The organism is Streptomyces hygroscopicus, assembly GCF_026168105.1.
Lineage (GTDB): Bacteria > Actinomycetota > Actinomycetes > Streptomycetales > Streptomycetaceae > Streptomyces > Streptomyces hygroscopicus_D.
In genome coordinates, this window is sequence record NZ_LBMW01000012.1 from 57,212 (window position 1) to 113,840 (window position 56,629).

The window sequence follows — 56,629 nt, forward strand, 5'->3', positions numbered from 1 at the left end:
ATGGGGTGCGTCAGCCGTCCCTGCTGGCCGAGCCAGTAGCCGCTGCGGGTCGCGAGATCGGCCACGGAGTGGGCGGCGAAGAACTCCGGGGTGACCCGGCGCAGGGTCGCCTCCTCGGCCACAGCCTTCGCACCGTTCTCACAGAACTCGGCCGTGTGCCGGTGCTCCGGTTCGGGCCAGGCGCACCCCGGGCAGTCGAAGCCGTCCTTCTGGTTGACGCGCAGCAGCGTCAGCGCCGTGCGCCTGACCCCCATCTGCTGCTGTGCGATGCGCAGGGTGTGGCCGATCGCGGGCAGCCCCGCCGCGGCGTGCTTCGGCTCGGCGACCTGCGGCGCGTCCTGGACCGGGTCGCCCGTGGGCGGCTTGCTGGCCATCTCGGCCCTCCCCTTCGCGTACGTGTGAGGTAGGTCTCCGATCCTCGCACGGGCCGCCGACAACGCAGCCGGCCGGGCCCGGACGGCTCTCGCTGTCAGTGGGGCGTGGCAGGATCGTGGACGTGGCAGAGACAGCATCGAAGAAGACCGAGAAGACCCCCGGCGGCGGCCGTCCCCGGCTGATGCTCATGGACGGGCACTCGCTGGCCTACCGCGCGTTCTTCGCGCTGCCCGCGGAGAACTTCACGACCGCGACGGGCCAGCCGACGAACGCGATCTACGGCTTCGCGTCGATGCTGGCGAACACGCTGCGCGACGAGGCGCCCACGCACTTCGCGGTGGCGTTCGACGTTTCCCGCAAGACCTGGCGCTCCGAGGAGTTCACGGAGTACAAGGCGAACCGCTCGAAGACTCCGGACGAGTTCAAGGGCCAGGTCGAGCTGATCGGCGAACTGCTGGACGCGATGAACGCCCAGCGCTTCGCGGTCGAGGGGTACGAGGCGGACGACGTCATCGCCACGCTCGCCACCCTGGCCGAGGCCGAGGGTTTCGAGGTGCTGATCGTCACCGGTGACCGTGACTCCTTCCAGCTCGTCAGCGAGCACACGACGGTCCTCTACCCGACGAAGGGCGTCTCGGAGCTGACCCGGTTCACCCCGGAGAAGGTCGTCGAGAAGTACGGGCTGACGCCGGCGCAGTACCCGGACTTCGCAGCGCTTCGAGGCGACCCGTCGGACAACCTGCCGGGCATTCCGGGCGTCGGTGAGAAGACGGCCGCGAAGTGGATCAACCAGTTCGGTTCGTTCGCGGAGCTGGTCGAGCGCGTCGTGGAGGTCAAGGGCAAGGTCGGGCAGAACCTGCGCGACCACCTGGAGTCGGTGAAGCTGAACCGCCGGCTCACGGAGCTCGACCGGCGCGTGGAGCTGCCCAAGGGGGTCGCCGACCTGGAGCGCGCTCCGTACGACCGCAAGGCCGTGGCGATGGTCCTGGACACCCTCGAGATCAGGAACCCCTCGCTGCGCGAGCGGCTCTTCGCCGTCGACCCCGGATCCGAGGAGGCCGAGGCGACACCGGTCGCGGCGGCCGGCGTCGAACTGGACGGTGCGGTGCTGGGGGCGGGCCAGCTGAAGCCGTGGCTCGCGGAGCACGGCGCACAGCTCCTGGGCATGGCCACGGTGGACTCATGGGGGCTGGGCACGGGCGCGGTGGCCGAGGTGGCGCTCGCCGCTGCCGACGGGGCGGCGGCGTGGTTCGACCCGACGCAGCTGGACGAAGCGGACGAGCAGGCGCTCGCACGATGGCTCGCCGACCCGGACAAGCCCAAGGTGCTGCACAACGCCAAGGGCGCCATGCGGGTCCTGCCCGAGCACGGCTGGTCCCTCGAGGGCGTGACCATGGACACGGCGCTCGCGGCCTACCTGGTCAAGCCGGGCCGTCGCTCCTTCGCGCTGGACGCGCTGTCGCTGGAGTACCTGGGCCGCGAGCTGGCACCCGCGGCCACGGCCGACGGACAGCTCGCGTTCGGTGCGGACGACGGCGCCGAGGCCGAGGCGCTGATGATCCAGGCCCGCGCGATCCTCGACCTCGGCCAGGCGTTCGAGGAGAAGTTGCACGAGGTCGGTGCGGCGGACCTGCTGCGGGACATGGAGCTGCCCACCTCCGCGCTGCTCGCCCGCATGGAGCGGCACGGCATCGGCGCCGACCGGGCGCACCTGGAGGCCATGGAGCAGATGTTCGCCGGCGCCGTCCAGCAGGCGGTGAAGGAGGCGTACGCGGCGGCGGGGCACGAGTTCAACCTGGGCTCGCCCAAGCAGCTCCAGGAGGTCCTCTTCGGCGAGCTGGGCCTGCCGAAGACGAAGAAGACGAAGACGGGCTACACGACCGACGCGGACGCGCTGGCGTGGCTCGCGACCCAGACGGACAACGAACTGCCGGTGATCATGCTGCGTCACCGTGAGCAGGCGAAGCTGCGGGTGACGGTCGAGGGCCTGATCAAGACGATCGCAGCGGACGGCCGGATCCACACCACGTTCAACCAGACGGTGGCGGCGACCGGCCGCCTGTCGTCGACGGACCCGAACCTGCAGAACATCCCGGTGCGGACGGACGAGGGCAGGGCGATCCGCCGGGGCTTCGTGGTGGGTGAGGGCTTCGAGTCGCTCATGACCGCGGACTACAGCCAGATCGAGCTGCGCGTGATGGCGCACCTGTCGGAGGACGAGGGCCTGATCGAGGCGTTCACATCCGGTGAGGACCTGCACACCACGGTCGCCTCCCAGGTGTTCGGTGTCGGCCGCTCGGCGGTGGAAGCGGAGATGCGGCGCAAGATCAAGGCGATGTCGTACGGATTGGCGTACGGCCTGTCGGCATTCGGCCTGTCCCAGCAGCTGAACATCGAGGCGGCGGAGGCCCGTGCCCTGATGGACACGTACTTCGAGCGCTTCGGCGGGGTACGGGACTATCTGCGCCGCGTGGTGGACGAGGCGCGGGCCACGGGCTACACGGAGACGCTGTTCGGCCGGCGCCGCTATCTCCCCGATCTGAACAGTGACAACCGCCAGCGCCGGGAGATGGCGGAGCGGATGGCGCTGAACGCCCCGATCCAGGGCACGGCCGCGGACATCGTCAAGATCGCCATGCTGAACGTGGACCGAGCCCTGCGCGAGGCCGGCCTGAAGTCCCGCATCCTCCTCCAGGTCCACGACGAAATCGTCCTGGAGATCGCCCCGGGCGAGGGGGAACGGACGGAGGAACTGGTGCGCCGCGAGATGGCGGGCGCGGTGCAGCTGAGAGCCCCGCTGGATGTGTCGGTGGGATCCGGAGTGGACTGGGAGTCGGCAGCCCACTGACCCGGACCGACCGGACCGCCGGCAGGCGCCTGCCTGCCGGAGGCCGCCTCGGAGTGGCGTCGGACCGATCCGGGTGGCCCGGCAGCCACGGGCCAGGACCCGGCGGGCAGGTGGCCGACTCCTCTTCGCCGCGACGGGGGGCGGGTCCGCAGTACCGGGTCTTCAGGCCCGGGGCAGGGCTTCCCGGAGCTGGAGGGGCACAGCCTCCGCGGCCCGCTCCATCCGCGGGCCGCCCGCAGGGCAAGCCCATCCCCTGGCGCACCCCGGACCGGCCGGGCCTTCGAGGTGACCGTCACTCGGGCGGCCCCCGCGAAAACGCCCCGCCGCCGGGGTCGGCGTGAAGATGCCGCCATGGGTATACGTCCGCTCACGCGTCGCACGGCAACCCGCGCAGCCCTCGTGCTCGCCGCTCTGCTGCCCCCGGTCCCGGCCCATGCGCTCGGTGCGAGCACCGCCCGTCTGCCCGCCTGCTCCCTCCCCGCCCACACCTCCGCGCTCACCGCCCGGCTGACCCGGGACATCCGCAGTGTCCGCACCGCGCTGGTCTCCCGCCTCCGGGCCCTTCGCCTCGCCCTGCCCGGCGACCGGGAGCCGTCCTGTGGCCTCGTCGGTCACCGGCAGGACCACCCCGCGGGCGCCCCCACCGCCCCACGGCTGCGCACCGCCCTCACCCTGGCCCGGGAGATGCTCCGCGCCGCGGCCTCCCGCCGCCCCCGTTTCCCGGCGCGCACCGGAGAGGCGGTCAGCGGGGCGCGGGCCGGCTCGGTTCCCCACGAGCGCCCGCCGGGTCGTCGACGGCCGGACGCCAGGCCCTGACACCGGCCACGTACAGCGCCAGCCCGACCACGAGACCGGCACCCGCGCCGAAGCACAGCGGCGGGATCAGGTCCCACGGCCTGGCGGTCGCCCCCCAGTAGGCCCACCAGCGCGACGCCCGCTGCACCGCCCCAGCCGCCGCGCAGCCGCCGATCACCGCGCCCGCCAGCCACCGGTCGGCCCAGGAAAGCACCGGCAGCCGCGCCACCGCGGCCGCATCGGCCGGCAGCCGCCGCAGCACGACCGCCAAGAACACGGCGATCGCCACCACCGCCACCGCCGAACTCCCGTACTGCAGATAGGTGTACAGCGGCGCCCCCGGCAGCTGCCGTCCCAGCACCGGGAACGACCGCGTCCCCCACCGGCCCAGATGCGTGAACGCGTCCCACACCACATGCGTCAGCGCACCCAGCGCCGCGGAGACGTACCACCGCAGAAACATCTGAGGCGACACCTCCCGCCGTGGTGTGCCACAGCGCACCAGGGCCGCCACCCGCCCCTGTGCGCTCGACGGCAGCAGGGCCACCAGCGGCTCCCGGAGCAGCAGCCATGCCCCTACCAGCGCCCACGCGATGAGTACATCGACCGTGAACACCCCGGCGCGGGAGTGCGTGACGCCACCGAAGTCCATCGCCCTGGACACGGCGCTCGCCGCGAAATAGGTGACATCGGGCGCGAACGAGCCCGCGACGAGGACCGCGGGCACCAACTGCCAGCGCCCCGACCCGTCCCCGCGCACGGCGGGCAGCACGGCCGCGGCATGGCTGAGGGTGAACGGCACATCGGCTCCCGCGGCAATCGCTGGCCGGGCACAACCACCCGGCGATCACAGACATCCAGTATGAGGGACGCATGAAAAAGGTGAGGCGAATCGGCCGTCTCCTGCGTCCGGCCGAAGCACACATGACCAAGTGGTGAAAACCGGGCGCCAACGGGTGCCCGGGTGGGGGAAGTTGTCGTAGGGTCACTGGGTCGCCGCGTCCGGCGCATGGTCGAACACAAATGGCACCACAACAGCACACACAAGGTCGTCGACGGGAGGGGTTCACTCAATGGCGGCGCAAATCGGCAGGAGGTTGCGCAAGGGTGCGGCAACCACCGCTGTGGCCGCGGCCGCGGTCGCTGCTCTGACCGCGTCCCAGGCTCCGGGAGCCACCATCGACGACCAGAACAGACGGGCCACCGGTGCCCAGGCCACCCCCGACGCCACCGGCAACGGCGACGGCACCGCCACCGGCAACGGCGGGTACTACACCGACCTCCCCCCGCTCAACAGCCCCACTGGGACACCCAGTCCGAGCGCCGGACCGGCCACCGGCGCCATCGGCACCGGGGAGGCCGGACTCCCCGCCACGGTCCTCGACGCCTACAAGAAGGCCGCGGCCGAACTCGGGCGGTCCAAGCCGGGCTGCAACCTGCCCTGGCAGCTCCTCGCCGCCATCGGCCAGGTCGAGTCCGGCCAGGCCGACGGCGGCCGGGTCGACGCGAACGGCACGACGTACTCGAAGATCCTGGGCCCGGTCCTCGACGGCAACGGCTTCGCGGCGATCAAGGACACCGACCACGGTGCCTACGACGGCGACACCACCTATGACCGCGCGGTCGGCCCCATGCAGTTCATCCCGTCCACCTGGGCCTGGGCGGGCCGCGACGGCAACGGCGACGGCGTCAAGGACCCCAACAACATCTACGACGCCGCCCTCGCCGCCGCCCACTACCTGTGCCGCTCCGACCGCGACCTGTCGGTCCAGGCCGACATGAACGAGGCCGTCCTCGGCTACAACAACTCGCAGGACTATCTGAACACCGTCCTTTCCTGGTACGAGTACTACCGCAAGGGCACCCACTCGATCCCGGACGGCACGGGCACGGCGCCCTCGCACCGCAGCGACGACAACTCCGGCGCGAACCCTGTCCCCACGCCCCCGGTGCCGCAGAAGACCAAGAAGCCCGGCACCCACAAGCCGGACAGCGGCCCCACCCCCGGTACCACCCCGGGCCCGACCCCGCCGCCGGGCAAGCCCGCCCCATCGCCCACTCCGCCCACCCCCACCGACACGGTGGACCATCTGGCGGACGGCGGAACCGGAAGGCTGTCCGCAATGGCGGGCCACACCTTCGCCCAGAAGATCGTGGTGAAGGCCGTGACCAAGGACGGCAAGTCCGTGCCGAAGGTCCGTGTACGGTTCATGATCACCGGCGACACGGACGCCACCTTCACCGGGGGCGAAACGGTGGCGACCGTCGTCTCCGACAACATGGGCAAGGCCACGGCACCCGCGCTGGCCGCGGGCGAGAAGACCGGCGACTTCAAGGTCCGCGCCCTCGTCGTGGGCCGCACGGTCACCGGCCTCGACTACCCGGTCACCGTCACCGAACGCCGGGCCGACACGCTCGCCCGCACCAGCGACACCGAGCTGACCTGCACCCCCGGTGGTGAGTTCGCCGACCAGGTCGAGGTGAAGGCGACGTACAAGGGCGCCGTCGCCGACGGCGTCGCGGCCACCGCGACCCTCGTCAAGTCGGCCGACGACCCGACCGAGAACGACAAGGGCCCCTACTTCAAGGACGCCGACAGCAAGACCGTACGCACGCTCACGGGCCTCAAGACCGACGCAAAGGGCCTGCTGAAGCTCCCGAAGCTGTACGCCGACAGCACGACCGGCACGTTCCTGCTGCGCATTACCACCGCAGGCGGCGCCACCCTGACGGTGGAACTGAAGGTCGCGGCGGCCGCCCCTCCGGCGAGCCCCAGCCCCAGTCCCACTCCCAGCCCCAGCGCATAGCGCCGCATCTCCACCGTGCACGACGGCGGCGCCCCTCCCACGCGGAGGGGCGCCGCCGTCGTACGCGCGAGCTGTTCTCATCTCACGCGCCCGTTGCTACCGTGCCGGATCTGACGACATATCAGTTCCCGTGTTCGGGGAGGCCCGTATGCGTGCCCTCGTCGCCGCCGCGATCGGTCTCACCGCGGCGTTCGCCCTGGTGTTCACCATGACGGCCATGGGTTCGCCATCCGGCAGCACGTCCCCGAAACCGCTGCTGACGACGGTGCCGGCACATCCGTGACCGTACGAGCCGTCCGTCCGGGAGGGAGGCCGGGATGCGCCGCAAGGCCAGCCTGATCCTGCTCGCCTTCGCCGTGTTCTTCGCGGCGCTGTCCCCGCTCCTGCGCTGGTACGCCTTCCCGCACCTGGCCAAGGTCCCCGCGAACCAGTACCAGAACATGGTCCTGGAGGCAAAGAACGCCACCCTCCTCGACTACACCACCATGAAGTCCCGCACGGTCCCCGAGGTCACCATCGTGCAGACCCTCAGGGGCAACGTGGAGGCCGCGAAGAAGATCGAGAAGTCGGCCGGCCGGGACGTCGTGGTCTGGGACGGCCTGTCCTATGTACAGGGGCCCGACGGCAAGATGGTCTCCCGCATCCCCGAGCGCTACATCTTCGACGCGCACAGCCAGGAGCCCGTCCACGCCACCGGCGAGACGGTCGACGGCGACCCTGTCCGGCGCGACGGCATCGAGTTCAAGTGGCCGTTCCTGACGGAGAAGAGGGACTACGAGTACTTCGACGCGCAGGCACGCGTCACGGCCCCCATCCATTACAAGGGCACGCAGGACTTCCGGGGCCTGAAGGTCTACTACTTCGAACAGACCATCCCCTGGACCCGGGTTCCCTTCCCCAGGACCATGCCCGTGCAGGGCATCACTCCCGAATCGGTCGCCAAGACCGGCACGACCCGCTGGTACACCACGGTCCGCAGGTTCTGGGTCGAGCCCCTCACCGGCGCGCCCGTCTACGGCGAGGAGATCCACAAGGAGGAGCTGCGAGGCGGCACGCTCCTCGGGGGCCGCGACAAGGTCACCGCATTCGCGGGAGACGTGAAGATGCGCGAGGACTACATCCGGTCCACGGTGGCCCTCGTCAAGCACAACCGCCTGCTGATCCTGCTGCTGACCTCCTACCTGCCGTGGGGCTTCCTCTTCCTGGGCGTCTGCCTGCTGTCGCTGTCCCTGTACCTGGAGGCGCGGGGCCGCCGCCCGGACGACCCGGCGCCCACCGAGGAGACGGCCCCGGAGCCGGTCACCGCCTGAGCCGCGCGTTCGTGTGCCGGGTCGGCTCGGCAGCCGCCGGGTCCTCGGGCCAGGGGTGCTTGGGATAGCGGCCCCGCAACTCCGCCCGTACGGCCCGGTAGCCGTCCCGCCAGAAGGAGGCGAGATCGGCGGTGACGGCGGCGGGCCGCCCCGCCGGGGAGAGCAGATGCACGACGACGGGCACACCGGAGATCCGGGGCGACTCCTGGAGGCCGAACATCTCCTGCAGCTTGACGGCGAGGACCGGGCGCTCCGGGTCGGCGTAGTCGATACGGACCTTCGACCCGCTCGGTACGGTGATCCGCTCGGGAGCCAGCTCGTCGAGCCGGGTGGCCTCCCCGCCGGACCACGGCAGCAGCCGGGCAAGGGCCTGCCCGGCGTCGATCCGCGCCAGATCGGCACGCCGTCGGGCCCGGCTCAGTTCCGGCTCCAGCCATGCGTCCACGCGCGCGTGGAGCACGTCGTCGCAGACGTCCGGCCAGGGCTCACCCAGGTGCAGCCGCAGGAAGGCCAGCCGCTGCCGCAGGACCCGGGCCTCCGGGGCCCACCGCAGCAGGCCGAACCCCTCGTCCCGCAGCCCTTCCACAAGCGCCTGCCGCACCAGGCCGGGGGCCGGGTCCCGCAGCGGCCGCACCGCCAGCTCGACGGCCCCGAGCCGCTCGACACGCCGGGCGACGACGTCCCCTTCGGCCCAGTGGACCTCGTCACCCTCCCCGCGCAGGGCACAGGCCGCACGCCGCGCCACGTCCTCGTCCGCCACGGCGGCGAGCCGGACGCGCGCGTGCCCCGCTCCGACGGGCCGGTCGGCGACGGCCACCGCGAGCCACCGAGCACCGCGCAGTCGTGATCCGTCCCCAGGCTCGGCGCGGGTGCCGTTCACCATGAGATACGAACCGCCGTCGGCCCGCGCGAGCCGCTCGGGGAACGCCAGGGCGGCCACCAGGCCCGCCACGTGATCGTCCGGCGCCCCCGACTGCCCCGCCGCGATGCCGGACAGGTCGCCCGCCGCGGACCGCAGCCGACGCGCCTCCTCGCGCCAGCGGGTGGCGTAGGCGTCGCCCCCGTGGCGGGCCGTCCGCCATGCCGCCGCCAGATCGTCCCCGTACTCCCGCGGCGGCTCCTCGCTCAACAGGGCGACCACCTCGGCGGCCCGGTCCACTCCGACCCGAGGAGCCGCGTCGAGCAGGGCCCGGGCCAGCCGCGGATGCAGACCGAGCCGGGACATCCGTACTCCCCGTTCCGTCGCCCGTCCTGCCGGGTCCACCGCGCCGATCGCCGTGAGCACCGACCGCGCGGCGGCCATCGCCCCGCTCGGCGGTGCGTCCAGGAGTGCCAGCCCGGAGGCGTCCGGGTCGCCCCAGCACGCCGCCTGCAACGCGAACGCCGTCAGGTCGGCGAGCCTGATCTCCGGGGCCGGGAAGCGGGACAGCCGGGCGTCCTCCGCCTCCGGCCAGCAGCGGTACACCCGGCCCGGCGCCTCGCGCCCCGCCCGGCCCGCGCGCTGCCGTCCCGCCGCCTGCGCGGCCCGTACCGTCGTCAGCGCGCTCAGCCCCCGCGCATGGTCCACCCGCGGCTCCCGCGCCAGCCCGGAATCGACGACCACCCGCACCCCGGGCACGGTCAGCGACGACTCGGCGACGGCCGTCGCCAGCACCACCCGCCGCCCGGTGCCGGGGGACAGCACGGCGTCCTGCGCGGCCGCCGACGCCCGCCCGTGGACCTGGAGCACCTCGACGCCGCCCAGGTCCCCCAACTGTCCCGCCACACGGGCGATCTCCCCGACCCCGGGCAGGAAGCACAGCACGTCCCCCTCGCACTCGGCGAGCGCCCGCCGCACCACCGAGGTCACGTGCGTCAACAGCGCCGGGTCCACGCGAAGCCCGTGCGGCGGCCGCACGGGACGCGCGGGCGGTGCCCACACCACCTCCACGGGGTACGACACGCCCTGCGCGGCCACGACCGGCGCGCCGCCCAGCAGCCGGGCCCAGCCCTCCGCGTCCGTCGTCGCGGACGCCGCCACCAGCCGCAGCTCGGGCCGCAGGGTCTGCCGTACGTCGAGCAGGAAGGCGGCGACCGTGTCGGCGTCCAGGTGCCGCTCATGGCACTCGTCGAGCACGACCATGTCGACGTCCGCCAGTTCCTGGTCCCGCTGCAGCCGTTGGAGGAGCACACCGGTCGTGACGACCTCCACGCGCGCGTGCCGCCCCATCACCCGCTCCCCGCGCACGGTGTACCCGACGCTGCCGCCGGGCCTCTGTCCGAGCAGCCACGCCATCCGCCGCGCCGCGGCCCGCGCGGCGATCCGCCGCGGCTCGGCGACGACCACCCGGCGCGCCGGCCCGTCGCCCACGAGCCCGGCGAGGACCAGCGGCACGAGCGTCGTCTTGCCGGTGCCCGGCGGCGCGCACAGCACCGCGGCACCGTGCTCCTCCAGCGCGTCCCGGAGAGCCGGGACGGCGGAGCGGACGGGAAGGCGGTCGAGGGCGCCGTGGCGGATCACCGCACCAGTGTTCCAGGCGGTTCCGTCAGGGGAGAAAGGCGTGGTGACACCGCTCCTTCAGGGGAGAAAGGCGTGGTGACACCGCCGGCAGAACAGCTTCCTGTGCCAGTCGGCCCGCCGTTTCGCCGTCTGGGCCACCTTGTCGCGCAGCGACACCAGCCAGAAGCCACCGCCGGCCAGTCCGATGTACCCGAGCCACGCGTCGGAGACGAGCAGGGCGCAGCCCACGGTCAGCAGCCCGAGCGGCGCCGCCCAGCGCTCGTCGTGCAGTGCGGGAGGAGCGAAGTGCGGTGCCTCGGCCCGCCCCGCGGGCGACAGCGCCCTCCAGTGCGCGCCGAGCTTCGTGATCCTGTCGCCGCGGCGGCAGACCGTGCAGACGCGCATGCGCGCACCCCCCGACGCCGGGCACTGCGGAACCGCAGCCTTCAGGGTGATATGTCGACTCATCGTTTCTGCCCGGCCCGCACTCCCGGCATACGCGGGCAACCGCGACCGACGCGAATCGACCGGAACGGCCCCCTGGGACCCGAGCAACGAAGGTCCCTCACGAGCGGGCCCGGGACGGATCCTTTGGACGCGAGCGGGCCCGGGACGGATCCTTCGGACGCGAGACCGGGAGGGCTCCCGGCCGCGGGCCCGGGACGGGCTCCCTCGGTCACGGGATACGGAAGCGCCCTCAGCCCCCCTCGACGCCTCGGGCCCCCCAAACCGGAACGGCTTCCTCAGTCCCGCTCGCACACGAAGATCGCCGTCCCCGGGATCAGCGCGCCGCGCAACGGCGACCATCCGCCCCACTCCGCCGCGTTCCAGGCGGGCCACTCCGGCTCGACCAGATCGACGAGGCGGAAGCCGGAGGCCACGACGTCCCGCACCCGGTCGCCGAGCGTCCGGTGGTGCTCGACGTACACCGCCCGGCCTCGCTCGTCCTGCTCGACGTACGGCGTGCGGTCGAAGTACGAGGCCGACACGGACAGCCCCTCGGGCCCGGGCTCGTCCGGGAACGCCCAGCGGATCGGGTGCGTCACCGAGAACACGAACCGGCCACCGGGGCGCAGTACCCGGCGCACCTCGCGCAGGACCAGGGCCGGGTCCGCGACGAACGGCAGCGCCCCGTACGCGGAGCACGCCAGGTCGAAGGAGGCGTCCCGGAAGGGCAGGGCACCGGCGTCGGCCTGGACGAGAGGAAAGGTTCCGCCGATACGCAGCGCGTGCTGGAGCTGGCGGTGGGAGAGGTCCAGGGCCACCGGACGCGCGCCCTGCCCGGCCAGCCAGCGTGAACACTGTGCCGCGCCGGCGCCGATCTCCAGGACGTCCTTGCCCTTGAGGTCCTCCGGCCGGCCGAGCAACTCGGCCTCGACCTCGTCGAGCCCCTCGGGACCCCATACGAAGCGGTCGTCACCGAGGAACGTGCCGTGCTCGATCTGGTACTCGTCCGCGTTCCGGTCCCACCAGCCCCGATTGGCCCGGGAACTCTCTCTGACGTCCGCCGAGCGCCGGGTGGCTTCCGGCTCGAACTGTTCGGCCTCTTGGATGATCGGCTCCCTCGTCGTACTCTTCCGTCCAACCCGCCTCGGCGGTGTCGCCGAGAGGTGTCCCAGGACCTGCCCGGCCCAGTGGCGTCAATCCGGTGTGCGGCCGGGGCCACGTGGCGTCTTGTGCCTGTTATGCGGCGATCCGCCCCGGGTGTGCGCCTTCGCGCATTGACCCTGCCCGGCTGCCCCCGTATGCTACAAGTTGCGCTGCGGGCCTGCGCACCTCAGACGTAGCAGGCTGCGCTCGCATCTGTTGTATGTCCCCTCGGTTGTCGAGGCGCCACCGGAGTTCTTGGGGTGGCGCTTCCTTGGCTGTCCGGCTTCTGCAGAGCGAAACGGGCTCCCGGCGTAAGCAGTACCTACGACTTCAATGTCCGTACCGGAGCCCTTTCCCACATGACGAGCAGCACCGAGACCACCGCCACCACCCCGCAGGTAGCGGTCAACGACATCGGTAACGAGGAAGCGTTCCTCGCAGCGATCGACGAGACGATCAAGTACTTCAACGACGGCGACATCGTCGACGGCGTCATCGTGAAGGTCGACCGGGACGAGGTCCTGCTCGACATCGGTTACAAGACCGAAGGTGTCATCCCGAGCCGCGAACTCTCGATCAAGCACGACGTCGACCCGAACGAGGTCGTTGCCGTCGGCGACGAGATCGAGGCCCTGGTCCTCCAGAAGGAGGACAAGGAAGGCCGCCTGATCCTCTCGAAGAAGCGCGCCCAGTACGAGCGTGCCTGGGGCACCATCGAGAAGATCAAGGAAGAGGACGGCATCGTCACCGGTACCGTCATCGAGGTCGTCAAGGGCGGTCTCATCCTCGACATCGGCCTCCGTGGCTTCCTCCCGGCCTCCCTGGTCGAGATGCGCCGCGTCCGCGACCTCCAGCCGTACGTCGGCAAGGAGCTCGAGGCCAAGATCATCGAGCTGGACAAGAACCGCAACAACGTGGTGCTGTCCCGCCGTGCCTGGCTCGAGCAGACCCAGTCCGAGGTCCGCCAGACGTTCCTCACGACCCTGCAGAAGGGTCAGGTCCGTTCCGGTGTGGTCTCCTCGATCGTCAACTTCGGTGCCTTCGTGGACCTGGGTGGCGTCGACGGTCTGGTCCACGTTTCCGAGCTGTCCTGGAAGCACATCGACCACCCGTCCGAGGTCGTCGAGGTCGGCCAGGAGGTCACCGTCGAGGTTCTCGACGTCGACATGGACCGCGAGCGTGTCTCCCTGTCGCTGAAGGCGACCCAGGAAGACCCGTGGCAGCAGTTCGCCCGCACCCACCAGATCGGCCAGGTCGTGCCCGGCAAGGTCACGAAGCTGGTTCCGTTCGGTGCGTTCGTCCGGGTGGACGAGGGCATCGAGGGTCTGGTCCACATCTCCGAGCTGGCCGAGCGCCACGTGGAGATCCCGGAGCAGGTCGTCCAGGTCAACGACGAGATCTTCGTCAAGGTCATCGACATCGACCTGGAGCGTCGCCGGATCTCGCTGTCCCTCAAGCAGGCCAACGAGTCCTTCGGTGCCGACCCGGCGTCGGTCGAGTTCGACCCGACCCTGTACGGCATGGCCGCGTCGTACGACGACCAGGGCAACTACATCTACCCCGAGGGCTTCGACCCGGAGACCAACGACTGGCTGTCGGGCTACGAGAAGCAGCGCGAGGAGTGGGAGCGCCAGTACGCCGAGGCGCAGGCCCGCTTCGAGCAGCACCAGCAGCAGGTCATCAAGTCCCGCGAGGCGGACGCCGCTGCCGCTGCCGAGGGCGGCGAGGCCGCCGCTCCGGCCGCGTCCGGCGGTTCGTACTCCTCCGAGGGCGGCGACACCTCCGGTGCCCTCGCCTCGGACGAGGCGCTGGCTGCCCTGCGCGAGAAGCTGGCCGGCGGCCAGAGCTGACCGCTCGTCGCTGAGGCCCAGCCGTTGACTGAGGGCCCGCACCCCCTGGGGTGCGGGCCCTCAGCACGTTGATCGTTGCCACGGGCCTTCCCGTGCCAGGCGCACGACGAGCCCGCAGGAGGGGCCGGGCAGGGCTGTCACCGCACTCCACGCACGTGCGCCGACAGGTGACCGCTTGTGCCGAGCAGTGAGCGCGTGTGCCGCGAGGTGACGAAGCGTCGACGTGGCGGATACGGCCGGGAATGCCCTCGCCCTGCACCACGTTGTGCAGTACGAACACGAGGAGGAGCGGTCTAGTGCTTGATCCGCAGGGTTTGTACGCATGGGAGCCGAAGGGCCTGGCCGTCGTCGACACGGCGCTCGCCCAGGAGTCGGCCGGCCTGGTCATGCTCTACCACTTCGACGGATACATCGACGCGGGTGAGACCGGCGACCAGATCGTCGACCGGCTTCTCGACTCGCTGCCCCACCAGGTCGTGGCCCGTTTCGACCACGACCGGCTCGTTGACTACCGGGCCCGCCGCCCGCTGCTCACCTTCAAGCGTGACCGCTGGAGCGAGTACGAGGTGCCCGCGATCGAGGTGCGCCTGGTCCAGGACGCCACCGGGGCACCCTTCCTGGTGCTGTCCGGACCGGAGCCGGACGTGGAGTGGGAGCGCTTCGCCGCGGCCGTCCGGCAGATCGTGGAGCGGCTCGGGGTCCGTCTGTCCGTGAACTTCCACGGCATTCCCATGGGCGTGCCGCACACCCGCCCCGTGGGCCTCACCCCGCACGGCAACCGCACCGAGCTGGTGCCGGGCCACCGCAGCCCCTTCGAGGAGGCGCAGGTCCCCGGAAGTGCCGAGTCCCTGGTGGAGTACCGCCTGATGGAGGCCGGACACGACGTCCTGGGCGTCGCCGCGCACGTCCCCCACTACATCGCCCGCTCCGCGTATCCGGACGCCGCGCTGACCGTCCTGGAGGCCATCACGGCCGCGACGGGCCTCGTCCTGCCGGCGGTCGCGCATTCCCTGCGCACGGACGCGTACCGCACGCAGACGGAGATCGACCGGCAGATCCAGGAGGGCGACGAGGAGTTGGTCGCGCTCATCCAGGGACTCGAGCACCAGTACGATGCCGCCGCCGGTGCCGAGACGCGCGGCAATATGCTCGCGGAGCCCGTGGAGATCCCGTCCGCGGATGAGATCGGGCAGGAGTTCGAACGCTTCCTCGCGGAGCGCGAGGGCGATGGCTGAGCGGACGGGCCTGCCGCTGCGCCGTCAGTGGCAGGCCGTAGGCTTCCCGTCATGCTGAAGGTGGGCCTGACCGGCGGTATCGGCGCCGGCAAGAGCGAGGTGTCGCGGCTGCTCGTGGAGTGCGGGGCCGTGCTGATCGACGCGGACCGCATCGCGCGCGAGGTCGTCGCACCCGGGACTCCCGGGCTCGCGGCGGTCGTCGAGGTCTTCGGGGAGGACGTCCTCGCCCCGGACGGCGGCCTGGACCGCCCCAAGCTGGGTTCCATCGTCTTCGCCGACCCCGAGAAGCTCGCTGCTCTGAACTCGATCGTGCACCCCCTGGTGGGCGCCCGCTCCCGCGAACTGGAGACAGCCGCACCCGAGGGCGCGGTGGTCGTCCACGACGTCCCCCTCCTCGCCGAGAACGGACTCGCCCCGCTCTACGACGTGGTGGTCGTGGTCGATGCCGACCCCGCCACTCAGCTCGGCCGGCTCGTCCGCCGACGAGGAATGACCGAGGAGGACGCACGCGCGCGCATGGCTGCTCAGGCGACGCGCGAGAAGCGACTGGAGATCGCGGACATCGTCATCCGCAATGACGGGACCCTGGAAGAGCTGGAGCGGAGCGTAAGGGACATATGGGTGGATCTCGTTGGCAGGGCGCGGCACCCTCAGGAATAGCGGCGGCCGACGGGGGCGTTGAACCGGTCCAGTGAGGGAAGGACTCTGGAGTGCGCGAGACCAGCGAATCGACCGGACCCACCCCGGAGACGCATGTCATCGACTTCCGTGCCGCCGAGCAACTGCTCGCCGCGCGGGATCCGCGGGGCGCGGTGAAGTTGCTCGACGGCGTGATTGCCGCACATCCGGAGAACACTGCGGCGCGGCTGCTGCGTGCGCGTGCCTTCTTCGCCGCGGCGCAACTGCGGCCCGCCGAGCTGGAGTTCAGCATCGTCCTGGAGCGCGAGCCGGACAACGCGTTCGCCCACTTCGCGCTCGCCCGCACCTATGAGCGTCAGTCGAGGCCGGAAGAGGCGAAGCGGCACTTCCGGCTGGCGGCCGCGCTGGACCCCAATCCTCAGTACCTCAAGGCGGCGCGCTTCGACTCGTAGCGGCGGGCTGTGCGGTGCACTCTGTTCCTGGCCTTTACCGTTCCCGGGCTCTACCGTTCCCGGGAGTTACCGGTCACGGTGCTCCGGCGGCAGGTACGGTGGGACGTCGCGGCCCGGCTGCCAGTGAGCACCTTGGCGCATGTGCCGCACGATCATGGCCATGTCGACGGTGACGACCAGCCACAACACACCGCACGCAGCCGCCCAGCCGGGGCGCCCGACCAGGGCGAATACGACCGTTCCCACCGTCGCCCAGATCAGACCCCAGACGCTCAGCCAGAACCGCGCCCGCAGTGGACTGCGCGCTGTCGTCGGTTCACTGCCCGTACGCATCGGAATCACGGCTCCTACCAGGAAACGTACCCTTCGTGGTGCATGTTCACCATGGAAGGGCGACCGGACCCCGGCCCGCAGGCGACGCGGTCGGATCCCATGGGGGGAGGCAATGGTGCTGCTGGAGGCACTGCGGGCGGACGCGAGGCTCGCGGAGTGGCTGAGGGACCTCGAGTGCGAGGCCGGTCCACGAGTGGAGGCCGTCCTGCCCGACGGGGACGAGCTGCCCGACGTCCTGCTCGACCTGTCCGTACCGCATGAGGACGTCAACGAACTCGTCGCGTGGCGCGCCCGGCTGGGTGAGGACGCGGAGGCGATGACGCTGCTGGCACGGTGCGTCGCCCGTTTCGTGCGGGACATGGGGGAGATGGGGAAGGGCTGGGAGCCGCCGCCGTTCCCCGCGTCGGCCGGCACGCTCGGGCGCCTCTTCCATGTCTACGTCTTCGTCGCGGCGCTTCCGTATGTCCGCGCGTACCACCTGGGGCGCGGCGTCCCGGAGGAGGTGTCCCGGCGCACGCTCGCCGACCTGGGACGACACATGGCGGTGCACCGGCGGCGTCGCGGCGCGGGCGGGCTGTTGTTCCCCTGGTGGATCGCACTGCATTTCCACGGCGAGCTGTTCCAGCTGGGACGGCTGCAGTTCCAGCGCGCACGGCTGGGGCAGCGCACGGGGCGGGCCGTCGCGGCGAAGGGCGCGGGGCTGGGGCCCGGCGACCCCTGTCTGAGCCTGCACATACCCGACTTCCGGGGCCCGCTGTCGCCCGCCGCCTGCGAACGGTCTCTGGCTCTGGCGCGGGAGTTCTTCGCCGAGCACTTTCCCGAAGAGCGCTACGAGGTCGCCGTGTGCCACTCCTGGCTGCTGGATCCGCAGCTGAAGCGGTATCTGGCGGCCGACTCCAACATCATCCGCTTCCAGGACCGTTTCGAGCTCGCGTACGAGGAGACGACACCGGACGACGGGGTGCCGATCGGCTTCGTCTTCGGCGACCCGGAGCTGCCGGTGGAGGGGCTGCCGCGGCGCAACAGTGTCGAGCGGGCGGTGGTGGACCATCTTCGGGCGGGCGGGCATTGGTACGGGGGGCATGGCTGGTTCCCGCTGTGACCGTCCCCGTCCCCGAGCAGCCTTCCCTCTCCCCGAGCAGCCTTCCCCGTCCCCGAGCAGCCTTCCCCGTCCCCGAGCAGCCGTCTCCGTCCCCGAGCAGCCGTCTCCGCCCGACAATGCTGGTTCCGCCCGAAACTGCTGCTCCTGCTCCGAGGATGTGTTCCGCCTGCGAATGTGGCGGGCGGCGGGTGTGCTGATCCAGCGCGAGGGCGGTTACGAGGGGGCATTGGGGGAGGCGGGACTGAGAGTGGACCGGTACCTGACGGAGGACGGCGTGTGGGTGAGGGCGGTGAAGAAACCGGCCGGGCAGCGATGAGTTGGGGGAGGCGGGCCGGTCTACTTCTGTGACAGCACTGCGGAACTGCTTCACACAGGAGAACCCCATGTCCGAGACCACCGCGCCCGTCACCCGCGCCGCCTCCGCCTCCGCCTCCGTCATTTCGTCTGTGAGTCATGGCCACAGCCGGACCCGTCGTGCCGAGATCTCCCTGCGCGCGCTGCAGATCGTGCTCGCGCTCTTCTACGGGGTCGCGAGCGCACTGCCCAAGCTGATCGCGCACCCGTCGGCCGTAGAGTCCTTCGACAGGATCGGCTGGGGAAGCCCGGGGATGTACATCATCGGCTCGCTCGAACTGGCGGGTGCCATCGCGCTGTTGGTACCGGTGCTGTCGTCGGTAGCGGCGGCGGCGCTCTCCGCGCTGATGGTGGGCGCGTTCATCGTCCAGCTCACCGTCTTCCACGGTCAGTACGCGGCTACGCCGCTGATTCTGATGGTCCCGCTGATGCTGATCGCCTGGGCCCGACGTCACCGCACGGCGGACCTTGTGCGCCTGGTGCGCCGCCGGGCATGACCACACCCAAAGACGCTCGGAACTCCCGCAGCCGCCCCGTCCGCCCTCAGAACCCCTCGGAGCCGCCCCGCCCGTGCGAGCGGCTCCGTCGGCCGGACGGGCCCTGGCTCCCGGCCCGGTCCTGGGCGCCGAAGCCGCCCGGGCCGGCGCCCGATGTGCTGCCCGGTGCGGCTCCCAGGCCACGGAGGCGTTCCATTTCGCGGCGGTCGCGCTTGGTGGGGCGGCCCGTGCCGCGATCGCGGACGCCCGCCGGGGCCACGGCCTCGCGGGGCGGCGGGGGCGGGCTGTTGTCGACATAGCACTGGACGGCCACCGGCGCCCCGACCCGCTTGCGGATCAGACGCTTCACGACCACGACCCGCTCCCGGCCCTCGTGCCGCAGGCGCACCTCGTCGCCGACGCGTACGGAGTGTGCGGGCTTCACGCGCTCGCCGTTCACCCGCACATGCCCGCCCCGGCATGCGGTGGCGCCCATCGAGCGGGTCTTGACGAGCCGTACCGACCAGATCCAGCTGTCGATGCGTACGCTCTCGCCGTTCGAGGGGCCGGCTGCTTCGGCGGCGGCCACCGCGGCGGCGGCCTTCGTTTCCTCGGCCTGCGGTTCGGGACGGCCCGGTGCGTCGGCCGCCCGGCTCTCCCCGGGCGTGCCGGAATCCCGACGGTCCGCCCCACTGCCCCGGCGCACCTCGGACTCCTCGCCCGTCTGGGCCGCGCGGGTCCCGTCGGCTCCGCCCCTCTTGTGGTCGTCCGCACCTTCAGAAGCCATGCCCCGACCTTAGCTCCCCGGGGCGGACGGACCGGACCGCTTTTTTCCCGGGGCCTTGTCCACCCGCCTACGGTGGAGGTATGCACAGCAGCAGCCTTGCCGGACTGGACGAGCGGATCACGGGGTGCCGTGCCTGCCCGCGCCTGGTGGCGTGGCGTGAGGAGGTGGCCCGTACCAAGCGCGCCGCGTTCGCCGACTGGACGTACTGGGGGCGGCCGGTGCCGGGCTTCGGACCGTCGGACGCGAGGATGCTCGTCATCGGTCTCGCACCCGCGGCCCACGGCGGGAACCGGACCGGGCGGATGTTCACCGGAGACCGGTCCGGAGACGTGCTGTACGCGGAACTGCACGCCGTGGGGCTCGCGTCGCAGCCCACCTCCGTCTCCGCCGACGACGGACTCGAGCTGTACGGCGTGCGGGTCACCTCGCCCGTGCACTGCGCCCCGCCCGGCAACAAGCCGACCCCGGGGGAACGGGACACCTGCCGGCCGTGGCTCGTGCAGGAGCTGCGGCTGCTGCGGCCGACGCTGAGGTCCGTGGTCGCGCTCGGTGCCTTCGGCTGGCAGGCCGCGCTGACCTCCCTCGCGGAGGCCGGCTGGACGGTGCCTCGGCCACGGCCCGCCTTCGGGCACGGGAGGCGGGTGTCGCTGGACGGCCTGGAACTCTTCGGCTGCTTCCATGTCAGCCAGCGCAACACGTTCACGGGAAGGCTCACACCGGAGATGCTGCGGGACGTGCTGCGCACGGCGGCGCAGGCGGCGGGACTGCCGGCCGAACCGTAGCGGCTCCTCGAGGCAGCGGGACATCCCCCAACAGGCGTCGTACCGTTGCGCGGTGGGTGACCCGCACAAAGGTGGGGGAAGCCTGCCCCGCACAGGGGTGGGGGCGTGCGCGCAGACGCGGTCCGGGTCGCCGTGGGCGCCCGGGGCAGACACCGGGCGGGAAGGTCAGACGCCGTCCGGATCCGGGACGACGGCCGTCGCGGTGATCTCCACGAGCTGTCCGGTGTAGCCGAGGCAGGCCACGCCGATGAGCGTCGACGAGTGCGGACCGGCGCTGAGCCCCGAGGCCTCGACGACGTCCCAGACCGCAGAGAGCACCGCCGGAGCACTGCTCACCACGTACACGTCCGTCGACACGACGTGCGCCATGTCGCTGCCGGCCGCGCGCAACTGCTCGTCGAGGTTGGCGAGCACCTGCCGCGCCTGCCGTACCGGATCGCCCTCCCCGACGAGCTTCCCGTCGGCGTCGAGCGGCACGGATCCGGCGAGGAACGCCAGCCGGGTCCCCGTCTCCACGACGGACGCGTGCGCGTACCGGGGTGGCGGAAAGAGCGTGGGAACGGTGACGCGTTTCAGCATGAGGCCTCCCGCAGAACGACGCCTGGTCCCGACCGACGGCGCGCCGGTCGAACGAACGACCTCCCGATCATGCGGGGACCGCGACGAGCGGCGCATCCCCTTTTGCGGTCGGCGGACGTACGGTCGTCGGCGGGCTACCGTAGGTGGTCGTAGCTGCGAAGGAGGGGCCCAGGTGGACGAGTTGACGGAGCTGGCGGCGGCAGGGGCGACCGCGCTGGTGACCCAGATGGTGACCGACGGTTGGGCGCAGGTACGGGACCGGGTCGGGGCCTTCTTCGCGCGTCGGCGGGGCAGTGACGAGGAGGCCGTCCAGGGCGAGCTGGAGCGGTCCCGCGCCGACCTGGTCGCCGCGCGGGACGCGGGCGACGAGGACACCGCCTCGGACATCCGGGACGAGTGGCGAAGCCGGCTGCGCCGCACGCTGCGCAAGGACCCGCAGGCGGTCTCCGAACTCCGTGCACTGCTCGACGAACTGGCCCCGAGCACCGGCGCGAGGACCGACGGGACCGTCCACAACACCATCAGCGGAGGTGTACAGCACGGCACGGTCATCCAGGCGCACACGGTGGGTGATCTGAACATCGGGGACAGCCGCAGATGAGCAGGGACGACGGGGCGTTCCTCGACGACGTCGCGGACCGCCTCGCCGCCCTCCCCGCGGTCCGTGCCGTGGCCCTCGGCGGCTCCCGAGCACAGGGCACTCAGGGCCCGGACAGCGACTGGGACCTGGCCGTCTACTACCGCGGCCCGGACTTCGATCCCGCCGCCCTGCGCGCCATCGGCTGGCCGGGCGAGGTCTCCGAGATCGGCGGCTGGGGTGGAGGGGTCTTCAACGGCGGCGCCTGGCTGACCATCGAGGGTCGTCGTGTCGACGTCCACTACCGGGATCTCGAGGTGGTGGAACACGAGTTGGCCGAGGCCGAGGAAGGCCGCTTCCATGTGGAACCGCTGCTGTTCCATCTCGCCGGTATTCCCAGCTACCTGATCGTCGCCGAGCTGGCGATCAACCAGGTGCTGCGCGGCGCACTGCCGCGCCCCACGTCGTACCCGGGCGGGCTGCGCGTCCTTGCCGCCGAACGCTGGCACGGCACGGCCCGCGCCACGCTCGCGTACGCGAAGGCCAACCATGCCCCCAGGGCCCGCCTCACCGAGGTCGCGGGCGCCCTCGGCGTGGCCGCCGCGCAGACCGGACACGCGGTGCTGGCGGCACGCGGGGAGTGGGTGACCAACGAGAAACGGCTGCTGGAGCGAGCGGGGCTGCGGGGCGTCGACGGCATCGTGGCAGGGCTGACGGCCGACCCCGGGGTGCTCGCCGGGGCCCTCGGGTCGGCAGGGGAACTCTTCGAGGGCGCCCTCTCCTCCGCGCGGGGATCGGCTGCCCGATAATCCTTCGAAACAACGGACTTCCCGCTGCTACCTTCACCACCGTGGCGAAACTCAATCAGATCATCGCGGTCGAGAAGGGCATCAAGTCCAAGTCCCATCAGGACCTGACGGCTGCTCATCACGGACTGCAGAAGCCCGCGCTGCTGGCCGGAATTTCGCGGACGTATCAGCCGAAGGACGAAGAGGGCGAGCAACTGCCGCCGGAGTCCACGCGGGTGCAGGTGCGGGCCGAGGACGTGCTGCGGGACACCGCGGCCGTCCTCACCCGGCTGTTCGACGTGACCGCCACCAAGGACTGGGCCAACTGCACGGCCAAGGCGGACGTGAAGGTGGACGGACGCGTGCTCGTCGCGGACGTCCCCGTGGCGTATCTGCTTTTCCTGGAGAAGCAGCTCGTCGACCTCAACACCTTCGTCCGCAAGCTGCCGGTTCTCGACGCCTCCGAGTCCTGGGTGCAGGACCCGTCCACGGACGCGTGGAAGACCGAGCCGGTACGGACGCTGCGTACGAAGAAGGTGCCCCGCAACCATGTGAAGGCCGAGGCGACCGACAAGCACCCGGCCCAGGTCGAGGTCTACTACGAGGACGTGCCCGTCGGGTACTGGACGACCGTGAAGTTCTCCGGCGCCCTGCCCGCGCGACGCGTCAATGAACTCCTCGACCGGGTCGAGAAGTTGCAGCAGGCCGTCAAGTTCGCCCGTGAGGAGGCGAACGGCGTGGACGTCCTCGACCAGCGCGTCGGGGACGCCGTGTTCGGCTACCTGTTCGGGTAGCCTCAAGAACTCCCCGGCCACATGAACGACGGCCGGGGTGCGCGAGGAGCGCAAGCTGAAGCTGAAGCTCGTCATGACTGCGCGGTTCCAGTGGAGGTTCGAATCCTCCCCGCGGCACAACTCCCTGCCGCGGTAGCCCAATTCGGCAGAGGCAGACCGCGATCAATCTCAGACTCTCGCTCCAGACTCAGCATTCGCCGCCGATCGCCGGATCGACCGGGCCCAGGCTCCGGGACGTCGAAGTGCTGGTTCAAGTCCAGCTCGCGCAGCTCGATGCGCGGTGGTCCAAAGGCAGGACGCGGCGACATGACAACTGACCTGGGTCCTCAAGCGTGCCGGCGTGCTCATATGGGCGGCATCACAGGGCCCGGGGGCCGGCTACGCCCTCGGGCCCGCTCCTGTTCCGGGACCTCTTGCGATTGCGTTCATAAGGAACGCGGCATTCACCCGTCCTTTCACGCCGCGGAAACGTATACGTTCCATGCGCAGCAACGACGCGATCTACCCTTGACACCAGCAGCCCGGCCGCCGTCGCCCGAGGCCCACCCTCGCCCTCGAACCGACAGGAGCCCCGTGCCCCGGCGTTCGCCCGTTGCCGTTCGCGCACTTTCCCTGCCTCCCTGGCTCGCCCACGTCCTGCGTGCCCAACGTGAGCCGGTTCCTTGGAGCGCCGTGGTCCGGGGTGTCCTCGCCGCCGGACCCCTGCTGCTCGCGGCCGTGCTCACCGGACGCACATCGGCCGGTGTCGTCGCTGCCCTCGGCGCCATGCTCGCCGGGGTCAACGACCGGCCCGGCAGCAGGCGCGCCTCCGTCGAGCGGCTCGGAGTTCCCGCCCTCGCGGGCGCCGCCGGACTGCTCGTCGGCACATACGCCGGGCAGCACACCGGGGCCGTGCTCCTCACCCTCGTGCTCACCGGCCTCGGGCTCGTGGCCGGTGCCGTCAGCGCGGTCGGGCCCGTCGCCTCCGGGGCCGGAACCCAGCTGCTCGTCGCCTCCGCGGTCGGCGCAGGAATGCCCCTGCCCGACCCCGGTTGGCAGCGCGCCCTCTGCTACCTCGCCGGTGCCGGCTGGCTGCTCGCGCTGCGGCTCGTGCTGCCGACACCCGGCGCGACCACCGGCGACTACCGCTTCGACGGGGAACGCGACGCCGTCGCCGATGTGTACCAGGCCATCGGCGACCTCCTCGTCGCCGTCGGCACCCCGCGGGCGACGGACCGCCGAGCGGCCCTCACCGCCGCACTCGACCATGCGCAGGACGCGCTCGCCGGGCCCCGGCTGCGCCGGTACGCGTCCTCCTCCGCCGAGCGGCGCCTGCACGCGCAGTACGCCGCCGCCCTGCCCCTCGCCGAGGCCGCCACCGCCCTCGCCTGGGCCGGGGACGCCGTACCCGCGCGGGCCGCGGAGGGGTCGCACCGGCTCGCCGCCGCCGTACGCGGCAACACGCCCACCGGGCTGCTGCCCGCACCCGCTCGCGACGCCCCCGCGCTGCGCGCCCTCGACGATGCCCTCCTGCACGCCGCCGAGGCCTTCGACCGGGGCGCCGAGGGGCGCGACCTGCACGCCCGGCGCCGTACCGCCGCATCCGCGCTGTGCGCCGCCCTCGGCTCCGGCGGGCGCGAGTACGGACTCCGTGTCGCCCTGTGCTTCGGTGCCAGCGCGGGCGTCGCGCAGTACCTGCACCACGCCCGCTGGTACGGGCACCACGCGCACTGGTACTGGCTGCCCGCCACCGCCGTATTCCTCGTCAAGCCCGACCTCGGGCCGCTCGTCTCGCGCGTGCTGTGCCGAGCCGCCGGGACGGTGCTGGGCGCCGTCGTCTTCGCCGCCCTCGCCGCGGTGGTGCCCCGGCCCGGGGGGCTCATCGCGACGGTGGCGCTGTGCGGGGCGCTCATCCCCGTCGCCATGCGCCACTTCGCCGCGCAGACCGCCGTCGTCACCGCTCTCGTCCTTGCCCTCGTCATGGTCGGCGGTGAACCGGGCGCCTCCTGGAGCCGGATCGGGGAGACCCTGCTGGCCTGCGGGATCGTGCTGCTCGTCGGGCATCTGCCGGCGCCGGGGCAGCGCGGCGGCACCGTACGGGCCCGGCTGGTGCGAGCGGTGGACACGGCGAACGCGTACCTCGATCACGTACTGACCCGGGACGACGACCGGGCCGGACGCTGGGCGCTGCGCCGCGAGGCCTACCGGGCGCTCGCCGAGGCCCGCGCCGCCATCGACCTCGCCTCGGCCGAACACCCCTCTCTCGCCAGGCACTCCGCGGGTACGGACGAGGTGGCCGTTACGCTCGAACGGCTGGTCGATACGGCCACCGCGTGCGCCGTGCATCTCGACGACACAGGACGGCTCACGCCCCGCCACCGTCAAGGGCTCGCCGAACTCCTCGACGAACTCGCCGAGCGACACGCGCACGCGGGACTCGGCACGAACCGCATGAAACCGCGAGAGCCCTCGGTGACGTACTGAACTCCAGTGCGTCAGCTCGGAGGTACGGACAAACCTGGTCACCCCGCGAACTTCTTCACAACTCTGCGTGGACCGAGTGTCGAGTACGTCTCAGTACCGTCACTTCACGAGCCGTTCACCCCAGGAAAGGCGTTTAACTCTACGAGCCGACCGGGATCGGCTCGCCGAGACACGGCGTGACAGGGAGGTGCAGGGTGAACGGGAGAACGGTGCTGGAGCGCTTTCCCGCGGGCGGACCGCGCGGCTCGTGGCCCGCGGAGGAGTTCGCGCAGGCCCGCCGCCTCGAGGGGCAGCCCGCGGAGGTCGTCATGGATCTCGCTACGGATGCGTTCCTGGTGGTCGTGCCGGGAGCCGACGCTGCCGAGTGACGTCCCTCGTTCTCAGCCGGCCTCCGGCGCGGACACCTTCGACGTGAATTGTTCCGCCTGCAGCGAGTACAGCTCCGCGTAGACGCCACCGGCGGCGAGGAGTTCGTCCGGGGTTCCGGACTCCACGAGCCGCCCTTGGTCCAGGACGTGCACCAGATCGGCGTGGCGCACCGACGCCAGCCGGTGCGTGATGAGGATGACCGTCTGTCCGGAGCCCGCCAGCGCGCGGATCTTCTCGAAGACCTCCAGCTCGGCCCGGGCGTCGAGCGCGGCCGTCGGCTCGTCCACGATGAGGATCTGCCCGCGTCGGTAGGCGGCCCTCGCGATGCCGAGCCGCTGCCACTGCCCGCCGGACAGTTCGTGCCCGCCGCTGAAACCACGTGCCAGGAGCGTGTCGAGACCGCGCGGCAGGTCCGCCACGACGTCCTGGGCGCCGGCCTGGGCGACCGACGAGGCGAGGCGCTCCTCGGTCAGGGGAGCGGCCGAGCGCCCGACCGCGACGTTGACGCGGGCCGTGAACGGCCACCGCTTGAAGTCCTGTGCCACCATCGCGATGCGCTCGGCGAGCTGTTGCCGGTCGGCGGTCGCCGCATCGACGTCGTCCCACAGGATCCGGCCGCGGTCGGGTGCGTACAGCCCGGCCAGCAGTTTGACCAGGGTCGTCTTCCCGGAACCGTTCTCGCCGACGAGGGCCACGATCCGCCCCAGCGGCACGGACAACGTGACGTCCTTGAGTGCGGGACGGCTCGCGTTGCCGGGGTAGGTGAACGTGACGTTCTCGAAGCGGACCTCGCCCGGATCCTCGGGCAGTGGATCGCCGCCGACCGGGATCGCACGTTTGGCCGCCTCCACATACAGGCGCTGCAGATCACCCACGAACAGGGCTTCCTCGTGGAGGGAGTTCACTTCCAGGACGAGCGTGTCCAGGCTCGCCGAGCCGGTGCGAATCGCGATGACGGCCGTACCGGCCACGGACAGCGACATCGCGCCCGCGAGCAGCAGCCCGCCGAGCGTGGCGTACGTCGCCACGGTGGCCACCCCCGTCCAGGCGGCCGCGATCAGCCCGGTGCGGGCCGCGAGCCGGGCCAAGCGGGCCTGTTCGGCCTCGGCGTTCTCCGACATCGAACGGAAGTGGCGCAGCAGGAAGGGGGCGACGCCGTGCACACGGATCTCCGGGGCGGCGGCGGGCTCGGTGAGCAGACCGCTCAGCAGATGGCCCGCGCGTGCGTGCTGCACCCATGCGTGGAACGACTCGTAGCGCCGCCGAGCGATCGTCAGCGCGCTCCAAGCACTGGGCAGCGTCATCGTCACAAGGAGCGGGAGCAGCGCCGGATGCAGGACCGTCAGTACACCCGCCGCCGCGATCAGCGAAATCATCGCGTTCACCACCCGGGTGGCGATCGCGATCATGCGGCGGGCCGAGGCGGCGCCGTACTGCGCGGTGTCGAGCAGCTTGTGGAAGGCGTCGTCCTCGATCGCGGACAGTTCGACGGCCGCCGCCCGCTCCAGATACAGCTCGGTCGCGACCCGCTCCACCTTCGGCTCCAGCCGCCCGGTGGCATACGTAGACGCGGCTCGCAACAGCGCGGACAGCAGCATCACCGCGGCGACCGCGACCAGCGCCGGGACCGCGCCACGCAGCCGCCCCTGAACCGGTCCGCCCGACATCAGCCGCGCCAGCACGGAGTTGACCGCCAGCAGACTCACCGCCTGCGCAACGCCACGGCTCACCTCGGCGCCCAGCACGACACGGGCGGCGCGCCGGTCGGCCTGCCAGGCGAGCCGGAAGCTCGACGCGAGCAGCGACGGCAGCCGGGTCACCATGGCCCGGAAGTTCAGTTCCAGAAACGCGTCCGAATGCTGCGACCAGCCCATGTCGTAGCGCAGCGGACCGCCGAAGAGCAGGGACTCCGAGTCGGATGTGGCCGGTCCCACCTCATCGGAACTCTTCTTGTTCGCGCCGGACTTCCTCGCCACGCATGACCTCCCCCGAGTGCGGACGAACGATGGTCTCCCCAGGAACGCAGTCCTCCACCCGTCGGCGCAACGATGTTTCGGTACGACCGAGGTCGCAGCCGTTGTCCGGGGGCCGCGGGGACCGGAGCATCTCGCCGTGCTCCGTGGGACCCCTCTCGCGGGTCCCGAACACAGCGAACTGCTAGTCCTGAGCAGACCCGCCTCACGAACTGATCGGTGATGGCCGTCCGGTGACGAGCTGATGGGCGGTCCTCCGGTGGCGAACTGATGGCCGGTCGGCTGTCGAACACTGATCGGCGATCGCCCGTTCACGCGCTGATCGGTGGTCGCCTGCATCGCAGTCATCGGTCTTCGTCCGGTCACGAACTGACCGGTGGTCGGGTCACGCGCTGACCGGTGGTCGCCTGCACCGCAGTCATCGGTCTTCGTCCGGTCACGAACTGACCGGTGGTCCGGTCACGAACTGACCGGTGGTCCGGTCACGAACTGACCGGTGGTCGCCCGGTCACGCGCTGATCGGACGGGACCACGCCGGAGGCGTGCCCATCACCCGGCACAGCGCCAGATAGAGCGGGATCGGCGGGGTGTACGGCATCGTGTCGTCCGGCCGGTGGATGAGTCCGGGGATGCCCGGGGTGTCCGGGACAAGCGCTCCCGTGGCGTAGCGCGCTGGTGCCGGCCAGACCAGTGCGACGTCGGACTCGGACGGCACGATCCACCACCAGTCGGCCAGGTCGGCGTACACACAGCCCACCCGCGGCAGTCCGGGCAGCAGCAGCGGTCCGAAGCGGGCGGGCACTGCCACGGCGTCGCAGCCGAGTGGAACCGTCATGTCGTCGGGCAGGGGAAGCCGCCTGGACGCCGCCCCGGAGGTCCGCCGCGCCCGCCCGAGGCGGACCAGCGAGTCGAGGGCCAGGACCTGTGCGATCCCGGGCCCTGTGGACTGCGGACCCCTCACGCCCATGCGGTCCCCGTTTCCCAGGCCCCCTCCGTCCCGGAACCGCGGCCGTCGGATGGTGGCCGCTTGGCACCCCAGCCCAGGTCGGAGCGTGCCTCGCCGTCGGTGAGCGGCTCCTTGGAACTCCGGCCCGGGCCGGTGCGCGCGGTGTCCCCGGTCGCCCGGGACCTGCCGCCGGAACACGACAGGTCCCGGGACGGCTGCGCCGGGCGGGGCGGCGCACCGGAGACCGAAGGGTCGGCCTCCCGTGCCAGCTCGGCCCAGACCAGCAGCCCGGGCCCCGCCTGCTGGGCTCCCCAGCCCCGGCACAGTGCCTCGACGAGGAGCAGTCCCCTCCCGTGCTCCTCCTCGGGGCGCTGTGGCGCGGGATGCGGCTCGTCCGGAGCGCATCCCTCGTCACGTACGGCTATGCGCACCAGGTCACCCTGGTCGTGCAGTTCGCAGGCCACACGCTCTCCGGCGGTGTGCACGATCGCGTTGGTGACCAGTTCGGAGACGACCAGAGCGGCCGTGTCGCAGGTGTCCTCGCACACCGCCCAGCCGGACAGCCGGGCGCGCGTCAGCCGACGGGCCCGGGCGACGGAGCTCGGGTGTGCGGCCAACTCGAAGCGGAACCGGCGCTCCACGGCCACGCCCGGACGCAGCTCTGCGGAGCTGCCCGGGCCGAATAGGTCTGCGGGAGCGTCTGTTCCTAACGGCGCGGACGGAATCACGCTTGCCACTATCGCCCTGGCTTGAACACTTGGCAAGAGTCACTCTGAAAATTGCAGAGTGCAGTGTGACTCCGAGAAGGGCCATGGCACACTGCTCGCAACAGCACGCCGCATGACGCCAGTTGAGGCCCCGGCACGGACTTCGAGTCCGGTGTCGGCACCACGAGTTCGTGGATCGCGGGCGAACGGCGCGCGGGGAACGGTGCGGAAGCGATCCGGAAAACACCATCAGGACGGTCAGGCCCCAGGAGGACAGGAGGAGGTACGAGGTGAGCGAGCCGCGGTCGGCACCGACGGTCGGTCAGGTCGTCCTCGGCCGGCGCCTGCTGCACCTGCGTGAACGCGCGGGTCTCAAACGGGAGGAGGCCGCGCGCATCCTGCGTGTCGCGCCCGCCACCGTCCGCCGCATGGAGACGGCTGAGGTCGCCCTCAAGATCCCCTACCTCCAGCTGCTGCTGAAGTCGTACGGGGTGAGCGAGGAAGAGGCCGAGGCCTTCGTCCAACTGGCCGAGGACGCCAACAAACCAGGGTGGTGGCAGCGGTTTCACGACATCCTGCCGGGCTGGTTCTCGATGTACGTCAGCCTCGAGGGCGCGGCCGCGCTCATCCGCCAGTACGAGCCCCATTTCGTACCCGGCATCATGCAGACCGAGGACTATGCCCGGGGCGTCCTGAAGTCGGGCGCCATCGGACAGACCCGGCCGGAGGACATCGAGCGCCATGTGGCGCTGCGGATGCAGCGCCAGGAACTGCTCACGCGTGAAAACGCGCCCCGTATCTGGGCGGTGATGGACGAGACTGCGCTGCGCCGCCCGGTCGCCGGCCGGCGTGTCATGCGTGCCCAGCTCGACAGGCTGCTGGAGGTCACGAAGCTGCCCCATGTGACGTTGCAGGTGATCGAGTTCTCCTCGGGCCCGCACCCCGGCACGTACGGGCCCTTCGTGCTGTTCCGATTCGCCATGCCGGAACTGCCGGACATGGTCTACAGCGAGTACCTGACCGGTGCCGTCTACCTGGACGCGCGCGCCGAGGTGGCGACCCACCTCGAGGTCATGGACCGCATGGCGGCCCAGGCCGCCACTGCACAACGCACGAAGGAGATCCTCGAGGATGTCCGCAAGGAGCTGTGAATGGATCGCATCACGCCGCGCGAACGCGTCTACAACGGCATGCCCGCCCGCGAACTGGGCAGCGAGGGCTGGCACAAGCCGTGGAGCGGGGGCAACGGCGGCAACTGTCTGGAGGCGATGAAGCTCGCCGACGGCCGGATAGCCGTGCGTCAGTCCACCGACCCGGACGGACCCGCGCTGATCTACACCTCCGACGAGATGACCGCGTTCATCGAGGGGGCCAAGGCGGGGGAGGCAGACTTTCTGCTTTCCTGACTGCCTTGTTTTTCACTCCGTTGCTAGCAGAACTACTAACTTGGCGTTCAGCCGACCACTGATTTCCCCGGAGACTTACGGAGCTCTTCATGACGGGGCAGGACCCGACCCAGGACACCGTCGTCATCGACACGAACACGGTGAAGAGGGCGGGCACGGCGGGGTGGACGGGCGGGTATGGACGGACGGGCTGGTACGGGCGAACACTGAGGACGCTCACGCCGTCATCGGCCGGTCGTACGGTCCGATCGGCGCCGGCAGACGCGTCTCACCGCCAGTGAGCCGCCGGTCCACCGCCGCCGCCACGGCCCGCCCCTCCGCGATCGCCCACACGATCAGCGACTGTCCGCGCGCGGCGTCCCCGGCGGCGAACACACCGGGGATGTTCGTCGCGAAGTCCTCGTCGCGTGCGATCGTCCCGCGTACGTCCAGCACGAGCCCGAGCTGGTCGATCAGCCCGTCGGCGCGATCGGGCCCCGAGAACCCCAGCGCGAGCAGGACGAGGTCGGCGGGGATCGCCCGTTCGCTGCCCGGCAGAGGCTGCCGCCGCTCGTCCACCTCGACCAGGTGCAGCGCCCGTACATGCCCGTCCGCGTCCCCCGTGAAGTGGAGCGTGGACGCCGCGAACAACCGCGCGTCCGCGTCCGCCGCGGGCGCCGTCCGCAGATCGCGCGCCTCCTCGTGCGCGGCGGACAGCCGGTAGATCTTCGGATACGTCGGCCACGGCTCGGACTCCTCGTTCCGGGCCGCCTCCGGTTGAGGGTAGATGTCGAGCTGGGTCACGGACGCGGCCCCCTCGCGCACCGCCGTCCCCAGACAGTCCGCCCCGGTGTCGCCGCCCCCCACGATCACAACGTGCTTCCCGGCCGCCGACAGCGGCGAGATCCCCAGATCTCCCTCGCACACCCGGTCGGCCAGCGGCAGATACTCCATCGCCTGATGGATACCGGCCAACTCCCGCCCAGGAACGTCCAGTTCACGCCACGCCGTGGCGCCGGTCGCGATCACCAGGGCGTCGTACCGCGCCCGCAGCTCGGCTGCCCCCATGTCCTTCCCTATGGCCGTCGACGTGCGGAACTTCGTCCCCTCGGCCCGCATCTGCTCCAGCCGCCGGTCGAGATGCCGCTTCTCCATCTTGAACGCCGGTATCCCGTAGCGCAGCAGGCCCCCTATCCGGTCCGCACGCTCGTACACCGCCACCGTGTGCCCGGCGCGCGTGAGCTGCTGGGCCGCCGCGAGCCCCGCAGGCCCTGAACCGACTACCGCGACGGTCCGCCCCGACAACCGCTCCGGTGGACGCGGAGGCGCGAAGCCCTCCTCCCAGGCCCGGTCCGCGATGGCCGCCTCCACGTTCTTGATCGTGACGGCGGGCTGGTTGATGGCGAGCACACACCCCGCCTCGCACGGCGCCGGGCACAACCTCCCTGTGAACTCCGGGAAGTTGTTGGTGGCGTGCAGCCGGTCGCTCGCCGCCCGCCAGTCCTCGCGCGAGACGAGGTCGTTCCACTCGGGGATCAGATTGCCCAGCGGGCACGCGTCGTGGCAGAAGGGGATCCCGCAGTCCATGCACCGGTTCGCCTGTCGGCTGATGATCGGCAGCAGCGCACCCGGGACGTACACCTCGTTCCAGTCCCGCACCCGTTCCTCGACGGGTCTGCGCGGCCATTCCTCGCGAGGTGTGGACATAAAACCCTTGGGATCGGCCATGGCCGTCCCCCTTGCACACACGTACCGGGTCGTTTCGTGCCACGATACGACGCCACTGCCCCGTGCGCCCCTCGATGCCGGGGCCCTGGTGACCGGCCCGGGGGCTCAGGTGAGGGCGAGAACGTAGGACACCGAGGCGCCGGCCGCCGTGACTGCGCGGACGTGGTTCCATATCGTCCACTCGCTCACATAGGTGCGCCAGTACGCGCCCGCCTCCGGAGATTCGGGGTCCAGTCGCAGGAGCGTGTCGTTGCGGGGGACGTTCGCCACGGCGGTCACTCCGAAGGCCCCTGCCAGATACAGACCGCTGCCCACGAGCAACTGCACCGTGCCGTTGGCCGGCCACAGCACGAACGTCACCACGGCGAGCACGGCGCACAGCACCGCCGCCCCCACAAAGACGATCATGAACGCCGGTGTCATCGCGGCCCTGTTGATCGCGTTCATCGCGGCTGCCCCTTGCGCGGGCGGCAACGAGTCGAGCCCCTTCACCACGAGCGCGGAGAACGCGCAGAACACCCCCGCCATCACCCCGGTCCCGAGCGCCCCGAGCACGGTCAGCACGAAGTACGGCCCATCGATCATGTCAACTCCCGCTTCGATCCCCCGGAACCTTGGGATCATGCCCACCCCTCCCAGTCACTACAAGTGAAACCATGTACAACGTCAGTGAGCGTGCGCGCACCGTGCGGCTCATGCGTGACAGGTCCCGTGTGGCCGAGCCAACTTTTCGACCCGCCTCGCCCTGCCCACACCTGAAAGGGACCCTCCCCTCCGAGGACCCGAAGGACCCGATCCGTCGGGTCCTTCGTTCCGCCGAGGATCCGAAGGGACCCCCCCTCCGGGGCCGAAAGGGCCCGACCCGCTGGGGACCCGAACGGCCCCCGACCCGCCCTCGCCCGAGCCGGGATCACGCCGCCTCCCGGAGCCGCCACTCCTCCAGCACCGTCTCCACGCCGTCCGCGATGCGCCGCCGCGCCTCGGGGCGTGGCACTCCGTTCATCAGCAGCTGGTCGTACGGCGTCTCCGTATGCCGCACGGACGCCCGCACCGCGGCCGTCACCGCCTCCGGCGACAGAGCCCGTCCCGCCGCACTGCGTCCCACCCGTCCGCTTCCGCGCACCGAGGCATGCGCCGCGATCGCCTGTGCCCGTCCGGCCGGGCACCCGGGAAACAGCCGGCCGATCTCCCGCGCGAATGCCTCCCTGAACCGCACGTCCTCGGCCGCCCGCCGCCGGGCGTCCCGTGCACGCCGCCTGCGTCGCGCCTCCGCATCCGCCAGGCATCGCTGCTCGGCCAGCGCGAGCGCCGTCTCCTCCACGAGCACTCCCTGCCGCTCGTAGCGACCGCGGCGCCGGTTGAAGCGCACCACCACCGCCGACAGCGCGCTCGCCTCCCGCGAGCGCCGCGTCAGCGCCGTGTCGCCCCGCGGCAGGAACACCAGATGCCCGAGGTCCGCGCAGTCCAGGCACCGTGGCGCTCCCTCCTCCAGTACCAGCAGCGGCAACGGCCCGCCCCGGCACTCGGCGCAGTGCCGACGTTTGAGCGGCTGGAACACCAGGAGTCCGCCATGGGGCGGGGGAGTCGCGGTAGGCGCCATGACCGCTTCATTCCCCGCACGCCCGAGCGGAGACCTCGACGGACCCGGTCTCCCCGCGACTACGGCGCCCCGTCGTCGGCCGCCCCGTGGGCTCGTCGGCGCCGCGCGGCATCATGGGCCCTGTGCGACTCGAAGCGATCACCTGGGAACGGCTCGGCGACCTCCTTGCCGACCGGCTGCTCGATCTGAAGCCCGACGGCGGCAGCTCCTGGCCGCGCATCGCCTTCGACGGAGCCCCGGCCGCGCGCCCCGGCGATCTCGCGCAGCGGGTGTCCGCCGCGCTGCGGATGCGCGGTCGGCCCTCGCTCACCGTCGGTTCTGAGGGCTTCCTGCGCCCCGCGTCCGTCCGCCTCGAGCACGGCCACCGGGACCCGGATTCCTACTACGACGGCTGGCTCGACACCGGCGCCCTGTGGCGTGAGGTCTTCGGCCCCCTCGAGCCCGGTGGCGACGGCCGCGTCCTGCCCGATCTGTGGGATCCGGCCACCGACCGGGCCACCCGCAGCTCCTATGTCCAACTCCCGCCAGATGGACTCCTGTTGCTCCACGGTCCCCTCCTTCTACGGCACTGGTTCCCCTTCGACCTGACCGTCCACGTACTGCTCTCACCTGGCGCGCTCCGCCGTCGCACCCCCGAGTCCGAGCATTGGACCCTCCCCGCCTTCGAGCGCTACGAGGCGGAGACGGATCCAGGCGCCGCCGCCGACGTACTGGTCCGCGCGGACGACCCGCGCCACCCTGCCTGGAGCGGCTGATCGCGCGCGGTTCCGCCGGTGTACTGCCCCGCCCGGGCCTGTCGGCTCGCCTGCGGCACACGGCCGTTCCGGGTGCGCGCCCCGAGAAGCACGGCGAGAATGAGGAGCGCCGGGACATGCGGTGCGTCCCGTGCCGCGCCGGCCGTCCGGCACCGGGAGGTACCCATGACCACCGCCGGAGACATCATGCACCGTGGTGCCCAATGGATCCCCGCCCACGAGACCCTGGACCGCGCCGCTCAGTTGATGCGCGAACTCAACGTCGGTGCACTGCCCATCAGTGACGAGAACGAGCGGCTCTGCGGCATTCTCACCGACCGCGACATCGTCGTCGGCTGTGTGGCCATGGGCCACGACCCCTCGCGCGTGACCGCGGGCGACCTGGCCAAGGGCACCCCGCGCTGGATCGACGCGGACGCGGATGTCGACGAAGTGCTCCACGAGATGGAGGAGCACAAGATCCGCCGACTCCCCGTTATTGACAACAAGCGCCTCGTCGGCATGATCAGCGAGTCCGACCTGGCCGGTCATCTGACAGCGGATCAACTCGCCCTATGGGTCGAGAGCGTCTACGCGAGAGGCGCGACACGCTGACCCGGTCCGCTCGCCCATCGACCTCGCCGGGTCACAGCCATCCGTTGCGCTTGAACCCTCGGTACAGAACGAGGCAGCCGACCGCTATCGCGACCAGAACCAGCGGGTAGCCGAACCCCCAGTGCAGCTCCGGCATGTACGTGAAGTTCATGCCGTAGACGCCGGTGATCATGGTCGGCACCGCGATCAGCGCGGCCCAGGCCGTGATTTTCCGCATGTCCTCGTTCTGTGCGACGCTCACCTGCGCGAGATGTGCCTGCAGGATCGAGTTGAGCAGCTCATCGAAGGCGGCTATCTGCTCGGTGGCGCGCAGCAGATGGTCGGAGACGTCCCGGAAGTAGGCCTGTATCTCCGGGTCGATCACCCGGACCGGCCTGCCGGCGAGCTCCTGGATGGGTCGGTCCAGCGGCACCACCGCTCGCCTCAGCTCCAGGAGTTCACGCTTGAGCTGGTAGATGCGCCCCGGGTCCGCCCGCGCGCCGTTCTCAGCGAACACGTCCGTCTCGACCTGGTCGATGTCCGCCTGGACCGCGTCCGTGACGCTCAGATAGTCGTCCACCACGTGGTCCGCGATCGCGTGCAGCACCGCGGCGGGTCCCTTCGCGAGCTGCTGTGGATTGGCCTCCAGTTCCTCCCGCAGCGGGCCGAGCGAACCGTGCCGGCCGTGCCGCACCGTGATCACGAAGGCGGGTCCCACGAAGACCATGATCTCCCCGGTGTTCACCACCTCGCTGGTCGCGGTCAGCTCCTGGTGCTCCACGTAGCAGACGGTTTTGAAGACCGCGAACAGCGTTTCCCCGTAGCGCTCCAGCTTCGGCCGCTGATGTGCCTCCACCGTGTCCTCGACCGCCAGCGGGTGAAGATCGAAGAGCTCGGCAATGCCCGCGAACTCCTCGTTCGTCGGCTCGTGCAGTCCCAGCCAGACGAAGCCGCGGTCGCTCTTGCGGACCCGCTCCAGGGCTTCCACCAGATCGTGGTCGCCGGTGACACGCACACCGTCCTGGTACATCACGCAGTTGACCACCGCGGAGCCCAGCGGTGACCGGGCGGGATGGCTCAGATCGACACGCGCACGACGCCGCGCCAACCCCGCCACCTTGCGGAGGCCGCTCACCCTGCCGAGGCTCGTGACCTTCCGCAGATTCCCTGCCATGGACATCTGGATCTCCTTGCGTGGATCTCCTCGCGCCGTACTGTGCGCCTTCGCGAGCCAGTCTGCCAGTCCACCTCGAGCACCGGAAAAGCCTGTGGAAACGGAACATTCCGCTTCGGCGGGCGAGTTGTGGGTTTCCGTGAGGCAAATGTGCGTCCCGTGTGACGGTGCGTGCGGACCCCGAGGCGCGCGGCTCCGGGGGCGTGCCCACGTAGGCAGGCCGACCTGGGATGATCTCGGCATGACGGGAAACGATGGGTATCTCCTCGACAACCGGCAGACCGAGGCGGGCCGGCGCTTCGATGCGCTCTCCGCCCTCTTCGACCCGACGACCTTCCGCCATATCGAGGGGCTCGGCATCGAACCAGGCTGGCGCTGCTGGGAGGTCGGCGCGGGCGGCACCTCGGTCGTCTCCTGGCTCGCAGAGAAGGTCGGACCGGGCGGCAAGGTCGTCGCGACGGACATCGACACCTCGTGGGCGGCGTCGGCAGCAGGCCCTCCGGTCGAGGTCCGGACCCATGACGTGGGTGCCGAGGAGCCGCCGGGGGAGGGCTTCGACCTTGTGCACGCCCGGCTCGTTCTCGTCCATGTGCCGGACCGGGAGCGGGCCTTGCGATCGATGATCAAGGCGCTGCGCCCCGGCGGACGGCTGCTGGTCGAGGACGCCGACCCCGCTCTCCAGCCCCTCGGCTGCCCGGACGAGTCCGGTCCCGAGCAGCAGCTCGCCAACCGCCTGCGCACCGGCTTCCGTACGCTTCTCGCCGAACGCGGCGCCGACCTGTCCTACGGCCGCCGACTCCCGCGCCTGCTCCGCGAGGCGGGGCTGCACGGTGTGGAGGCCGACGCGTACTTCCCCATCGCCTCACCGGCCTGTACGGCCCTCGAAGCCGCAACGGTCCGTCAGCTCCGCGACCGTCTCGTCGAGGCCGGCCTCGCCACGAACGAGGAGATCGGACAGCACCTGTCAAATGTCGCCTCCGGCACGATGGACCTGGCGACGGCCCCGATGATCTCGGCGTGGGGGCGCAAGGAGTAGCCGTGGCGCGCGCGGCGGGGAGAAGGGCGGCGCCCCGGCACCGCCGAGTCGACGGACGGCCTACCGGGCACCCCTCACCGGTCTTGCTCCCACCTTCCCCACCGCCATGGCCCCCGCCCGGCACCCCTCCGACGCCGCCTCCTCCGGCTGTGCCCCCGTGAGCAGCGCCGCCAGGAACGCCCCGGTGAAAGCATCTCCCGCGCCCGTCGTGTCCCGGGGAACGGCGGGCACCGGCGGGATCCGGGCCCGGACCGCTCCCGAAGCGGCCACCAGTGCGCCGTCCGCGCCCTGTTTGACCACCACCAGGGGGACGTGGCGGCTCAACTTGGCCGCCGCATCCGCGGGATCGGGCAGTCCGGTCAGCAGACACGCCTCGTCCCGGCTGGGCAGCAGCATCTCGACGCCCTCGGTCAGCGAAAGGAACCGGTCCACCCCAAACCCGGTGAGGAAACCTGCCGACGCCGGGTCCAGACTCACCGGCACGCCACGGGCGCGTGCTGCCTCCAGGACCACCGTCGCCAGCGCGCGGCTCGGTTCGGAGAAGAGTAGATAGCCCGACAGATGCAGTCGTACGACGCCGTCGAGCAGGGCGTCCGACCAGTCGCCGGGGGTCAGGCGCAGCGACGCTCCGCTGTCCGTGAGGAACGTGCGCTCGGCCGAGGCGCCCGTGTCCACCAGGCAGATCACGGTCCCCGTGGGCGCCTCGGGGTCGACGACCAGGTGGGGCCGTACGCCCGACGCCACGAGCTCGCGCTCGTGCCACGCGGCGGCCTCGGCCCCGACGCGGCCGAGCAGTCGTACGTCCGGGCTGCCCCAGTGCGCCGCCCAGCACGCCACATTCGCGCCCGCGCCACCGGCCAGCGTCCGGATGACGGCGGCCGTGTCCGTGCCCGAGGCGAGCGGACCCCGGTGCCGGGCGACGACATCGGTGACGACGTCCCCGACGACGAGCAGCGCCCCGCTCACGCCTCGGCCCAGGCAGCCGCGATCCGCGCGGCGAGCCGTACGTTGCCCCGCACCGCCGCAAGATTGGCGCTGAGTGAAGCCCCGTCCGTGTGCCGTACCAGGTAGTCGAGCAGGAACGGCGTGACCGCCTGGCCCGTCACGCCCTCCTCTTCGCAGGCGTGCAGCGCGTCGGCGAGCACACGCGCGTGGAGCTCGGGATCGAGTTGCTCCGCCGCCGGGACGGGGTTGGCGACGATGAGTGCCGACTCCGGACCGCCGAGCTCGTCCTGCGCGCGCATCACCTCCGCGACCTGCCCCGGCGACTGAAGGGTCCAGTCCACCTGATGCCCGGAGTCGGACAGGTAGAAGCCCGGAAAGCGGTCCGTGCGGTAACCGGCCACCGCCACACCCAGCGTCTCCAGACGCTGCAGTGTCGCGGGGACGTCCAGGATGGACTTCACCCCCGCGCACACCACGGTGATCCTGGTCCGTGCCAGCAGACCCAGGTCGGCGGACTCGTCCTGGGTCACCGTCCACTCGCGATGGACCCCGCCGAGCCCACCCGTCGCGAATACCCGTACACCCGCCAGAGAGGCCAGCAGGGCCGTCGCGGACACGGTCGTCGCCCCGCTCACGCCCGCCGCCACCGCGAGCGGCAGATCGCGGTGGCCCAGCTTGCGGATCCCGTCCTCGTTCGCGACCCGCTCCACCTGTTCCTTGTCCAGGCCGACATGGGGCCGGCCGTCCAGGACGGCGATCGTCGCCGGTACGGCGCCCTCCCGCCGAACGACGTCTTCCAGCTCCAGGGCCACCTGGAGATTGCGGGGACGCGGCAGCCCGTGCGCGATGATCGTCGACTCAAGGGCCACCACCGGCCGGCGCGCGGCGAGCGCCTCCCGCACCTCTTCGGACACCATCAGCACGTGCCTGCCTCCCGTCTTTTCGGTTTTCCCTCATCTCTGGCGGGCGGCGCGCCCGGCCAAACCCTTGCGGGCCGGAGGAGAGAACACCAGCCTGGGTGCATGACGGACAACTCGCCACGTCTCGACCATGTCGTCCTGTGGGTCCGGGATCCGGTCGCTGCTGCCGGTTTCTACGAGAAGGCGGTCGGCCTGGAGCCCGTCAGGGTCGCGGAATTCGCCGCGGGCAAGGTGTCGTTCCCCTCCGTGCGGCTGAACGAGGAGACCATCCTCGACCTCGCCCCGCGCTCGCTCATCAAGGGCATGAACATGCTCCCCGGGGCCGCGGAGAGCGCCGGGCATCCGGTGAACCACGTATGCCTGTCCCTTGGAGAAGACGCGTTCGAGGCTCTGAGGGCACGCCTGGAGGAGCGGTCCGTCCCCGTCTCGGACTTCTCCTACGACTCCTTCGGCGCCCGCGGCAGGGCCCGGCGCAGCTTCTACTTCCGCGACCCGGACGGGAACGTCTTCGAGGCTCGGCACTACGAGTAGGGCCCTCAAGGTGACCTCGCGGGTCCTGTGGGCACCCGCGAGGGACGTTTTTGTCAGGTCGGCTCAGAACAGCGGTTCCGGAAGCACTCCCTCGAGCGCCAACAGCTTCCGCTTGGTCTCCAGGCCGCCCCCGAACCCGCCGATGCCGCCGTCGCTCTCGACCACTCGGTGGCACGGGACCACGACCGGCAGCGGATTCGAGCCCATCGCCACACCGACGGCCTGGGCCGCGCCCGGCTGGCCGGCCCGGCCGGCCAGATCGCCGTAGCCCACCACCGTGCCGTACGGCACGCCCGACGCCAGCTCACGCAGCACCTGGCGGTTGAACCCGCCGATCAGCGTCCAGTCCAGCGGAAGGTCGAAATCGCGCAGCTCACCCGCGAAGTAGGCCGCCACCTGGCGTATCGCCTCGGCCAGGAGCGGGGAGGCGGGGTCCTCGACGGGCTGCGTGCCGAGCCGGGACGCGAGCCGCTCCAGCGCCTTGTCACGCACCGCATCCGTGGCGTGGAACACCACGTTCACCAGGCCGTCGCGCGTGGCCGCGAGCAGCAGTGGCCCGATGTCCGTGGTGACCACGGTCCACACCGGCTGCTGTTCGTACTGCCCATGACTGTCCATGCGCCTACGGTACGGCGCGGCACTGACAACGCCCCGGGGTACGGATCGCACGGCCGTCCGTACCCCGGTTGCGTCGTGCACTCAGTAGGCGTCGATCGCCTTTCGCACCACGTCGGGCACGTTCGTGATGAAGCCGTCCACGCCGTAGCCGGCCTCCCGCCGGGCCGCGTCCGCGCTGTTGACGGTCCAGGCGAACACCTTCATCGTCCGGGCGTGCGGTCCCTTCTGCGCGTGGACCGCGGAGACGTAACCGGCGGAAAGCTGGGTGTACGTCGAATTGATCTGATCGGCGAACCGCGCATACGTCTGCAACTCCGTCACGCGTGGCGTGCCCAGGTAGGCCGTCCTGATCCCGGGCCTCAGGGCGTGGACCGTCCGCACGCTGGCCGCGCTGAAGCTCTGGACGATCAGCCGGTCCCTGAGATGGGCGGAGTCGAGCCAGCCCTCGTTGCTCAGCAGCCCGAGGGTCTGGCGCTCGATCCCCGGGTACAGCTCCGGGTTCTTGATCTCCAGCAGCAGCTTCTGGTGGTTGTGAGAAAGGCGCTCCATGTACTGCCGCAGCGTCGGCACACGCGTGCCCGCGTACCGGCGGCCGAACCAGCTGCCCGCGTCCAGGCGTGCGATCTCCCGCGCGGTGAAGTCCTTCACCCTCCAGGGTGCCCGGTGCGGGAACAGTCGCTTGACGTCGGTCGTGCGGTCCAGGGTGGCGTCGTGGATCACGACGAGCTGGCCGTCACTGGTGCGCTGCACATCGTTCTCGACCCAGCTGAAACCCATGGCGGCCGCCCTGTCGATCGCGGCCAGGGTGTTCTCGGGCGCGTACGCGGAGGCGCCGCGGTGGGCGACGACCACCGGGCCGTCGTCTCCAGCGGCGCCGGCGGGGGAAGCGGGCAGTATGACGACGCCGAGTGCGAAGACGGTGGCGGTCGTGGTGGCGGCTACGCGCGCGTGCATACGTACTCCTCGCATCGGGCAATCACACACGGCATCAGGATGACAGCAAGGAGTGAGGAGTGGGCAGATTCGAAAAGGTCACAGATTGACTGGAGATTCCCAAACCTGCTCACAGGTGCCGCACAAGTGCGGCAGCGCCGTGATTCTTTGCCGGATAATCGTTCGACCGTTCCGGTGCGGGTCATACTCTCTGCCTCACCCCTGGCCCTCGTCGCGGTCGCGAGGGATGGGGGCATTGCCGGATTTCAGGACGCACCAGGGTGGGAAAGGCAGCCGCGCATGCAAGGCACTGTCGACGGCTTCAGCTACGGAGTCGTCACACCGTTGGTGGCGTACCTCATGGCCTGCCTCGGCGGCGCGCTCGGTCTGCGCTGCACCACACGATCGATGCTGGTCTCCCACTCCTGGCGGGTCGGCTGGCTCGCCCTCGGATCGGCTGCGATCGGGTCCGGCATATGGACCATGCACTTCGTCGCGATGATGGGTTTCACGGTCAAGGGGACCCCCATCCACTACGACAAGGCGACCACGTTCGCCAGTCTCGCCGTTGCCATCGTCATGGTCGGGGTCGGCGTCTTCATCGTGGGCTACCGGGGGGCGACCGGTGTGGCGCTCTTCACCGGCGGCACCCTCACCGGACTGGGCATCGCCTCGATGCACTACCTCGGCATGGCCGGAATGCGCCTGAACGGCGTGCTCAAGTACAACACCTTCACCGTCGCCGCCTCCGTCGTCATAGCGGTGGTCGCTGCCACCGCCGCCCTCTGGGCTGCGGGACAGGTCCGCGGATTCCTCTGGAGCGTCGGCGCGAGCCTCGTCATGGGACTCGCCGTCAGCGGCATGCACTACACGGGCATGGCCGCCCTCGCGGTCCATGTGCACGGCTCCTCCGGCACCCCGGTCGGCGACTCGCCCGCCGCCGTGCTCGCGACGATGATGATCGGTCCGCTCGTCTTCCTGTGCCTGGCCGGCGTCGTCGTGATGTTCGACCCGCTGATGGTCATGGGCAGGCCCGCCTGGACCCCTGCCGAGCGCAAGCCCGGCGTGCCGGCCCACTCGGAGGTCGCCCACGCCGGACGGCACCCGCGACCGCTGGCCCGCTCCGGTCGGCGCGCAGGTCAACGGGGCTCCCGCATCCCGCAGAACCGGTGACCGGCCCCGCGTTGTCAGTGGGGGGTCGTACGGTTGATGACATGCGGCCCGTTTCACAGATCGAACGCACGGTGGCGCCCTTCGAGGTCGTCAGCTCCTACCAGCCCAGCGGTGACCAGCCCACGGCCATCGCCGAGCTGCAAAAGCGCATCCGCGCCGGCGAGAAGGACGTCGTCCTGCTCGGGGCGACCGGCACCGGCAAGTCAGCCACCACCGCGTGGATGATCGAGAAGCTCCAGCGTCCCACCCTCGTGATGGCGCCGAACAAGACGCTGGCCGCCCAGTTGGCCAACGAGTTCCGTGAGCTCCTGCCGAACAACGCGGTCGAGTACTTCGTCTCGTACTACGACTACTACCAGCCCGAGGCGTACGTCCCGCAGTCGGACACGTACATCGAGAAGGACTCCTCGATCAACGAGGAGGTCGAGCGCCTGCGTCACTCCGCGACCAACTCGCTGCTCACCCGCCGCGACGTCGTCGTGGTCGCCTCGGTCTCCTGCATCTACGGCCTCGGTACTCCGCAGGAGTACGTGGACCGCATGGTCAGCCTCAAGGTCGGCGACGAGATCGACCGCGACCAGCTGCTGCGCCGCTTCGTCGACATTCAGTACACGCGTAACGACACAGCGTTCACCCGCGGCACCTTCCGGGTGCGCGGCGACACCATCGAGATCTTTCCCGTGTACGAGGAGCTGGCCGTCCGGATCGAGATGTTCGGCGACGAGATCGAGGCCCTTTCCACCCTCCACCCGCTCACCGGCGAAATCATCAGCGACGACCAGCAGCTGTACGTCTTCCCCGCCTCCCACTACATCGCCGGCCCCGAGCGCATGGAGCGGGCGATCAACGGCATCGAGAAGGAGCTGGAGGAGCGCCTGGCCGAGCTGGACAAGCAGGGCAAGCTGCTGGAGGCCCAGCGCCTGCGCATGCGGACGACCTACGACATCGAGATGCTCCGCCAGATCGGCACCTGCTCCGGCGTGGAGAACTACTCGATGCACTTCGACGACCGCTTGCCCGGCACCCCGCCCAACACACTGCTCGACTACTTCCCGGACGACTTCCTGCTGGTCATCGACGAGTCGCACGTCACCGTGCCCCAGATCGGCGCGATGTACGAGGGCGACGCCTCCCGCAAGCGCACCCTCGTGGAGCACGGTTTCCGGCTCCCGTCGGCCCTGGACAACCGCCCCCTGAAGTGGGAGGAGTTCCAGGAGCGCATCGGCCAGACGGTGTACCTGTCGGCGACCCCCGGGCAGTACGAGCTTTCGCGCTCGGACGGCCAGGTCGAACAGATCATCCGCCCCACCGGCCTCGTCGACCCCCAGGTCGTGGTCAAGCCCACGGAGGGTCAGATCGACGACCTGGTGCACGAGATCCGCAAGCGCACCGAGAAGGACGAGCGCGTCCTGGTCACCACGCTCACCAAGAAGATGGCCGAGGATCTCACCGACTACTTCCTCGAACTCGGCATCCAGGTGCGCTATCTGCACAGCGACGTGGACACTCTGCGCCGGGTCGAGCTGCTGCGGGAGCTGCGGTCGGGCGAGTTCGACGTCCTGGTCGGCATCAACCTCCTGCGGGAGGGTCTCGACCTGCCCGAGGTGTCCCTGGTGGCGATCCTCGACGCCGACAAGGAGGGTTTTCTGCGGTCGGGCACCTCGCTCATCCAGACCATCGGCCGCGCCGCGCGCAACGTCTCCGGCCAGGTCCACATGTACGCCGACAAGATCACCCCGGCGATGGAGAAGGCCATCGAGGAGACCAACCGCCGCCGGGAGAAGCAGGTCGCGTACAACACGGCGAACGGCATCGACCCCCAGCCGCTCCGCAAGAAGATCAACGACATCGTGGCACAGATCGCCCGCGAGGACGTCGACACGGAACAGCTGCTGGGCACGGGCTACCGCAAGACCAAGGACGGCAAGGGCGCCAAGAGCCCCGTCCCGTCGCTGGGCGGCCAGGCCGCGAAGGGCGCCAAGTCCGCCAAGGGCAAGGCCAAGGAGACGGTCCCGACCGACCGTCCGGCGGCCGAACTCGCCGGGCAGATCGAGGAGCTGACCGAACGGATGCGGGCCGCCGCGGCGGACCTTCAGTTCGAGATCGCGGCACGGCTGCGCGACGAGGTCTCCGAGATGAAGAAGGAACTGCGGCAGATGAAGGAAGCGGGCCTGGCCTGACATCCCCGCAACCCGTCCCCGGACCTCGGTGTCCGCGCAGTGTGTTGCAAGACCGACACAAAGCGCGGTCCGGGGTTCGGCACTGTCAGTGCCGCTGCGTAGGGTTTTCGCATCCGCGGAGTACGCGGCCAACAGGGGACAGCTCGAGAGGGGAACAGCGCGTGACCGTCAACTTGACCAAGGGTCAGGCCATCAGTCTGCAGAAGAACGACGGGGGCACGCTGACCGCAGTGCGCATGGGGCTCGGCTGGCAGGCCGCCCCCCGGCGCGGGCTGTTCGGTTCGCGTACCCGGGAGATCGATCTCGACGCGTCCGCCGTGCTGTTCGCGGACAAGCAGCCCGTGGACGTGGTCTTCTTCCGTCACCTCGTGAGCGACGACGGCTCCGTGCGGCACACCGGTGACAACCTCGTCGGCGGTGCGGGCCAGGGCGGTGACGACGAGGCGATCCTCGTCGACCTGCAGCGTGTTCCGGTCCACGTCGACCAGATCGTCTTCACCGTGAACTCGTTCACGGGCCAGACGTTCCAGGAAGTGCAGAACGCGTTCTGCCGCCTGGTGGACGAGACCAACGGCCAGGAGCTCGCCCGCTACACGCTCGCCGGCGGCGGCGCGTACACGGCGCAGATCATGGCGAAGGTGCACCGCGCGGGCGCGGGCTGGACGATGACGGCCCTGGGCACCCCGGCCAACGGCCGCACCTTCCAGGACCTGATGCCCGCGATCCTGCCGCACCTGTAGGCGGCCGGACGCCCGGCACACGAGCGAAGCAGGGGGACGAGGCGATGACGGCCGAGCTGGTCCGGGGGCAGAATCATCCGCTTGCCCAGGTCCGAGTTGAGGTCCGGGTGTCGGCCGGCAAGCCGATCGTGGCCGGGGCCACGCTCAGCGACGCGCAGGGCAAGGTGCGCGGCATCGAGTGGGTGGCCCACCCGGGGGCGCCCACCCTCCCGGGCCTCGAGGTCTCCAGACAAGCCGCGGCCGACCACCGCCTCGCGTTCGACCTGGACGCCCTGCCGGAGAGTGTGCACCGGGTCAGTGTGCTGCTCGCCCTCCCGACCGGGATCGGTGGTCCGGTGCGGTTCGGTGCCGTCGCCGCCCCCTTCGTCGCGGTCACCGGCCTCGACGGCTCCGAGGTCGTGACCTACACCATCACGGGCCTGGACTCCGAGTCCGCCGTCATCGCGTTGGAGCTCTACCGCAGACAGGGCGCCTGGAAGGTCCGCGCGGTAGGCCAGGGCTACGCGGGCGGGCTCGCTGCTCTCCTCGTGGACCAGGGCCTGCCCGAAGCCCCCCAGCTCGCGGGCAGCATCAACGACGCGGTGGTCCAGGGCCTGTCCCGCTCGGTGGCACCACCCCCGCCACGCATGCCCGAGAGCGACCGCACACGCCAGACGACGGCCCCCGCCGCACCCCAGGGCGCAGCCGGCTCCGTACCGCCGCAGCAGGATCCGCCCGGCGTCCCGCAGCAAGGGAGCCCGTACGACGCCCCCGGCTCGCCGGGCCCGGTCCCGCACCCTGCCCCCGGCGGGCCGATCGACTACAGCCACCCCGGCAGGCAGACCGCGGCGCCCCCCACGCTCCCGCCGACCGCACCCGCGACCCCGCCCGGGCAGCCCGCACAGCCCGTCGCGGGCGACGCGACCGGCTGGTCCATGGAGGAGCGGCTGTACAACCAGGTGTGGGGAATGTTCGAGGACCTGGCGCGCACGGCGGCCGCGTACCGCAGTGCCGTCGATTTCGCCGACTCCCGCCTGGAGCAGGAGCTGGACAAGGTCCTGTCCGATCCGCGCAGCCGCGTCGGCGGGCCGGGCGACGCCGCTCGCGAGGAGGCCCAGGCCAAGCACGCCGAGCTCGTCAACCAGGCCAGGTCCGCACTCGACCGCGATCTCACCCAGCTCATCGCCGAGTCCGATGTCGTCGAGCCCGCGCTGCCCCCGGCCTTCGCCCGGTGGGACAACCCGGCCTGGCACGGCTATCGGGTGCCGATGGAGATCCCCATGGCCGTGCGCCTCGGCGACCTCCATCTGCCCGAGAGCGAGAGCCTGCGCATCCCCATGCTGGTCAGGCTGCCGCTGGAACGCGGGGTCTGGATCGACAGTGGCCGCTCGGAATCACTCGAGCCCCTCGCGGACGCCGGCGAAGCGCGCCGTCTAGCCATGGAGGCGGCGGTGATGCACGCGGCACGACTGCTCGCCGTGTACCCGCCCGGTGAGTTCTCGGTGCACGTCGTCGACCCGGCGGGGTCGGGCGCCCCGTCGCTCGCGCCCCTCGTGCGGTCCGGGGTGCTCTCCTCCCCGCCCGCCGCCGGTGCCGCGGGGGTGGCGGATGTGCTGACCCGGCTCACCCAGCGCGTCGACCTGGTGCAGATGGCGGTGCGGGGCGGCGCCTCCGACTCCCTGCCGCCAGGCGTGGACACGGCCGAACAACTGCTGATCGTCAACGACTTCCCGCACGGCTTCGACGACCGGGCCGTGACCCAGCTGCGCTATCTCGCGGACGAGGGGCCGGCCGTGGGCGTGCATCTGATGATGGTCGCCGACCGGGAGGACACCGCCGCCTACGGACCGCTCCTCGACCCGCTCTGGCGCTCATTGCTGCGGCTCACCCCCCTGCCCGACGACCACCTCGCGGACCCCTGGGTGGGCCACGCCTGGACGTACGAGCCGCCGTGCGTCCCGCGGGGCAGCCAGGTGCTCGACCAGGTGCTCACCCAGGTGGCCGAAGCCCGCCGCTCCTGGGACCACTGACCGTCTCCATCACTCGCCAAGAGCAGGTAAAGCTACCTTCACCAGCAGACTTGGGATTTCCTTTACTAGTTTCTTTACCTTCCTTTGGTATTCGGGTACTCTCTTTCACACGGAGGGGAGTATTCCCTGATGCCTACTGCGGCGTACCCGTCAATACGGATCAGGCCAGATCCCGGGGCGTCGGCCCGCAGTACTCCAGGCGCATCAAGCGCCCGGGGTCCGCGGGTGGAAGAGACCTCCGGTAGCGACGACGCTGACATGTGCCGTGACGTACTGCCGGAGGCGCAGTGGATGTTTCCCTGACCCTGTGGGTCCTGACGATCGTGGGCCTCGCCACCCTGATCGCGGTCGACTTCTTCATCGGCCGCAAGCCGCACGACGTGTCCATCAAGGAAGCCGGCATCTGGACGATTGTCTGGATCGCCCTCGCCGGATTGTTCGGACTGGGGCTGCTCGTCTTGGGCGGCGGCCGGCCCGCCGGAGAGTTCTTCGCCGGCTTCATCACCGAGAAGTCGCTGAGTGTCGACAACCTCTTTGTCTTCGTCCTGATCATGGCGAAGTTCGCGGTGCCTTCGCGGTACCAGCAGCGTGTGCTCCTCGTCGGGGTACTCATAGCCCTGGTCCTGCGGGCCGCTTTCATCGCCGCGGGTGCCGCGATCATCTCGTCCTTCTCCTGGGTCTTCTACCTCTTCGGCGCGTTCCTGATCTGGACTGCCTGGAAGCTGATCCGAGAGGCCAGGGACGACCAGGAGGACGAGGAGTACGAGGAGAACAGGCTGCTCAAGGCCGCCGAGCGCCGCTTCGGAGTGGCCGACCGGTACCACGGCACCAAGCTGTGGATCCGTGCGAACGGCAAGCGCGTCATGACGCCGATGCTGGTCGTCATGCTCGCGATCGGCACCACGGACGTGCTCTTCGCCCTCGACTCCATCCCGGCCATCTTCGGCCTGACCCAGGACCCGTACATCGTCTTCACCGCCAACGCGTTCGCGCTGATGGGTCTGAGGCAGCTGTACTTCCTCATCGGCGGCCTGCTCAAGCAGCTGGTTCACCTCTCGTACGGCCTGTCCATCATCCTCGGCTTCATCGGCGTCAAGCTGGTGCTGCACGCGCTCCACGAGTCCGGCGTCCATGTCCCCGAGATATCCATCCCGGTCTCCCTCGGTGTCATCTGTGCCGTCCTGATCGTCACGACGGTGACCAGCCTGGTGGCGGCCAGGAGGCAGGATGCGGCCGAGAGGGAGAGGCGGGGCGCCGACAGCGCCGCGAAGGACGGCGTCGAGGCCTGAGGCCGGCGTGATGCGCGAACGGGGCCGCTCGGGCCACCCCGACACGGATGCGCCCCCATGCCGCACTCCGGCGCCGCCTCAGCCGGGAGCGGGTTCCGTCACCGCGACCGGTACGGGACGGGTCTCCGGCAGCAGGGCGAAGCACCCCAGGCTGAGCAGAGCAACGGCCGTCAGATAGGCGCCGACACCCCAGGGCACCCGGCCCCCGTGCTCGGCAAGCGCGGTGGCCACGATCGGGGTGAGGGCGCCGCCGACCACTCCGCCTAGGTTGTAGCCCACGGCCGCGCCCGTGCAGCGCACCCGGGGTTCGTACAACTCCGGCAGATACGCGGCGATCACGGCGAACATCGGGATGAACGCGAGCATGGCGCCGAGGAAGCCGAGGAACATCAGCAGCGGCTCACCGGTCGACAGCAGGGCGATCATCGGGAACATCCACATGGCGACGGCCGCGCAGCCCTTCATGCACAACGACCGCCGCTCGTAGCGATCGCCCACGAGCGCCGCCAGCGGGGTCAGGACGCCTTGCACCACGACGGTCGCCATGACGCACGTCAGCATGACCGTACGGCTCACGCCGAGTCGCTCCGTCGCATACGCCAGGGACCAGGTCGTCACGGTGTAGAAGACCGCGTACCCCACCGCGAGCGCGCCGGCGGTCAGCAGGACGAGCCGCCAGTGGCGGCGCACGACCTCGGCGAGCGGCACCCGCGCGTGGTCGTCGATCTCGAGGAAGAGCGGGCTTTCCGCGAGTGAACCGCGCAGCCACAGACCCGCTGTCGCGAGCACCCCCGCGGCCCAGAACGGAATCCGCCAGCCCCAGGAGGCGAACTGCGCCTCCGACAGCGTGGCCGACAGCCCCAGCATCACGCCGTTGGCCAGTACGAACCCCAGTGCCGGGCCCATCTGCGGAAAGCTCGACCACAGCACGCGCCGCCCGGCCGGCGCGTGCTCCGCCGTCAGCAGCACGGCGCCGCCCCACTCCCCGCCGAGCCCGAGCCCCTGCAGAAAGCGCAGCACGAGAAGGAGCACAGGAGCGGCCGTACCGATCGTGGCGTACGTCGGCACGCAGCCGACCGCCACCGTCGCGGCTCCGGTCAGCAACAAGGAGGCAACGAGGACGGGCCGTCGCCCGTGCCGGTCCCCGATGTGCCCGAACAGCACCGAGCCGAGCGGCCGCGCCACGAAGCCGATGCCGAAGGTCCCGAAGGCGGCCAGCGTGCCCGCCAACGGCGAGAAGGTCGGGAAGAACAGAGGCCCGAGGACCAGGGCGGCCGCGGTCCCGTAGGCGAAGAAGTCGTAGAACTCGATGGCCGTCCCCGCGAGCGAGGCGGCCGCGAGCCGCAGCATGGAGGGGGCCCTTACGGTGCGTACGTGGTGCATGCCGCGTGATGTACCCATGGTGACGGTGGGTTACCGGGGGCGTGCGGGGGCTCGGTGCATCCGAGGGGTGGTGCGGGCGTGCGCCCGGGGGAGAGGGCGGTCAGTAGATGACGGTGATGCGCCGGGCGGGACCGTCCACGCGTACGGTGCCTCCGTACGGGACGACGACCTGTGGATCGGTGTGCCCGAGGTCCACATCGAAGACGACCATGGTGTGGGGAGCGTATGTCTTCAGGGCGCGCACGACGGCCTCACGCTGCTCCGCCGCATAACGAGCGCCCGCCGCGGGGCTGTTGGGCTGCTGAAAGGACCAGGTCTTCGCACGCCCCATGAGCAGTGCGGGGAAACGCTGGAGCAGTCCGCGTTCGCCCATGTTCCGCAGGAGCCGGAAGACTTCCTCGGCGCTGGGCATCTCCTCGGAGGTCTCCAGGAAGAGCACTCCGCCGTCGTGGACGGCCGGATCGCGTGCCACCTCGCGGTCGGCCATGAGCAGCCAGCCGAGGATCTCCAGATTGCCGCCCCAACTGCGGCCCTCGACCACATGGTCCGCGTTGAGCCAGCTCCAGTCCGAGCCCGGCCGGGTCTCGGGCTCCGCCTCGAAGGTCGCCGGATCCGCCCAGTCCCGGCTCGTGTCGTGCCAGCGCTCGGCCGGCTTCAACTCGTACTCGCCCGACGTGAAAAGGGCGGCTCTCAGCGACTCGGCGGAGAGCGGGGCCATGGCACCGGGGCGGCCGAACTCGACCATGACGGAGCCGCCGTGGTAGCTCACCACGCCGGTGTTCCACAGGAAGGCGTGCAGGTTCGTGTTGTCGCTGTACCCGAAGAACGGCTTCGGGTTGGCGCGTATCAACTCCCGGTCCAGCAAGGGCAGCACGGTGATCTGGTCGTCACCGCCGATCGACGCGATCACGGCCTTGACGGTGGGGTCGGCGAACGCGGCATGGAGGTCGTCCGCCCGCTCCTTCGGCGTCGCGCCCATCCTCCGGGTCGTCGGATACTCGACGGGGTCGAGCCCGAACTCGGTGCGCAGCCGCTCCAGCCCCAGTTCATAGGGGAGCGGGAAGAGGGCGGGAAGTCCGGCGGACGGTGAGACGACGGCGACTCGGTCGCCGGGCACCGGCTTGGGCGGGTACGTCGGTCGATCCATGATCGGAGGATATGAGTCGCCGTCTGCCGCGCGCACCGTGATAAACCGGGGCCGAGCAGCGGTCCTTCGTGGGCCGACAGACAGACCCGAACGGACCGGAGGAACCGTGCCCCGCACCCTGGCCAACGCCCCGATCATGATCCTCAACGGCCCCAACCTGAATCTCCTCGGGCAGCGGCAGCCGGAGATCTACGGCTCCGACACGCTCGCGGACGTCGAGGCGCTCTGCGCGAAGACGGCGGCCGCGTTCGGGGGCACGGTGGACTTCCGGCAGTCCAACCACGAGGGCGAGCTGGTGGAGTGGATCCAGGAGGCGCGGCAGAACCATGCCGGGATCGTGATCAACCCGGCCGCCTACTCGCACACCTCCGTCGCCATCCTGGATGCGCTCAACACCTGTGACGGACTGCCGGTGGTGGAGGTCCACATCTCCAACATCCACCAGCGCGAGCAGTTCCGGCACCACTCGTATGTCTCTCTGCGTGCCGACGGCGTCATCGCGGGATGCGGCGTGCAGGGATACGCGTTCGCCGTGGAGCGGGTCGCGACGCTCGCGGGGGCGGGGCAGAAGGAGGCATGAGGCGGCGGCGCCGGACGGAAACGGATGGATGAAGTCCGGTTGTCGCCCCGTTCCGGATGGAGACGCGCCGGTGCCTCGGAGCCGCCCCGCTTCCGCGGTCCGGCTCAGAAAGCGCCGCGTGCGCTCCTGCTGGGGGTCGCCGAAGATCTGCTCGGCAGTGCCGTGTTCCAGGACCACGCCGCCGTCCAGGAAGCAGACCTGGTCCGCGACCTCGTGGGCGAACCCGATCTCATGGGTGGCCAGCACCATCTTCATGGTGGCCAACACCATCGTCATGCCGTCGTCCTTCAGGCCCCGGACGACGGTGAGGACCTCGCCCACGAGTTCCGGGCCGAGGGCGGTGGTGATCTCGTCCAGGAGCAGCGGCCGGGGGCGGACGGCCAGCGCGGGAGCGCGCACGGGGTGTTGGCCTGTGCGAACGGTTCACACGGGGGGCGTGCACCTGGCTTTCACACCGGCGCACACGGATGACTGCCGGGTCGCCTCACCACCCCCGCGCGTGCCACTCCGGCAGGTGCGGACGCTCGGCGCCCAACGTGGTGTCGTTCCCGTGTCCGGGGTAGACCCAGGTCTCGTCCGGAAGCGTGCCGAAGATCTTCGTCTCGACATCGTGGATCAGACGGGCGAAGGCCTTCGAGTCCTTGTGCGTGTTGCCGACCCCGCCGGGGAAGAGGCAGTCCCCGGTGAACACGTGAGGGTGTCCGTGCGGGTCGTCGTAGACGAGGGCGATCGAGCCGGGCGTGTGGCCCACCAGATGGCGTGCGGTGAGTTCCACGCGCCCCACGCGGATCGTGTCGCCGTCATCGACCGGGACGTCCGTGGGCACCGGAATGCCCTCGGCGTCGTACCGGCCGGCGTACGTCCGCGCCCCCGTGGCCGCGACCACCTCGGCCAGCGCCTGCCAGTGGTCGCCGTGCCGATGCGTGGTGACGACGGAGGCGATGCCGTCGTCACCGATCATGCCGAGCAGCGTGCCCGCGTCGTTGGCCGCGTCGATCAGCAACTGCTCGTCGGTGGCCCGGCAGCGCAGCAGATAGGCGTTGTTGTCCATCGGGCCGACCGCGATCTTCGTGATCATCAGGTCCTGCAGCTCGTGCACATCGGCAGGGCCGCCGACCTTCACCACTCCGCTGTACGTCATGGCGGCAGCCTATAGCGGGGACGGGCCCAGGTCCTCCGGGCCCGGAGAGGGGACCGGCCCAGGCCGTCCGCGCCTAGAGAGGGGGCAGCGCCGGCAGCGTCCCTCCCTCGACCTTCAGCGCGGATCCGTCCCGGCGGCCGGAGAGCCAGCCGAGCAGGTCGGGCGCGGGACCCTCGACGGTGACCTCGGGCCCGGCCGCCTCCCGGCCCGTGCTCCACGCGCGCGTGCCGTCCGTGATGCGGGTGGGCGGAATGTCTGGATGCCCCGTGAACCGCGCCGCGAGGAAGCCGGTCTCCCGCTCCACGAACTCCGCGGGCAGGTCCTCCAGCTCGTACCCGATCCCGAGGTCGACGTGGTGCAGCGCGACCTCGATCCACCGCCGGAACGGCACGCGGGCCGCCGAGTCGGTGACCCCGTTGCGCAGCTCCACCGTGCGCGACCAGTCCGCGGGCGCCGCCCCGGCCTCCTGGAAGCGGGCCGAGCTCTCGCGCAGGTCGGCGAGCTGTTCGTGCAGGGGGCGCGGGGCGTCCCGCTCGATGTCGGCGTCCCGAGCCTGCGCGGAGACGTACATGGGACGCCCCTGCAGCACGTTCACGAGAGCGTCCGCGTTGCGGGCGAGGTGGGCGAGGACATGGCCGCGGCTCCAGCCGGGCAGCCGTGACGGCTCGGCCACGGCCGCGTTGTCCAGGGCGGCGACTGCGTTGAGCAGTCGGTCGGTTGCGTCGCGTACAGACGCCAGGTCGCGCGCGTGATCCATCATGGGGCCGACCTTAGCCCCGCCACTCCTTCGGGTGAAGGAGGTGGATCTGGCCCGCAAATCGAATGCACGTGCTATATGGTCGAGTGCGGCGTCGGGCATGCTGGAGGGGCGGGGATTGTTGTGAACCCCGGAATCCAACCGGCGTTGTCAGTGGCTCCCCCTAGTCTGGGAAACGACGGGGGCCCCGCCCCTGTCGCTTCTCTCAAGAAAGGTGCGGACCGGCGTGGCCGACCGTCTCATCGTCCGTGGCGCGCGCGAGCACAATCTGAAGAATGTCTCGCTCGACCTGCCGCGCGACTCGCTCATCGTCTTCACGGGCCTGTCGGGGTCGGGCAAGTCCTCACTGGCCTTCGACACGATCTTCGCCGAGGGCCAGCGGCGTTACGTGGAGTCGCTGTCCTCGTACGCTCGGCAGTTCCTCGGCCAGATGGACAAGCCGGACGTCGACTTCATCGAGGGCCTCTCGCCGGCGGTCTCCATCGACCAGAAGTCGACCTCGCGCAACCCGCGTTCGACGGTCGGCACGATCACCGAGGTCTACGACTACCTGCGTCTGCTCTTCGCGCGCATCGGCAAGCCGCACTGTCCCGAGTGCGGCCGCCCGATCTCACGCCAGTCGCCGCAGGCCATCGTCGACAAGGTCCTGGAGTTGCCGGAGGGGAGCCGGTTCCAGGTGCTCTCGCCGCTGGTTCGCGAGCGCAAGGGAGAGTTCGTCGACCTCTTCACGGATCTCCAGACCAAGGGTTACAGCCGCGCGCGGGTGGACGGCGAGACGATCCAGCTGTCGAACCCGCCCACGCTGAAGAAGCAGGAGAAGCACACCATCGAGGTGGTGGTCGACCGCCTCACGGTGAAGGACTCCGCCAAGCGCCGCCTCACCGACTCCGTGGAGACCGCGCTCGGCCTGTCCGGGGGCATGGTCGTGCTCGACTTCGTCGACCTCCCCGAGGACGACCCCGAGCGCGAGCGCATGTACTCGGAGCACCTGTACTGCCCGTACGACGACCTGTCCTTCGAGGAGCTGGAGCCCCGCTCCTTCTCCTTCAACTCGCCCTTCGGCGCCTGCCCCGAGTGCACCGGCATCGGCACGCGCATGGAGGTCGACCCCGAGCTGATCGTCCCGGACGAGGAAAAGACCCTCGAAGAGGGCGCCATCCACCCCTGGTCGCACGGACACACCAAGGACTACTTCGGCCGCCTGATCGGCGCCCTCGCGGACGCACTGGGCTTCCGGACGGACATCCCCTTCGCGGGCCTGCCGCAGCGCGCGAAGAAGGCCCTGCTCTACGGACACAAGACCCAGATCGAGGTCCGCTACCGCAACCGCTACGGGCGCGAGCGCGTGTACACGACGCCGTTCGAGGGCGCCGTTCCGTTCGTGAAGCGCCGGCACAGCGAGGCCGAGAGCGACGCGAGCCGTGAGCGTTTCGAGGGCTACATGCGCGAGGTGCCCTGCCCCACCTGTGACGGCACGCGTCTCAAGCCGGTCGTGCTCGCGGTCACGATCATGGACAGGTCCATCGCGGAGATCTCGGCGATGTCGATCAGCGACTGCGCGGACTTCCTGCGGCAGCTGAAGCTCGACGCGCGCGACAAGAAGATCGCGGAGCGTGTCCTCAAGGAGGTCAACGAGCGGCTGCGGTTCCTGGTCGACGTCGGCCTGGACTACCTCTCGCTCAACCGTGCGGCCGGCACGCTCTCCGGCGGCGAGGCCCAGCGCATCCGCCTGGCCACCCAGATCGGCTCCGGACTCGTCGGCGTCCTGTACGTGCTCGACGAGCCGTCCATCGGCCTGCACCAGCGTGACAACCACCGGCTGATCGAGACCCTGGTCCGGCTGCGCGACATGGGCAACACGCTCATCGTCGTGGAGCACGACGAGGACACCATCAAGGTCGCCGACTGGGTCGTCGACATCGGCCCCGGCGCGGGCGAGCACGGCGGCAAGGTCGTGCACAGCGGCTCCCTGAAGGAGCTGCTGGCCAACGCCGAGTCGCAGACCGGCCAGTATCTGTCCGGCAAGAAGTCGATCCCGCTGCCCGACATCCGGCGCCCCCGCGACCCGTCCCGGCAGCTCACGGTGCACGGCGCCCGGGAGAACAACCTTCAGGACATCGACGTGTCGTTCCCGCTGGGCGTGTTCACGGCCGTCACGGGCGTGTCCGGCTCCGGCAAGTCGACGCTGGTCAACGACATCCTGTACACGCACCTGGCCCGTGAGCTGAACGGCGCGAGGAGCGTGCCCGGCCGGCACACGCGCGTGGACGGCGACGACCTCGTCGACAAGGTCGTGCACGTCGACCAGTCGCCCATCGGCCGCACCCCGCGGTCCAACCCGGCGACGTACACCGGCGTCTTCGACCACATCCGCAAGCTGTTCGCCGAGACCACCGAGGCGAAGGTCCGCGGCTACCAGCCCGGCCGCTTCTCCTTCAACGTCAAGGGCGGCCGCTGTGAGAACTGCGCGGGCGACGGCACCATCAAGATCGAGATGAACTTCCTGCCGGACGTGTACGTCCCGTGCGAGGTCTGTCACGGCGCCCGCTACAACCGGGAGACCCTGGACGTCCACTACAAGGGCAAGTCCATCGCCGAGGTCCTGAACATGCCGATCGAGGA

53 protein-coding genes and 2 pseudogenes (2 of these 55 cut by a window edge) are annotated in these 56,629 nt (G+C 70.7%); 31 read left to right on the forward strand and 24 right to left on the reverse strand.

Features of this window, described 5'->3' with window-relative positions; all coding sequences use genetic code 11:
* Window positions 1–374, reverse strand: the 5' portion of a protein-coding gene (locus tag AAW14_RS14485) for an FdhF/YdeP family oxidoreductase (protein ID WP_265563910.1). Its footprint begins 1,918 nt before the window's first position; only the first 374 of its 2,292 coding nucleotides appear in the window; its start codon is at window positions 372–374; its stop codon lies beyond the left edge, outside the window.
* Window positions 375–496: 122 nt separating this feature from the next.
* Between AAW14_RS14485 and polA the strand changes: the two genes are divergently transcribed.
* A complete protein-coding gene (gene polA, locus AAW14_RS14490; protein WP_265563912.1) occupies window positions 497–3,223 on the forward strand; it encodes a DNA polymerase I in 2,727 nt (908 codons plus the stop codon).
* Between the two features lie 351 nt (window positions 3,224–3,574).
* Complete coding sequence (locus AAW14_RS14495) at window positions 3,575–4,039, forward strand: hypothetical protein (protein ID WP_265563914.1); 465 nt, start codon at window positions 3,575–3,577, stop codon at window positions 4,037–4,039.
* Here AAW14_RS14495 and AAW14_RS14500 read toward each other — a convergent pair.
* A complete protein-coding gene (locus AAW14_RS14500) occupies window positions 3,966–4,820 on the reverse strand; it encodes a DUF4184 family protein (protein WP_265563916.1) in 855 nt (284 codons plus the stop codon). The genes AAW14_RS14495 and AAW14_RS14500 overlap by 74 nt on opposite strands.
* 271 nt (window positions 4,821–5,091) lie before the next feature.
* On the opposite strand from AAW14_RS14500, the gene AAW14_RS14505 reads away from it, so the two are divergent.
* From AAW14_RS14505 to AAW14_RS14515, 3 genes are all read left to right on the forward strand, one after another.
* A complete protein-coding gene (locus AAW14_RS14505; RefSeq protein ID WP_265563918.1) occupies window positions 5,092–6,825 on the forward strand; it encodes a lytic transglycosylase domain-containing protein in 1,734 nt (577 codons plus the stop codon).
* 148 nt (window positions 6,826–6,973) lie between these two features.
* Window positions 6,974–7,108: an SPW_0924 family protein gene (locus tag AAW14_RS14510; RefSeq protein ID WP_265563920.1), complete on the forward strand. Its 135-nt coding sequence runs from the start codon at window positions 6,974–6,976 to the stop codon at window positions 7,106–7,108.
* Between the two features lie 34 nt (window positions 7,109–7,142).
* A complete protein-coding gene (locus AAW14_RS14515) occupies window positions 7,143–8,135 on the forward strand; it encodes a DUF3068 domain-containing protein (RefSeq protein WP_265563923.1) in 993 nt (330 codons plus the stop codon).
* On the opposite strand, the gene hrpB is transcribed toward AAW14_RS14515, so the two are convergent.
* The 3 genes from hrpB to AAW14_RS14530 all read right to left on the reverse strand — a co-directional run bounded on the left by hrpB (window position 8,125) and on the right by AAW14_RS14530 (window position 12,170).
* Window positions 8,125–10,635 carry an ATP-dependent helicase HrpB gene (gene hrpB, locus AAW14_RS14520; RefSeq protein WP_265563926.1) on the reverse strand — a complete coding sequence of 837 codons (2,511 nt, stop codon included), beginning with the start codon at window positions 10,633–10,635 and terminating at the stop codon, window positions 8,125–8,127. The two genes, AAW14_RS14515 and hrpB, sit on opposite strands and share 11 nt — an antisense overlap.
* 57 nt (window positions 10,636–10,692) lie before the next feature.
* The gene (locus AAW14_RS14525) at window positions 10,693–11,019 is read right to left on the reverse strand and encodes a hypothetical protein (RefSeq protein ID WP_265563928.1); all 327 of its coding nucleotides are present in this window, start codon (window positions 11,017–11,019) and stop codon (window positions 10,693–10,695) included.
* Window positions 11,020–11,357: 338 nt separating this feature from the next.
* On the reverse strand, window positions 11,358–12,170 hold the full coding sequence (locus tag AAW14_RS14530) for a class I SAM-dependent methyltransferase (RefSeq protein WP_416223302.1): 813 nt from the start codon (window positions 12,168–12,170) through the stop codon (window positions 11,358–11,360).
* A 393-nt stretch (window positions 12,171–12,563) separates the two neighbouring features.
* On the opposite strand from AAW14_RS14530, the gene rpsA reads away from it, so the two are divergent.
* The 4 genes from rpsA (at window position 12,564) to AAW14_RS14550 (ending at window position 16,380) form a co-directional block, all read left to right on the forward strand.
* Window positions 12,564–14,054 carry a 30S ribosomal protein S1 gene (rpsA, locus tag AAW14_RS14535; protein ID WP_265563930.1) on the forward strand — a complete coding sequence of 497 codons (1,491 nt, stop codon included), beginning with the start codon at window positions 12,564–12,566 and terminating at the stop codon, window positions 14,052–14,054.
* Between the two features lie 296 nt (window positions 14,055–14,350).
* Window positions 14,351–15,289, forward strand: a complete 939-nt coding sequence (locus AAW14_RS14540; RefSeq protein WP_265563932.1) for a PAC2 family protein — start codon at window positions 14,351–14,353, stop codon at window positions 15,287–15,289.
* Window positions 15,290–15,340: 51 nt separating this feature from the next.
* Window positions 15,341–15,949 (forward strand): dephospho-CoA kinase, encoded by a 609-nt coding sequence (coaE, locus tag AAW14_RS14545; protein ID WP_265563934.1) that lies wholly within the window; start codon window positions 15,341–15,343, stop codon window positions 15,947–15,949.
* 50 nt (window positions 15,950–15,999) lie between these two features.
* Window positions 16,000–16,380, forward strand: coding sequence for a tetratricopeptide repeat protein (locus AAW14_RS14550; RefSeq protein ID WP_265563936.1), 381 nt, complete (start codon window positions 16,000–16,002; stop codon window positions 16,378–16,380).
* A 66-nt stretch (window positions 16,381–16,446) separates the two neighbouring features.
* Here AAW14_RS14550 and AAW14_RS14555 read toward each other — a convergent pair whose 3' ends face one another.
* On the reverse strand, window positions 16,447–16,713 hold the full coding sequence (locus AAW14_RS14555) for a DUF6343 family protein (RefSeq protein ID WP_265563938.1): 267 nt from the start codon (window positions 16,711–16,713) through the stop codon (window positions 16,447–16,449).
* 115 nt (window positions 16,714–16,828) lie between these two features.
* On the opposite strand from AAW14_RS14555, the gene AAW14_RS14560 reads away from it, so the two are divergent.
* From AAW14_RS14560 to AAW14_RS14570, 3 genes and pseudogenes are all read left to right on the forward strand, one after another.
* Entirely contained in the window at window positions 16,829–17,815 is a 987-nt protein-coding gene (locus AAW14_RS14560) for an acyltransferase domain-containing protein (RefSeq protein WP_265564122.1), read from the forward strand.
* 214 nt (window positions 17,816–18,029) lie between these two features.
* Window positions 18,030–18,131, forward strand: a pseudogene (locus AAW14_RS14565) (SAM-dependent methyltransferase); the annotation flags it as partial.
* Between the two features lie 67 nt (window positions 18,132–18,198).
* Entirely contained in the window at window positions 18,199–18,666 is a 468-nt protein-coding gene (locus AAW14_RS14570) for a DoxX family protein (RefSeq protein ID WP_265563940.1), read from the forward strand.
* Between the two features lie 46 nt (window positions 18,667–18,712).
* Here the strand turns inward: AAW14_RS14570 and AAW14_RS14575 are convergent, their stop codons facing one another.
* A complete protein-coding gene (locus AAW14_RS14575) occupies window positions 18,713–19,432 on the reverse strand; it encodes an RNA-binding S4 domain-containing protein (protein WP_265563942.1) in 720 nt (239 codons plus the stop codon).
* Between the two features lie 80 nt (window positions 19,433–19,512).
* Here AAW14_RS14575 and AAW14_RS14580 point away from each other — a divergent pair, with 80 nt between their 5' ends.
* Window positions 19,513–20,214 (forward strand): uracil-DNA glycosylase, encoded by a 702-nt coding sequence (locus AAW14_RS14580; protein WP_265563944.1) that lies wholly within the window; start codon window positions 19,513–19,515, stop codon window positions 20,212–20,214.
* 165 nt (window positions 20,215–20,379) lie between these two features.
* Here the strand turns inward: AAW14_RS14580 and AAW14_RS14585 are convergent, their stop codons facing one another.
* Window positions 20,380–20,793 carry a RidA family protein gene (locus AAW14_RS14585; protein ID WP_265563946.1) on the reverse strand — a complete coding sequence of 138 codons (414 nt, stop codon included), beginning with the start codon at window positions 20,791–20,793 and terminating at the stop codon, window positions 20,380–20,382.
* A 172-nt stretch (window positions 20,794–20,965) separates the two neighbouring features.
* On the opposite strand from AAW14_RS14585, the gene AAW14_RS14590 reads away from it, so the two are divergent.
* The 5 genes from AAW14_RS14590 (at window position 20,966) to AAW14_RS14610 (ending at window position 25,783) form a co-directional block, all read left to right on the forward strand.
* Entirely contained in the window at window positions 20,966–21,394 is a 429-nt protein-coding gene (locus tag AAW14_RS14590) for a hypothetical protein (RefSeq protein WP_265563948.1), read from the forward strand.
* Window positions 21,391–22,179 (forward strand): nucleotidyltransferase domain-containing protein, encoded by a 789-nt coding sequence (locus AAW14_RS14595; protein ID WP_265563950.1) that lies wholly within the window; start codon window positions 21,391–21,393, stop codon window positions 22,177–22,179. Before AAW14_RS14590 ends, AAW14_RS14595 begins: the two co-directional genes overlap by 4 nt.
* A 41-nt stretch (window positions 22,180–22,220) precedes the next feature.
* Entirely contained in the window at window positions 22,221–22,952 is a 732-nt protein-coding gene (locus tag AAW14_RS14600; RefSeq protein WP_265563951.1) for a hypothetical protein, read from the forward strand.
* A 573-nt stretch (window positions 22,953–23,525) separates the two neighbouring features.
* Window positions 23,526–25,415, forward strand: a complete 1,890-nt coding sequence (locus AAW14_RS14605; protein WP_265563953.1) for an FUSC family protein — start codon at window positions 23,526–23,528, stop codon at window positions 25,413–25,415.
* Window positions 25,416–25,609: 194 nt separating this feature from the next.
* Window positions 25,610–25,783 carry a hypothetical protein gene (locus AAW14_RS14610; protein WP_265563954.1) on the forward strand — a complete coding sequence of 58 codons (174 nt, stop codon included), beginning with the start codon at window positions 25,610–25,612 and terminating at the stop codon, window positions 25,781–25,783.
* Window positions 25,784–25,795: 12 nt separating this feature from the next.
* Here the strand turns inward: AAW14_RS14610 and AAW14_RS14615 are convergent, their stop codons facing one another.
* The 3 genes from AAW14_RS14615 to AAW14_RS14625 form a co-directional block, all read right to left on the reverse strand.
* Window positions 25,796–27,658: an ABC transporter ATP-binding protein gene (locus AAW14_RS14615; protein ID WP_265564124.1), complete on the reverse strand. Its 1,863-nt coding sequence runs from the start codon at window positions 27,656–27,658 to the stop codon at window positions 25,796–25,798.
* A 607-nt stretch (window positions 27,659–28,265) separates the two neighbouring features.
* Window positions 28,266–28,724 carry a hypothetical protein gene (locus AAW14_RS14620; RefSeq protein ID WP_265563956.1) on the reverse strand — a complete coding sequence of 153 codons (459 nt, stop codon included), beginning with the start codon at window positions 28,722–28,724 and terminating at the stop codon, window positions 28,266–28,268.
* Entirely contained in the window at window positions 28,715–29,440 is a 726-nt protein-coding gene (locus tag AAW14_RS14625; protein WP_416223301.1) for an ATP-binding protein, read from the reverse strand. Before AAW14_RS14625 ends, AAW14_RS14620 begins: the two co-directional genes overlap by 10 nt.
* Before the next feature lie 260 nt (window positions 29,441–29,700).
* Here AAW14_RS14625 and AAW14_RS14630 point away from each other — a divergent pair, with 260 nt between their 5' ends.
* Complete coding sequence (locus AAW14_RS14630) at window positions 29,701–30,561, forward strand: helix-turn-helix domain-containing protein (protein ID WP_265563960.1); 861 nt, start codon at window positions 29,701–29,703, stop codon at window positions 30,559–30,561.
* Entirely contained in the window at window positions 30,562–30,816 is a 255-nt protein-coding gene (locus tag AAW14_RS14635; RefSeq protein ID WP_265563962.1) for a DUF397 domain-containing protein, read from the forward strand.
* A 216-nt stretch (window positions 30,817–31,032) separates the two neighbouring features.
* Here the strand turns inward: AAW14_RS14635 and AAW14_RS14640 are convergent, their stop codons facing one another.
* The 3 genes from AAW14_RS14640 to AAW14_RS14650 all read right to left on the reverse strand — a co-directional run bounded on the left by AAW14_RS14640 (window position 31,033) and on the right by AAW14_RS14650 (window position 34,123).
* Window positions 31,033–32,523 (reverse strand): glutamate synthase subunit beta, encoded by a 1,491-nt coding sequence (locus tag AAW14_RS14640; protein WP_265563963.1) that lies wholly within the window; start codon window positions 32,521–32,523, stop codon window positions 31,033–31,035.
* A 105-nt stretch (window positions 32,524–32,628) separates the two neighbouring features.
* Window positions 32,629–33,108, reverse strand: coding sequence for a DUF1772 domain-containing protein (locus tag AAW14_RS14645; RefSeq protein ID WP_265563965.1), 480 nt, complete (start codon window positions 33,106–33,108; stop codon window positions 32,629–32,631).
* Between the two features lie 325 nt (window positions 33,109–33,433).
* Window positions 33,434–34,123, reverse strand: coding sequence for a DUF2293 domain-containing protein (locus tag AAW14_RS14650; RefSeq protein WP_265563967.1), 690 nt, complete (start codon window positions 34,121–34,123; stop codon window positions 33,434–33,436).
* A 113-nt stretch (window positions 34,124–34,236) separates the two neighbouring features.
* Here AAW14_RS14650 and AAW14_RS14655 point away from each other — a divergent pair, with 113 nt between their 5' ends.
* Window positions 34,237–34,878, forward strand: a complete 642-nt coding sequence (locus AAW14_RS14655; protein WP_265563969.1) for a uridine kinase — start codon at window positions 34,237–34,239, stop codon at window positions 34,876–34,878.
* 165 nt (window positions 34,879–35,043) lie between these two features.
* Window positions 35,044–35,472: a CBS domain-containing protein gene (locus AAW14_RS14660; protein ID WP_265563971.1), complete on the forward strand. Its 429-nt coding sequence runs from the start codon at window positions 35,044–35,046 to the stop codon at window positions 35,470–35,472.
* Window positions 35,473–35,503: 31 nt separating this feature from the next.
* Here AAW14_RS14660 and AAW14_RS14665 read toward each other — a convergent pair whose 3' ends face one another.
* Window positions 35,504–36,631 carry a magnesium and cobalt transport protein CorA gene (locus tag AAW14_RS14665; protein ID WP_265563973.1) on the reverse strand — a complete coding sequence of 376 codons (1,128 nt, stop codon included), beginning with the start codon at window positions 36,629–36,631 and terminating at the stop codon, window positions 35,504–35,506.
* Between the two features lie 235 nt (window positions 36,632–36,866).
* Between AAW14_RS14665 and AAW14_RS14670 the strand changes: the two genes are divergently transcribed.
* Window positions 36,867–37,661 (forward strand): methyltransferase, encoded by a 795-nt coding sequence (locus AAW14_RS14670; protein WP_265563975.1) that lies wholly within the window; start codon window positions 36,867–36,869, stop codon window positions 37,659–37,661.
* A 60-nt stretch (window positions 37,662–37,721) separates the two neighbouring features.
* Here AAW14_RS14670 and AAW14_RS14675 read toward each other — a convergent pair whose 3' ends face one another.
* Together AAW14_RS14675 and AAW14_RS14680 are read right to left on the reverse strand one after the other, a co-directional pair.
* Window positions 37,722–38,627, reverse strand: a complete 906-nt coding sequence (locus AAW14_RS14675) for a carbohydrate kinase family protein (protein WP_265563978.1) — start codon at window positions 38,625–38,627, stop codon at window positions 37,722–37,724.
* Complete coding sequence (locus AAW14_RS14680) at window positions 38,624–39,529, reverse strand: pseudouridine-5'-phosphate glycosidase (protein ID WP_265563980.1); 906 nt, start codon at window positions 39,527–39,529, stop codon at window positions 38,624–38,626. The genes AAW14_RS14675 and AAW14_RS14680 overlap by 4 nt, the downstream gene beginning before the upstream one ends.
* A 99-nt stretch (window positions 39,530–39,628) precedes the next feature.
* Between AAW14_RS14680 and AAW14_RS14685 the strand changes: the two genes are divergently transcribed.
* On the forward strand, window positions 39,629–40,057 hold the full coding sequence (locus AAW14_RS14685) for a VOC family protein (RefSeq protein WP_265563982.1): 429 nt from the start codon (window positions 39,629–39,631) through the stop codon (window positions 40,055–40,057).
* Between the two features lie 63 nt (window positions 40,058–40,120).
* Here the strand turns inward: AAW14_RS14685 and AAW14_RS14690 are convergent, their stop codons facing one another.
* Both AAW14_RS14690 and AAW14_RS14695 read right to left on the reverse strand, forming a co-directional pair.
* Window positions 40,121–40,675, reverse strand: a complete 555-nt coding sequence (locus tag AAW14_RS14690; RefSeq protein ID WP_265563984.1) for a methylated-DNA--[protein]-cysteine S-methyltransferase — start codon at window positions 40,673–40,675, stop codon at window positions 40,121–40,123.
* An 81-nt stretch (window positions 40,676–40,756) separates the two neighbouring features.
* On the reverse strand, window positions 40,757–41,629 hold the full coding sequence (locus tag AAW14_RS14695) for a glycerophosphodiester phosphodiesterase (protein ID WP_265563986.1): 873 nt from the start codon (window positions 41,627–41,629) through the stop codon (window positions 40,757–40,759).
* 279 nt (window positions 41,630–41,908) lie between these two features.
* Here AAW14_RS14695 and AAW14_RS14700 point away from each other — a divergent pair, with 279 nt between their 5' ends.
* From AAW14_RS14700 to AAW14_RS14720, 5 genes are all read left to right on the forward strand, one after another.
* Window positions 41,909–42,781 (forward strand): MHYT domain-containing protein, encoded by an 873-nt coding sequence (locus tag AAW14_RS14700; protein ID WP_265563988.1) that lies wholly within the window; start codon window positions 41,909–41,911, stop codon window positions 42,779–42,781.
* A 41-nt stretch (window positions 42,782–42,822) separates the two neighbouring features.
* Window positions 42,823–44,961, forward strand: a complete 2,139-nt coding sequence (gene uvrB, locus AAW14_RS14705; protein ID WP_265563989.1) for an excinuclease ABC subunit UvrB — start codon at window positions 42,823–42,825, stop codon at window positions 44,959–44,961.
* A gap of 161 nt (window positions 44,962–45,122) precedes the next feature.
* Window positions 45,123–45,701 carry a TerD family protein gene (locus AAW14_RS14710; RefSeq protein ID WP_265563991.1) on the forward strand — a complete coding sequence of 193 codons (579 nt, stop codon included), beginning with the start codon at window positions 45,123–45,125 and terminating at the stop codon, window positions 45,699–45,701.
* A gap of 44 nt (window positions 45,702–45,745) precedes the next feature.
* On the forward strand, window positions 45,746–47,710 hold the full coding sequence (locus tag AAW14_RS14715) for a TerD family protein (protein ID WP_265563994.1): 1,965 nt from the start codon (window positions 45,746–45,748) through the stop codon (window positions 47,708–47,710).
* 287 nt (window positions 47,711–47,997) lie between these two features.
* Window positions 47,998–48,999: a TerC/Alx family metal homeostasis membrane protein gene (locus AAW14_RS14720; protein ID WP_265563996.1), complete on the forward strand. Its 1,002-nt coding sequence runs from the start codon at window positions 47,998–48,000 to the stop codon at window positions 48,997–48,999.
* A gap of 78 nt (window positions 49,000–49,077) precedes the next feature.
* Here the strand turns inward: AAW14_RS14720 and AAW14_RS14725 are convergent, their stop codons facing one another.
* The gene (locus tag AAW14_RS14725) at window positions 49,078–50,382 is read right to left on the reverse strand and encodes an MFS transporter (protein WP_265563998.1); all 1,305 of its coding nucleotides are present in this window, start codon (window positions 50,380–50,382) and stop codon (window positions 49,078–49,080) included.
* A 100-nt stretch (window positions 50,383–50,482) separates the two neighbouring features.
* Window positions 50,483–51,529, reverse strand: a complete 1,047-nt coding sequence (locus AAW14_RS14730; RefSeq protein WP_265564000.1) for a S66 family peptidase — start codon at window positions 51,527–51,529, stop codon at window positions 50,483–50,485.
* A gap of 106 nt (window positions 51,530–51,635) precedes the next feature.
* On the opposite strand from AAW14_RS14730, the gene aroQ reads away from it, so the two are divergent.
* Window positions 51,636–52,109 carry a type II 3-dehydroquinate dehydratase gene (gene aroQ / locus AAW14_RS14735; protein ID WP_265564002.1) on the forward strand — a complete coding sequence of 158 codons (474 nt, stop codon included), beginning with the start codon at window positions 51,636–51,638 and terminating at the stop codon, window positions 52,107–52,109.
* A 78-nt stretch (window positions 52,110–52,187) separates the two neighbouring features.
* Here aroQ and AAW14_RS14740 read toward each other — a convergent pair.
* From AAW14_RS14740 to AAW14_RS14750, 3 genes and pseudogenes are all read right to left on the reverse strand, one after another.
* Window positions 52,188–52,496, reverse strand: a pseudogene (locus AAW14_RS14740) (peptide ABC transporter ATP-binding protein); the annotation flags it as partial.
* 97 nt (window positions 52,497–52,593) lie between these two features.
* Window positions 52,594–53,250: an MBL fold metallo-hydrolase gene (locus AAW14_RS14745; RefSeq protein WP_265564005.1), complete on the reverse strand. Its 657-nt coding sequence runs from the start codon at window positions 53,248–53,250 to the stop codon at window positions 52,594–52,596.
* A 73-nt stretch (window positions 53,251–53,323) separates the two neighbouring features.
* Window positions 53,324–54,010 carry a maleylpyruvate isomerase family mycothiol-dependent enzyme gene (locus tag AAW14_RS14750; protein ID WP_265564007.1) on the reverse strand — a complete coding sequence of 229 codons (687 nt, stop codon included), beginning with the start codon at window positions 54,008–54,010 and terminating at the stop codon, window positions 53,324–53,326.
* 223 nt (window positions 54,011–54,233) lie between these two features.
* Between AAW14_RS14750 and uvrA the strand changes: the two genes are divergently transcribed.
* Window positions 54,234–56,629: the 5' portion of an excinuclease ABC subunit UvrA gene (uvrA, locus tag AAW14_RS14755; RefSeq protein WP_265564009.1), read on the forward strand. The gene runs 643 nt beyond the window's last position; 2,396 of the gene's 3,039 nt are visible here — the first part of the coding sequence; its start codon is at window positions 54,234–54,236; the stop codon falls past the right edge of the window.

Bases quoted from the DNA above. Each gene is read 5' to 3' on its own strand.
- AAW14_RS14495 (WP_265563914.1), top strand. From the start codon at position 3,575: ATGGGTATACGTCCGCTCACGCGTCGCACGGCAACCCGCGCAGCCCTC.
- AAW14_RS14505 (WP_265563918.1), top strand. From the start codon at position 5,092: ATGGCGGCGCAAATCGGCAGGAGGTTGCGCAAGGGTGCGGCAACCACC.
- AAW14_RS14510 (WP_265563920.1), top strand. From the start codon at position 6,974: ATGCGTGCCCTCGTCGCCGCCGCGATCGGTCTCACCGCGGCGTTCGCC.
- AAW14_RS14515 (WP_265563923.1), top strand. From the start codon at position 7,143: ATGCGCCGCAAGGCCAGCCTGATCCTGCTCGCCTTCGCCGTGTTCTTC.
- AAW14_RS14525 (WP_265563928.1), bottom strand. From the start codon at position 11,019: ATGCGCGTCTGCACGGTCTGCCGCCGCGGCGACAGGATCACGAAGCTC.
- rpsA (WP_265563930.1), top strand. From the start codon at position 12,564: ATGACGAGCAGCACCGAGACCACCGCCACCACCCCGCAGGTAGCGGTC.
- coaE (WP_265563934.1), top strand. From the start codon at position 15,341: ATGCTGAAGGTGGGCCTGACCGGCGGTATCGGCGCCGGCAAGAGCGAG.
- AAW14_RS14555 (WP_265563938.1), bottom strand. From the start codon at position 16,713: ATGCGTACGGGCAGTGAACCGACGACAGCGCGCAGTCCACTGCGGGCG.
- AAW14_RS14570 (WP_265563940.1), top strand. From the start codon at position 18,199: ATGTCCGAGACCACCGCGCCCGTCACCCGCGCCGCCTCCGCCTCCGCC.
- AAW14_RS14575 (WP_265563942.1), bottom strand. From the start codon at position 19,432: ATGGCTTCTGAAGGTGCGGACGACCACAAGAGGGGCGGAGCCGACGGG.
- AAW14_RS14580 (WP_265563944.1), top strand. From the start codon at position 19,513: ATGCACAGCAGCAGCCTTGCCGGACTGGACGAGCGGATCACGGGGTGC.
- AAW14_RS14585 (WP_265563946.1), bottom strand. From the start codon at position 20,793: ATGCTGAAACGCGTCACCGTTCCCACGCTCTTTCCGCCACCCCGGTAC.
- AAW14_RS14595 (WP_265563950.1), top strand. From the start codon at position 21,391: ATGAGCAGGGACGACGGGGCGTTCCTCGACGACGTCGCGGACCGCCTC.
- AAW14_RS14615 (WP_265564124.1), bottom strand. From the start codon at position 27,658: ATGGGCTGGTCGCAGCATTCGGACGCGTTTCTGGAACTGAACTTCCGG.
- AAW14_RS14620 (WP_265563956.1), bottom strand. From the start codon at position 28,724: ATGGGCGTGAGGGGTCCGCAGTCCACAGGGCCCGGGATCGCACAGGTC.
- AAW14_RS14635 (WP_265563962.1), top strand. From the start codon at position 30,562: ATGGATCGCATCACGCCGCGCGAACGCGTCTACAACGGCATGCCCGCC.
- AAW14_RS14640 (WP_265563963.1), bottom strand. From the start codon at position 32,523: ATGGCCGATCCCAAGGGTTTTATGTCCACACCTCGCGAGGAATGGCCG.
- AAW14_RS14645 (WP_265563965.1), bottom strand. From the start codon at position 33,108: ATGATCGATGGGCCGTACTTCGTGCTGACCGTGCTCGGGGCGCTCGGG.
- AAW14_RS14650 (WP_265563967.1), bottom strand. From the start codon at position 34,123: ATGGCGCCTACCGCGACTCCCCCGCCCCATGGCGGACTCCTGGTGTTC.
- AAW14_RS14655 (WP_265563969.1), top strand. From the start codon at position 34,237: ATGGGCCCTGTGCGACTCGAAGCGATCACCTGGGAACGGCTCGGCGAC.
- AAW14_RS14660 (WP_265563971.1), top strand. From the start codon at position 35,044: ATGACCACCGCCGGAGACATCATGCACCGTGGTGCCCAATGGATCCCC.
- AAW14_RS14665 (WP_265563973.1), bottom strand. From the start codon at position 36,631: ATGTCCATGGCAGGGAATCTGCGGAAGGTCACGAGCCTCGGCAGGGTG.
- AAW14_RS14670 (WP_265563975.1), top strand. From the start codon at position 36,867: ATGACGGGAAACGATGGGTATCTCCTCGACAACCGGCAGACCGAGGCG.
- AAW14_RS14685 (WP_265563982.1), top strand. From the start codon at position 39,629: ATGACGGACAACTCGCCACGTCTCGACCATGTCGTCCTGTGGGTCCGG.
- AAW14_RS14690 (WP_265563984.1), bottom strand. From the start codon at position 40,675: ATGGACAGTCATGGGCAGTACGAACAGCAGCCGGTGTGGACCGTGGTC.
- AAW14_RS14695 (WP_265563986.1), bottom strand. From the start codon at position 41,629: ATGCACGCGCGCGTAGCCGCCACCACGACCGCCACCGTCTTCGCACTC.
- AAW14_RS14700 (WP_265563988.1), top strand. From the start codon at position 41,909: ATGCAAGGCACTGTCGACGGCTTCAGCTACGGAGTCGTCACACCGTTG.
- uvrB (WP_265563989.1), top strand. From the start codon at position 42,823: ATGCGGCCCGTTTCACAGATCGAACGCACGGTGGCGCCCTTCGAGGTC.
- AAW14_RS14715 (WP_265563994.1), top strand. From the start codon at position 45,746: ATGACGGCCGAGCTGGTCCGGGGGCAGAATCATCCGCTTGCCCAGGTC.
- AAW14_RS14725 (WP_265563998.1), bottom strand. From the start codon at position 50,382: ATGCACCACGTACGCACCGTAAGGGCCCCCTCCATGCTGCGGCTCGCG.
- AAW14_RS14730 (WP_265564000.1), bottom strand. From the start codon at position 51,529: ATGGATCGACCGACGTACCCGCCCAAGCCGGTGCCCGGCGACCGAGTC.
- AAW14_RS14745 (WP_265564005.1), bottom strand. From the start codon at position 53,250: ATGACGTACAGCGGAGTGGTGAAGGTCGGCGGCCCTGCCGATGTGCAC.
- AAW14_RS14750 (WP_265564007.1), bottom strand. From the start codon at position 54,010: ATGATGGATCACGCGCGCGACCTGGCGTCTGTACGCGACGCAACCGAC.